We start from the raw sequence: 56,186 nt of genomic DNA, 5'->3' as shown, positions 1-56,186 counted from the left end.
GCAGGTAATCTGTTTCATGTGTGCTCCTGTTTTTGGATGAGGGATTTTATTGTTGGTCGGGGATGTTCGCCAGGTCGTCGAGCCAGACCGTCGCTTCCGAGTCGCTCGGGGCGCGCCAGTCGCCGCGCGGCGAGAGCGAGCCGCCGTTGCCGACCTTCGGGCCGTTCGGCACGCAGCTGCGCTTGAACTGGCTGGTCTTGAAGAAGCGGAACAGGAAGATCGACAGGTTGCGCTTGATCGCGTCGAGTTCGTACTCGTTGCGCGCGCCATGCTCGTCCGGCCAGCGCCCTTCGTTCTTCGAGCGCCAGGCGGAGTACGACAGGAAGGCCACTTTCGACGGCGTGAAGCCGTAGCGCAGGATGTAGTACAAATTAAAATCCTGCAGCTCGTAGGGACCGATCACGCTTTCCGTGATCTGGGCCGGCTTGTCGTCGCCTTCCTTGCCGGGCACCAGCTCCGGACTGATCTCGGTGCCGAGCACGTTCAGCAGCACCTCCGCCCCGCCCTTCACGACGGCCCCGGTTTCGGCGACCCAGCGCACCAGGTGCGTGATCAGGGTCTTCGGCACGCTGGCGTTCACGTTGTAGTGCGACATGTGGTCGCCTACGCCATAGGTGCACCAGCCCAGCGCCAGTTCCGACAGGTCGCCGGTGCCGATCACGATCGCGCCCAGGTGGTTCGCGAGCCGGAACAGGTGATTGGTGCGCTCGCCCGCCTGCACGTTCTCGAAGGTGACGTCGTACTGCTCCTTGCCTTCGGCATAGGGGTGGCCGAGGTCCTTCAGCATCTGCAGGCAGCTCGGGCGGATGTCGATCTCCTTCGCGCTGCAGCCGACCACTTCCATCAGCGCGTGCGCCTGCTGCAGCGTGCGGCCGCTGGTGGCAAAGCCCGGCATCGTGTAGGCCAGGATGTTCGTGCGCGGCAGGCCCAGGCGGTCCATGGCGGCGGCGCAGACCAGCAAGGCATGGGTCGAATCGAGTCCGCCCGACACGCCGATCACCACCTTCTGGATCCCGCTCGAGGACAGGCGCTGGATCAGGGCCTGGACCTGGATGTTGTAGACCTCGGTGCAGCGCTCGTCGCGCAGCGCGCGGTCGGCCGGCACATAGGGGAAGCGCTCGATCTCGCGGTTCAGGGGCAGCGTGGTCTCGAAGGGCAGCGCCAGTTTCACGCGCTGGACGCGGAAACTCGCCACTTCCTGGGCATGGCGGCGCGCCGACTGGGCGAAGGTGGTGGCGCGCATGCGCTCCTGCGACAGGCGTTCCAGGTCGACGTCGGCGAAAATGATGTGCGACTCGTCCAGAAAACGTGCCGATTCGGCCAGCATCTCGCCTTTTTCGTAGATGATGGCCTGGCCGTCCCAGGCCATGTCGGTGGTCGATTCGCCGCGCCCGGCCGAGGTGTACAGATAGGCGGCCATGCAGCGCGCCGACTGCTGGCTGACCAGCTGGTGGCGGTAGGTGCTTTTCCCGACCAGCACGTTCGAAGCCGACAGGTTCACCAGCACCGTCGCGCCGGCCATCGCCGCGAACGAGGACGGCGGCACCGGCACCCAGACGTCTTCGCAGATCTCGACGTGGAAGCGCAGCAGCGGCAGGTTCTCGACCTCGAACACCTGGTTCGGGCCGAAAGGAACCGACTCTCCGAACAGTTCGATTGCGTCGACGGCGGCGCATTCGGCCGCAGAGAATTGGCGCGATTCGTAGAATTCGCCGTAGTTCGGCAGGAAGCTTTTCGGCACCAGGCCCAGCACGCGTCCGCTCGCGACCACGGCCGCACAATTGAACAGCTGGTGATTGACCCGCAGGGGCAGGCCCACTACCATCGCCACAGGCAGCGTGTTCGATGCCTCCACGACGGCCGCCAGCGCTTCCTCGCAGGCGTCGAGCAAGGCCTTCTGGTGGAACAGGTCGTCGCAGCTGTAGGCGGACAGGCCCAGTTCCGGGAACGCGACCAGGGCCGCGCCCTGCTCTGCGGCCTGGCGCGCGAGGGCCAGGGTCTGCTCGACGTTATAGGCCGGGTCGGCGATGCGGCAACGAGGAATGGCCACGGCCACGCGCGCGAATCCGTGGGAATAGAGATTGAAAAATCGGTTGTTCATGTAGTGCCCTGAATAGGTATAAGAGCAATTTTGAATTATCGCACGCATATCGCTTCTTCCCTGTCCGAGATCGGCGAACAAGCCTGGAACGGCCTGCTGGCGCAGCAGGAGGAAGCCAACCCCTTCCTTTCCTACGCCTTCCTGCATGCGCTGCACGAATCCGGCAGCGCCGCCCCCGAGACCGGCTGGCAGCCGCAATACATCGCGCTCTATGAGGACGTGGCAGGGCGCGGCGCCACGCTGGCCGCGGCCCTGCCGCTGTACGTGAAAGGCCACTCCTACGGCGAATACGTGTTCGACTGGGCCTGGGCCGACGCCTACCAGCGCCATGGGCTCGACTATTACCCCAAGCTGCTGGCCGCCGTCCCCTTCACGCCGGTCGCCGGTCCGCGCCTGCTGGCGGTCGACGAGGCGGCGCGTGCGGCGCTGATCGCCGTCCTGAAAGCGACGCAACGCGCGACCGAGGTGTCGTCGACCCACATCCTGTTCCCGCCGGAAGGGCATGCGCGCCAGTTGCAGGAGGCCGGCTTCATGCTCAGGAGCGGCGTGCAGTTCCACTGGCTCAATCCGGGCTATGCGGACTTCGAGGAGTTCCTCGCCACGCTGGAGCAAAAAAAGCGCAAGAACATCCGCGCCGAGCGGAGAAAAGTGCGCGAAGCCGGCGTGACCCTGCGCCGCGTGCGCGGTGCGGACGCGACGGACGCCGACTGGAAGCTGTTCAACCGCTGCTACCGCCACACCTATGCCGCACACTATTCGACGCCCTACCTGAACCTGGATTTCTTCCGCCGCATCGGCAGGACCATGCCGGACAATATCCTGCTCGTGATCGCCGAGCGCGAAGGCCGGCCGATCGCGTCCTCGCTGGTGATCCACAGTGCCGACACCTTGTACGGCCGCTACTGGGGCGAACTGGAACACGTGCCCTGCCTGCACTTCGAGGCCGCCTATTATCAACCGCTCGAGTTCTGCATCGAGCAAGGCATCAAGACCTTCGAGGGCGGCGCCCAGGGCGAACACAAGATGGCGCGCGGCTTCCTGCCGACGCGCACCTTCTCGGCGCACTGGCTGGCGCATCCCTCGTTCGCCGACGCGATCGAACGCTTCCTCGAGCGGGAAGCGGGCGGGATCGATGATTACATCAGTGAGCTCAATGAAAGGAACCCATTCAAGGGCTAGAACCCGGAGCGCTTTGCGTAGGGTGGGCTCCGCCCACGCGGTGATACGCACCGGCTCCGTGTTCGTGCGCGATGATCTTGCGGTTACGTATCACCGCGTGGGCGGAGCCCACCCTACGTTACGCAACTGCCCGTAGTATTGCCAGCGCGGTCTCCAAGCGCTCAGCCGTCAGAACATAGCGCCCATATGGCACGCTCCTGATCGGCGGCAGGTCGCTATCGCGCTCGAATCCAATCGCCGTGTACATCCGCAGCGCCGAGGCCATCACGGAACTCGTATGCAGCCCCACGACGGGCGCGCCGGCCCCGCGTGCGGCTTCGAGGCAGGCGGCAACCAAGGACCGGCCGATACCGCAGCCACGAAAATCGGGCGCCACGACCAGCATCCTGATCACCGACCAGTCCCCGGGAAAGATGGCACTGCGCGGCCGCCCCGGCCCGACATGGACCACCGCACCCGCGATCACGCCATCGCGCTCCGCCACGAACAGGTCGCCATCGGCGGCCAGGTCGGCCATCTGCCCGATGCCTTCGATGAAGGTTGGCCAGTCGGCATAATGGTCCGAGTACTCGGCAAATGCGGCGCGTGCAAGCGCGTTGACGGCATACTGGTCCGCTGCGGCGAAGCGCCTGACCGCGACCCTCATACGAACAGCGAGGGCTGGCTGTCCGCGTAATCGCGCAACAGGTTCCACACCACCTTCACGCGCCGCAGCCGGTATAAATCGGTCGGCGCCGCCAGCCAGAACGAGCGCTCGGCGAAGAAGCCCGGCAGCACCGGCACCAGCTTGCCGTCGTCGGGCACCGCATACGGCGGCGCCATCATCAGGCCCATGCCCAGCGCGGCCGCCTCGATCTGCGCCGTCATGCCCGAGCAGCACAGGCGCCGGCGCGGAGTAAAGCCGAGTTCGTCCAGATAGGACAGCTCGCGGCTGGCCAGGCGGTCCTGCACGTAGTCGACGAAATAATGCTGGGACAGGTCGGACTGGTGGCGGATCGGCGGATGCCGGGCCAGGTAGTCGGGCGAGGCGTACAGGTAGAAGCGGAACGAGGCCAGGCGCGTCACCATGTAGCGCCCGGTGGTCGGGGGATCGAGCATCACGCCCAGGTCGGCCTCGCGGTTGGCCAGGTTGGCGAAGCTCGGCAGCGCCAGCAGATCGATCGTCAGCTCGGGATTGGCGTCGAGCAGGCCGACCAGCAGCGGCGCCACGACCTTTACGCCGAACACCTCCGGCACCCCGAGGCGCACCACGCCGTGTGCCGCCACTTCCGCCCCGCCGAGCTGCTCGGCCGCAGCCAGGGCCGCGCCTTCCATTGCCTCGGCATGGGGCAGCAGCGCAAGGCCCATTTCGGTCAGCTCGTAGCCCTCGCGCGAACGGTCGAACAGGGTCGTGCCCAGTTCTTTTTCGAGGCGGTCGATGCGCCGCGCCACCGTCGTGTGCTCGACATCGAGCCGGCGCGAGGCGCCCGAGAGCGTGCCGGCGCGCGCCAGCTCAAGAAAGAATCGAAGGTCGGTCCACTCTGGCAAGCTATTCATCGGCACATTGTTTGATATCAATATCCCTATTGTGCACCAGTGCACATTCATCCCGCAATCGATTCCCATACGCATGTTTGAGGGCACACAAATTGTGCAGTTGCAGCATTCCACGTGCATTTTCTCTCTTTGCATAACGCACCAAGCCGGTGCGAGCACCTGTGCATCCACGCACAAGGGGTGGGCGCGTTGTTATCTTTTCAGCCAGACCGAACCCGTGCACACTGCTCTGCGTGCGATTCCGAACGCATCGCCACCACCATAATTAGGAGACAAGAAATGCGCCTGACAGATAAAAAAATGAAATTGATCAATCGTTCCGCCATTTCCACCGCCGTTCTGCTGGCGATCTACGGTGGCCCGGTCGGAATCGCTCACGCCCAGCAAGCCCAGGAAGCCCAGGCGAGCGGCGACACCGCCGCGGCCACCGACGGCGCCATCAACAAGGTGATCGTAACCGCCCGCCGCCGCGCCGAACTGATCCAGGATGTCCCGGGCGCCGTCACCGCGCTCTCGGGCGCCGATCTCGAAAAGCAGGCAATTCCCGACCTGACCGCGCTGACCGAAAAGGTCCCGAACACGACGCTCAAGGCCTCGCGCGGCACGAACACCACCCTGACCGCGTTCATCCGCGGCGTCGGCCAGCAAGACCCGGTCGCCGGCTTCGAACAGGGCGTCGGCATCTATCTCGACGACGTCTACCTGGCGCGTCCCCAGGGCGCCCTGACCGACATCTATGACCTCGAGCGCATCGAAGTGCTGCGCGGTCCGCAGGGCACCCTGTACGGCCGCAATACCATCGGCGGCGCGGTCAAATACGTGACCCGCAAGCTGGCCTCGAAGCCGACCTTCGACGTCAAGGCGACCGTCGGCAACTACGGCGAAAAAGACCTGGTCCTCAAGGGCAGCACCCCGGTCTCCGACATGCTGCGCCTGGGCGCCACCGTCGGCACCTTCAACCGCGACGGCTTCGGCAAGAACGTCGTCAACGGCCGCGAGAACTACAACAAGGACGTGCTGGCCGGCCGCTTCAGCGCCGAGCTGACCCCGACCAGCGACCTGTTCGTGCGCTTCACCGCCGACAAGACGGTCGACAAGTCGGAACCCAAGCAGGGCTATCGCCTGACCCCTGGCCCGGCCCCGGCCAGCCTCGCGCCGCTGAACGACTTCTACGACACCCGCGCCAACCTGTATGCGGTCAATGGCCACGAACAGAAGGTGACGACCGAAGGCCAGGCCCTGCTGCTCGAATACACGATCGACCCGACCCTGTCGGTCAAGTCGATCACGGCGCATCGCAAATCGCTGTCGTACGCGCCGATCGACTTCGATTCGCTCAACACGCCGACCTGGGAAGCGCCGTCGATCTACAGCGACAAGCAGACCAGCCAGGAATTCCAGCTGACTTATACCGGCTCGCGCTGGCAGGGCGTGGCCGGCCTGTTCTACATGAAGACGAATGCCTTCAACGAATTCGACGTGCTGTACAACGCACTGGGCGGCCTGTCGCTGCTGACCCGCGACGACATCGACACCAAGACCTGGGCCGTCTTCGCCGACGCCAGCTACAGCCTGACCGACACCTTCAACATCACGCTCGGCGGCCGCTACACCAGCGACGAGCGCAGCGCCGCCATCTTCAAGCGCACCTACCTCGGCCTGGCCGGCTCGCCCAACCTGGGTAATCCCGCCGCTGTCCCCCTCGCCGCCCCGAACACGGACCTCGGCCCGAACGACCTGCACCGCACCGACAAGAAGTTCACGCCGAAGGTCGGCTTCGGCTGGAAGATCGCGCCGGAACATAATATCTACAGCACCTACGCCAAGGGCTTCAAGGGCGGCATGTTCGATCCGCGCATGGACCTGGTGGCAACGGGCGGCCCGAACAGCGCCGCTTCGCTGCAGAAGCGCCAGGGCGTCGATCCGGAAGAAGTCAGCACCGTCGAACTGGGCCTGAAGTCGGCGCTGAACGGCGGCCGCGTGCAGACCAATGCCGCCGTGTTCTATACCGACTACAAGAACGTCCAGGTCCCGGGTTCGATTCCGACCTTCGGTGCGAACGGCGCGGTGAACGGCTTCGCCGGCAGCCTGACCAACGCCGGCAAGGCCAAGATCAAGGGCGTGGAACTGGAAGCGATCGCCTACCTGACCAACCAGTTGAGCATGAACGCGATGTACAGCTACATCGACGCCAACTACAAGGAATGGTTCGTCGCGAACACCACCGGCCTGGTGAACATCGCACCGCATACCGAGTTCCAGAACACGCCGAAGAACGCCGCCAACCTCGGCGTCACCTACGACTGGCCGTTCGCGGTCGCGGGCCGCAGCGGTTCGCTGAGCCTGACCAACAGCGTCTCCTACAAGAGCAAGGTGTACCAGACCGAGATCGTGAGCGCGCCCGGCATCGCCAGCCTGGACCCGACCGTCCCCGGCAACCTGGCGCTGGCCCAGAGCGGCTATTCGCTGTGGGATGCGGGCCTGGTGTGGACCAGCGCCGACCGCAAGATCCAGGTCGGGCTGCACGGCCGCAACCTGGCGGACAAGCGCTACAAGGTGGCCGGCTACAATTTCTCGGGCTTCTTCAACACCGTCACCGCGTTCTATGGCGACCCACGCACCGTGCGCGCGACCGTGAACGTGAAGTTCTGATCCGCCCCGCGTAGTAAAAAGAGGCGCACGCCGAGGTGCACGTAAATGCGCCGGCGTGCGCGTCCACCTCATCGATTACGGGGTCACATGTCCACCTACACTGAAACCAGCTTTACGAGCGACGATGGCCTGCGCCTGTATGCGCGCGATTACCCAGCCAGTGGCGGTCCGGCGCCCGTGCCGGCGCACCTGCCGGTGGTGTGCCTGCATGGCCTGACGCGCAACTCGGCGGACTTCGACGAACTGGCGCCCGAGATCGCCCGCTGGGGCCGGCGCGTGCTCGTACCCGACGTGCGCGGCCGCGGCGACTCGGCGCGCGACCCGCATCCCGACAACTACAACCCGGTCGTGTATGCGAACGACGTCGTCAAGCTCCTGCACGACCTCGGCATCGCGCGCGCCGTGTTCATCGGCACCTCGATGGGCGGCCTGATCACGATGACGCTGGCCGTGCGCCATATCGAGCTGATCGCCGGCGCCGTGATCAACGACGTCGGGCCGGTACTGTCGGTCAAGGGCCTGGCGCGCATCGCCGGCTATGCGGGACGCTGCAGCACCCTCGCCTCCTGGATCGAGGCCGCCGCCTACCTGAAAGACATCAACGCCTGCGCCTTTCCCGACGCACCGGAGGAGGAATGGGGCAAGTGGGCACGCCGCGCCTTCGAGGAAGACGCATCGGGCAAGCTCGCCCTGCGCTACGACCCGGCTATTGCGATAGCATTGCAAACAGGTAAACTAAGACCGACTTCGCTGGCCGGCCGCCTCGCCTTCAAGCGTCTCGCGCACAAGCGCCCGACCCTGCTGGTGCGCGGTGCCCTGTCCGACCTGCTCGAGCCGGACCAGGCGGCGTGGATGCGCCGCGCCGCGCCGGCCATGCAGTACACCGAAGTGCCGAACGTCGGCCACGCCCCGATGCTCACCGAACCGGAAGCCCTGGAGGCGATACGCCAGTTCCTGGCGCAGCTTCCTTAAAAACAGCAATCAGGAGACAGCATGCACCATCTCATCAAACCCCTCAGCGCCGCCCTTCTCGTCGCCTTCGCCGCCACTGCGGCGCCGTATGCGCTGGCGGCCGGCCCCGATCTGAAAATCGCCCTCATCGCCGGCAAGACCGGCGCGCTCGAGGCCTATGCCAAGGAAACCGAGACCGGCTTCATGCTGGGCCTGGAATACCTCACCGGCGGCAAGATGGAGATCAATGGGCGCAAGCTGATGGTCATCGTCAAGGACGACCAGAGCAAGCCGGACCTCGGCCGCACCCTGCTGGCCGAAGCCTATGGCGACGACAAGGTCGAGATCGCGGTCGGCACCAGCTCTTCCGGCTCGGCGCTCGCCATGCTGCCGGTGGCGAAGGAGTACAAGAAGGTGCTGATCGTCGAGCCGGCCGTGGCCGACGCCATCACCGGCGACAAGTGGAACAAATACATCTTCCGCACCGCGCGCAACTCGATGCAGGACGCGCTGGCCGCAGCCACCACCCTGAAAGGCGGCAGCGTCGCCTTCCTGGCCCAGGACTATGCCTTCGGGCGCGACGGCGTCAAGGCCGGCAAGGAAGCCCTGGCGGCGACCGGCAGCAAGGCCACGGTGGTGCACGAGGAATACGCGCCGGCCGCCGCGACCGATTTCACCGCGCCGACCCAGCGCCTGTTCGACGCCCTGAAGGACAAGCCGCAGCCGCGCGTGCTGGGCATCGTCTGGGCCGGCCCGAACCCGATGAACAAGATCGCCGACATGAAGCCGGAACGCTTCGGCATCTCGCTGGCACCGGGCGGGAACATCCTGCCGGTGATGAAGACCTGGAAGAACTACGCCGGCACCGAAGGCACGATCTATTATTACTACGCCTTCCCGAAGAACAAGATGAACGACTGGCTGGTGGCGGAACATACCAAGCGTTTCAAGGCACCGCCCGACATGTTCACCGCCGGCGGCTTCGCCGCCGCCAGCGCGGTGTTCAATGCGCTTTCCAAGGTCCCGAGCGGGAACGGGGACCAATTGGTCGCGGCCATGGAAGGCATGAGCTTCGAGACGCCAAAAGGCCCGATGAGCTTCCGCAAGGAAGACCACCAGGCGCTGCAGTCGATGTACCACTTCCGCATCAAGAAGGACCAGAAGAACGAATGGGACCTGCTGGAACTGGTGCGCGAAATCCCGGCCGCCGAGCTGCCGCTCCCGGTCCGCAACAAGCGCTGAGATGGCAAGCGTTCCAGTACAGCAGCCGTCGCTGTCCACGCGCGAGCTGACGATCCGCTTCGGCGGACACGTCGCGGTGAACGCGGTGACGGCGGACTTCTACCCGGGCACGCTGACGGTGATCGTCGGACCGAACGGGGCCGGCAAGACGACCTATTTCAATCTGGTCTCGGGCCAGCTGCCGGCCACCTCGGGCAGCGTGCTGTTGAAGGGCGTCGACGTCACCCGCGCCGGCGCTGCCCGCCGCACGCGGCTCGGCATCGGGCGCGCGTTCCAGCTGACGAATCTGCTCCCCAACCTGACGGTAATGGAAAACGTGCGCCTGGCCGTCCAAAGCCGGGCCGGGCTCGGCATGAACATGTTCTCGGTCTGGTTCGGGCACAAGGAACTCATTGAACGCGCCGGCCACTACCTGGAACGGGTGGCGATGGCGGGCAAGCGCGAGGCCCTCGTCGGCTCGCTCTCGCACGGCGACCAGCGCAAGCTGGAAGTGGCGATCCTGCTGGCGCTGGAACCGGACATCCTGATGTTCGACGAGCCGACCGCCGGCATGAGCGTCGACGAGGTCCCGGTCGTGCTCGACCTGATCCAGGCCGTGAAGCGCGACGCCAATAAGACCGTGCTGCTGGTCGAGCACAAGATGGACGTCGTGCGCCAGCTGGCCGACCGCATCATCGTGCTGCACAACGGCACCCTGGTCGCGGACGGCATGCCCGGCGAAGTCATGCAATCGAAGATCGTACAGGAAGCCTATCTTGGAACACCCGAAAGCGAACATGCGTGACGCGAACAGGAGCGAGGCCGCAGGACAGGCCCCACTCTTGACCCTCTCCGGCGTCCACACCCACATCGGCCAGTACCACATCCTGCAAGGCGTGGACCTGGCCGTGCCGCGCGGCGGCCTGTCAGTGCTGCTGGGCCGTAACGGCGCCGGCAAGACCACCACCCTGCGCACGATCATGGGGCTGTGGAAGGCGAGCGCCGGCGCCATCACCTTCGACGGCCAGGACATCACGAAACTGGCCACGCCGGACATCGCGCGCGCCGGCATCGCCTATGTCCCGGAAAGCATGGCCGTGTTTTCCGATCTGACCGTGCGCGAGAACCTGCACCTGGCCGCGCGCAGCGGCCCGATGGACCAGGCGCGGGTCGACTGGATCTTCGGCTTCTTCCCTGCGTTAAAAAAATTCTGGAACTACCCGGCCGGGAACCTCTCGGGCGGCCAGAAACAGATGGTGGCGATCGCCCGTGCGATCGTCGAGCCGAGAAAGCTGCTGCTGGTGGACGAGCCGACCAAGGGCCTCGCTCCCGCCATCGTGCAAAGCCTGATCGCGGCCTTCCGCGAGCTGAAGGAAACCGACACCACCATCCTGCTGGTCGAGCAGAATTTCAACTTCGTGCGCTCGCTGGGCGACACCGTCAGCGTGATGGACGACGGCCGCGTGGCCCATGCCGGCGCAATGGCGGCGCTGGCCGGCGACGACGAGCTGCAGCAGCGCCTGCTCGGCCTGTCGCTCGACTCCCACCAATAGGATTCAACGATGAGTGCAAGCCTCCCCCTCGTGCAGCCGGCCGACACGCCGCTGCCCAGCGCCCCGCGCGACATCGCGCCGCTGCTGCTCATTCCCGTGCTGGCTCTTGCGATGCTGCCGCTGGTCGGCAGTTTCCCGACCTGGGTGACGCTCACCGTCGCCGGTCTCGCGATGGGCATGATGATCTTCATCATGGCCAGCGGGCTCACGCTCGTCTTCGGCCTGATGGACGTGCTGAACTTCGGCCACGGCGCCTTCGTGTCGGTCGGCGCCTTCACGGCGACCCTGGTGCTGCTGCCGATGCGCGGCTGGCTGGAAGCCGATTCGCTGCTGTTGAACCTCGGTGTACTGGGCCTGGCGGTGACGCTGGCGATGGTCGTCACCGCCCTCCTCGGCTGGGCCTTCGAGCGCATCATCATCATGCCGGTCTACGGCCAGCACCTGAAGCAGATCCTGATCACGATGGGCGGCATGATCGTCGCCGAGCAGCTGATCAACGTGATCTGGGGCGCGGAAACGATCCCGCTGCCGCTGCCGGCTTCCCTGCGCGGCGCCATCTTCCTGGGCGAGGCCGCGATCGAGAAATACCGGCTGCTGGCGGTCGTCGTCGGGCTGGTCGTGTTCGCGGTCCTGTTCCTGGTTCTCAACCGCACCAAGATCGGCTTGCTGATCCGCGCCGGCGTCGAAAACCGCGACATGGTCGAGAGCCTGGGCTACCGCATCCGCCGCCTGTTCGTCGCCGTGTTCGCGGCCGGTTCGGCGCTGGCCGGCCTGGGCGGCGTGATGTGGGGCCTGTACAAGGAAACCCTGTCGGCCGCGATGGGCGGCGAGACCATCGTCATGATCTTCATCGTCATCATCATCGGCGGCCTGGGTTCGGTGGGCGGCTGCTTCATCGGTTCGCTGCTGATGGCGCTGGTGGCCAACTATGCCGGTTTCCTGGCGCCGAAATTCGCCCTGGTCTCGAACATCGCGCTGATGATCGCGGTGCTGATGTGGCGTCCGGCCGGCCTGTATTCGACATCGCGGAGTTAAGCCAATGACCCGACTTCTTTCCGGCGACCTGCCGCGCAGCCGCATCCTGACCCTGGTCCTGCTGCTGGTCTTCCTCGGCCTGGCATTCGCGCCCTTCCTCACCAGCGGCGCGCGGCCACTGAACACGGCGGCCACGATCTGCGTCTACATCGTGCTGGTCGCCTCCTACGACCTGCTGCTCGGCTATACCGGCGTCGTCTCCTTCGCGCACACGATGTTCTACGGGATCGGGGCCTATGGCATCGGGCTGGGTTTGGCGAGCGCCGACGAGCCGACCTGGTCGGCTGCGCTCACCGGCCTCGGCCTGGCCCTGCTGCTGGCGCTGGCGCTGGCCTTCGTCGTCGGCCTGTTCGCGCTGCGCGTGCGCGCCATCTTCTACGCGATGATCACGCTGGCCGTGGCTTCCTCGTTCGCCGTGCTGGCCTCGCAACTGTCGGATTTTACCGGCGGCGAGGACGGCAAGACCTTCAGCGTGCCCGAGGTGCTCTCGCCCGGCTTCACGCTGATCGAAAACGAGGTGTTCGGGCGCGCGATCGACGGCAAGCTGCTGACGTATTACCTGGTGTTCTTCGGCTGCCTGATCCTGTTCCTGTTCCTGCTGCGCCTCGTGAATTCGCCGTTCGGGCGGGTGCTGCAGGCGATCCGCGAGAACGAGTTCCGCGCCGAGGCGCTGGGTTACCGCACGGTCGTCTACCGCATCTGGGCCAACTGCCTGGCGGCGCTGGTGGCGGCGCTGGCGGGCGCCCTGATGGCCCTGTGGCTGCGCTATGTCGGCCCCAAGACCTCGCTCGGGTTCGAGGTGATGACCGACATCCTGCTGATCGTCGTGATCGGCGGCATGGGCACGATGTATGGGGCGGTCGTCGGCGCCGCCCTCTTCATCCTGACGCAGAACTATTTAAAGGAACTCATGGCCCACGGTTCCGCCGCGATGGAAAGCGTGCCGCTGCTGGCCGCCGCCCTGCACCCGGACCGCTGGATGCTGTGGCTGGGCGTGCTGTTCGTCCTGTCGATCTATTTCTTCCCGATCGGGATCGTCGGCAAGCTGCGCCTGCGCAGCTATCTCGCCCGGCGCTAGTATTCCCTGCCGCGGACGGCGTCCTGCCGTCCGCACCGTTTTTCCTTCCGCTCGTCTTCATGCACCGGCACGGCAGCGAACTGTCCCGCCAGGGCCGCCACGCACATTGAATGCACATCAAGGTTCCTGATTCTTCAGCTCATATGATGAATTGAGCCCGTCCGAACCTGCCTCACTGCGGGCGGTCCTAGTCATAGGGGTGGTGTATTCGCGGCGGCGCCGTGCGTGTTGCTGCGATTGCTGGCCCCTGGCCTCGGCGCCTAAGCCCATGCGCCGCAAGCCGTCGATCTGAAGCCTGAGCGGAGATCTCACCATGTCCTACATGAAATTACTCACAGTCTTGCCGTGTGCCGCCCTGTGCGGCGCCCTGCCGATATCGGTCCATGCCCAGCAGGAATCCGGGATGGTCGTCGTGCGCGATGCCCAGACCGGCGAGTTGCGCGCCCCCACGGCGGCCGAAGCCCGCGCACTGGCGCCGGCGCCCGCCGCCTCCGCGGCGATGCGCGCCGCGCCACCGGCCATGGTCACCCACCCGGACGGCGGCCGCCAGGTCAAACTCGGCGAACGCGGCCTGGTCTATACAGTCGTCACGCGCGGCGCCGACGGCAAACTGCAAGACCAGTGCGTACAAGGCGCGGCGGCGGCCGAGAAGGCCGTCCACTCCCCTGCGCCGGCTTCCTCTTCGGCCGCCCCCCATGGGGAGCATGGCCATGACTAAGTCCCCAGTGCGCCGCATTGCCGCCTTGCTGCTGTCGTGCGCCGTCCTTGCCGGCGCCGAAGCGGCGACGATCACCATCGTCAACCAGAATGCCCCCGGGATCGGGTTCAACGATCCGACGCCCGCCGCACCGGTCGGGGGCAACCCCGGCACCACGCTCGGGCAGCAGCGCCTGATCGCCTTCCAGCATGCGGCCGACATCTGGGGCGCGACCCTCACCAGCAGCGTGCCAATCCGCATCGGCGCGTCCTTCGTGCCGCTGTCCTGCACCGCCGACAGCGCCGTGCTGGGCTCCGCCGGCGCCAACGAGATCTGGTCCGATTTCACGAATGCGCCGCGCCCCAACACCTGGTATCCGAGCGCCCTGGCGAGCAAGCTGGCCGGCGTGGACGTCGCCACGCCGGGCGAACCTCACATCATCGCGCGCTTCAATTCGCGCCTCGGCCTGTTCCCGGACTGCCTGCCGGGTCCGGGCTTCTACCTTGGGCTCGACAACAATGCCGACAAAGCCCTTGACCTGGTCACCGTCCTGCTGCACGAGATGGCGCACGGCCTCGGCTTCCAGACCTTCACCGACGACGAGACCGGCGCCGAAATCAACGACGTCCCCTCGATCTGGGATCACTACCTGGTCGACAACCGCACCGAGCGTACCTGGGTCCAGATGACGCCCGAAGAGCGGGTGGTCTCGGCCATCAGCGACCACGGCCTGTCCTGGAACGGCCCGATCGTGACCGCGGCCGTGCCTTACGTGCTCGATCCACGCTCGCGCCTGCGCGTCTTCGGCAAGGCCGCCTCCGGCAACTACGATGTCGGCGACGCTTCCTTCGGCCCGCCGCTCGGCCGCGTCCCCGTGACCGGGGAGCTGATGCCCGTGATCGACCAGCCCGATGGTTCGGGCCTGGCCTGCGCGCCGCTGAGCCGTTTGAACGTACGCGCCGTCCGCGGCAATATCGCCTTCGTCTCGCGCGGCACCTGTCCCTTCGTCGACAAGGCGCGCAACGTGCAGGCAGCCGGCGCCATCGGCATGATCGTGGCCGACAATGCCCCTGGCCCACTCACCGGCCTGAGCGGCAGTGATCCGGGCATACGGATACCGTCGGTGCGCGTCACCCAGGCGGACGGCATGAAGCTGCGTTCTGCCATCCAGAACCGCTGGCGCAACCACTCCGGCGTGATTGCCAGCCTCGGCATCAACCGGCACCGTCTGGCCGGCGCCGACGAACGCCATCGCATCCTGATGTACACCCCGAATCCCAACCAGCCGGGTTCCTCGGTCTCGCACTACACGACGGAGGCGAAGCCGAACCAGCTGATGGAGCCGGCGATCAACTCGGACCTGACACACACGGTGACGCCGCCGCGCGACCTGACCTTCCCGCTGCTCCAGGATATCGGCTGGTAGGCGCACCCGATAAAAGCCGCAGGGCGGCGTTGCACGGTTAGTGCGCAATAAAAAAGGCCCGGCCACCGATAAGGTGCCGGGCCTTCTCACTCGCATACGAACGATTACTGCTGTTCTTTTGCCTTGTACGCTGCGACGCCGTTGACGATTTCTTCCTTGGCGGCTTCAGGGCCTTCCCAGCCTTCGATCTTGACCCACTTGCCTTTTTCGAGGTCCTTGTAGTGCTCGAAGAAGTGCTGGATCTGCTGCAGGCGCAGGTCTTGCAGGTCTTCCGGCTTTTGCCAGTGGCTGTAGATCGGCAGGATCTTGTCGACAGGCACGGCCAGGATCTTGGCGTCGCCGCCGGCTTCGTCGGTCATCTTCAGCACGCCGATGGCGCGGCAGCGCACCACGACGCCAGGGATCAGCGGGAACGGGGTGATGACCAGCACGTCGCATGGGTCGCCGTCGTCCGACAGGGTTTGCGGCACGTAGCCGTAGTTGCACGGATAGTGCATCGCGGTACCCATGAAGCGGTCGACGAAGATCGCGCCGGTGTCCTTGTCCACTTCGTACTTGATCGGATCGGCGTTCATCGGGATTTCGATGATGACGTTGAAGTCGTTCGGCACATCGCGGCCGGCTGGGACGTTGTTCAGGCTCATGGGTTGGTCCTTGGTTGCTGAAGATTCAATAAAGGGGAGCATTATATCGAATAGGCATGAGCTTGTGCGGTGCAGCAGCTTGCCGTGCGGATCGATCGGTGCTTGTGTGCGGCGAGTCCAGTCGAGGCGCCTCGACCGTTCGAATGGCGTTACATGGCATGCACGTCGACACGCATCGCGTTGACGCCCTCGACGAGATCCCGCTTTTAAAGCATCGTAGCCAGCGCACTCTGCCGATAATGATTCGCCGCCGGCTCCTCCTGCCCCAGCGCCTCGTGCAGCTGCGCCAGCTTCAGGTGAATGTCGCGCACCATGCTCGACTGGGTCGCGTCCGACAGCGCCTGCTCCAGGTAGCGCTGGGCCTTGCCCCAGAGTTTCTGGCGCAGGCAGAGGGAACCGAGCGTGAGCGCCAGTTCCGGGTCGTTCGGGCGCTCGCGCAGCCAGGCTTCGCAATGTTCGATCTGGGCCAGCAGGGCCGGCGAACCGGCCGGTCCGGCGGCGTCGCGGTAGGCGCGCACGACGCGCTCGTCCCAGCCTGCCTTCAGGGCGTCTTCGGCGATCACGCGCGCTTCATCGTGCAGGCCGCTGGCGTTGAAGGCGCCGGCGGCCCGCGCCGCGATGTAGGGCTTGGTGCGGTCGCTGGCGGGTACGCCGGCCCAGACGCGGCGGATCGCTTCCGGATCGCGTCCTTCTTCCGACAGCAGCGCCTCATAGGCCAGCTCGCGCAGGCGCGCGGCGAGTGCCGGATGCAGCGCCTTTCGCTTGTCCAGGATGCGCACCAGGCGCAGCACTTCCGGCCAGTTGCGGGCCTGCTGGTTGGCCTTCATCGACCACTGCAGCGCGTGGATGTGGCGCTGGCCGCTGGCGTTCAGTTCGGCGACCGCCGCCAGGGCCTCTTCAGGCTGGTGGTCGTCGACCAGCAGTTCGATGATCGTCATCAGGCGCGCCGTTTTCAGGGCGTTGTCGTGGGCGACGCCGGCCAGCCAGGCGTCGCGCCGGGCCGGTTCGCGCATGCGGTGCGCGGCGCGGGCGCCGATCAGGGACGCAAGTCCCGCGTTCTCGGGCAGTTCGGCGGCGCGCATCGCGGCCTTTTCGGCATGGCCGAAGCGGCCTTCGAACAGGGCTTTCAAGGCGTCCCGCAGGCCCTTGTTGCCTTCGCGCTCACGCTTGCGCTGGCGGTAGGCGGCCACGCGCTCGGGCATGCGCAGGGTCGCATTCACCGCGCGCGCCACGCCGTACAGGATCAGGAACAGCAGCGCCAGCAGCACCACGAACAGGTTCAGCGACATGTCGATGCGGTGCGGCGGATAGAAGAACACCACATTGCCCGGATTGAAACGCGCCGTCACAGCGATGCCGATGGCCGCGGCCATCAGGGCGACTAACCAGAGAAGTAGACGCATAAATTATTCAGGGCTTCTTGTAGTTGCGCACGGCGTTCAGGCTGTCGGCCAGCGTCGGCATGTCGATCGCGAGGTTGTTCGCCTGCACCTGGCGCAGCGCCGACTGGGCCTGCTGCGTGGTGCGGGCGCGCGTGTCGAAATACTTGTCCAGCGTTTCCTGGGCCGCAGTCAGGTCGCTGGCGAAGGTCGTCTCGTCGCGCGACAGCAGGGCCAGGCGCGCGTTCAGCAGGCGCAGTTTGAGGTTCTCGCGCACGAAATAATTCTGGTCGGGCGAGAGCATCAGCGCTTCCGGCGTGTTGACGCTGCGTACCCGGATCAGCTGGCGCACGTCGTCCCACATCTCCTCGCTCCAGTTTCGCCAGGTGGCGACCATGCGCTCGCCGATGCCGAGGGGAACCGCGGGCGCGGCAGGCGCCCCACGCCGTTGCGTGTCCCGCTTCATCTCCATTTGTGCGCGCTGGCTGCGCACTGGCGCCGCCGGCAACAGCGGTTTTTCGTCCGACAGCAGGGGCAGCGTGTCCACCTGGGCGATCACGCTGTCGAGGCGCACGGCCACGCCGGCCAGGTCAACGGCCGGCGTCGCCTTCAGTTTTTCCATGTCGCCCGCAATGGCGCGGCGCACGGCGATGAATTGCGGCTTGTCGGAGCGTGCCAGCGAGCGGTCGGCGTTCTGCAGCGCGATCAGGGCGCCCTGCACGTTGCCGGCCAGCTGCAGCTGCTGGCTGGCGGTCGACAGCACCTGCTCGACTTCCGACAGCGCCCACTCGTCGCGGCTCTTCGACAGGTCGGCATACAGCTGTTCCAGTGCCAGCTGCTGGCTCTGGTTCTCGAGCTGGCGGCTTTCCAGCACGCCGACTTTCAGCTGCAGCGCCTTCGACTGCTCGGCGATGTCGCGCGCCAGGGATGCGGTCTGCGACGCGGTTTCATTGCCCTTTTGCAGGCTGCGCGCCATTTCCTGGCGCAGCGTGTTGATGCGGCTGTGGCTCGACCAGGTTTGCGCCGCCAGCAGCAGGGCCAGCGCCATCACGGCCAGCGGCAGGGGGCGCGTGAGCTGTTCGCCCATGCCCGGCCCTGCCCGGCGCTCGGGGGCGCGCGGACGATACGATTCGGGGCCCGGGGCGGCAGAGGCCGATGCAGTTGCAGCGAGCTCGGCAGGGTGGGTGGCGGGCGGCTGCGTCGGTGGCAGCTCTGGATTGTTCGGCAGTTCGTTCATTTTTGAGATTGTAACGCGGCAAGCAATCGCTCGTCGCCCGAGCCGGTAAGCGTCACCCGCGCCAGCCCGAGTGCCTGCGCGGTAGCGGCGATCCGGGCGTGCGGCACGATGACGTGCTGCTGTTGCATCTGGTCTACTCGAGCATCGCCAAGCTGGCGCAGCAGGTCGAACAGCCCCCGCAGCGCTTCCGAGCTCGTGATTATCCAGTCGTTCTGTGTGTCCAGCAAGCTACACAAGGTCGCGCCGAGTTTCGGGCTCAAGGCCGGGCTGCTGCGCCGATAGGCCGGCACGACCGTCACCTCGGCGCCGGCGGCGCGAAACCCGTCGGCCATCAATTCGCGCCCGGACTCGCCGCGCACGATCAGGACCCGCTTGCCGGCCAGGGCAGCCAGGTCGAGCGAGGCCAGCAGGTTCTCGGAATCGCTGCGCGTCGGGTCGAGCGGGCCGAGGATGGTGGCGTTTGTGCTGTCGAGTCCATGCCGGGCCAGCGCGGCGCGGCTGCCCTCGCCCAGCACGGCCAGCGCCACCTGGCGCGGCCACTGGCCAATGTGCGCAAACGCCGCGTCGATCGCATTCGGCGACACGAAGGCGGCCAAGGCATACGCTTCCAGGCCGGCCAGCGTCGCGGCCAGCTGTGACTGGTCGGCCAGCGGCGCAATCTCCAGCAGCGGCAGCACGACCGGCGTGCGGCCGAGCGCGGCGACTGCCCGCGCCAGGCCGTCGGCCTGGGCACGGGGACGGGTGATGACGACGGACCCGGGCATCAGCGTGAAAGGCAAAGCTCAGGCATCGAGCGCGGCGTCCTGGCGGCAGACGGCCAGGATCGCCTGCGCGTCCTGCCGCTCCAGCAGCGCGGACACCTGCTCTCCCAGCAGTTCCGGCTGGTCCGCCGGCCCCGTCAGCTCGGCAAAGGCGCTGCGCGTGCCGTCCGGTGTCGCCACCATCGCGCGCAGGTGCATGCTGCCACCGTCGACGGTCGCGTGCGCCGCCAGCGGAATCTGGCAGCTGCCGCCGAAGATTTTCGAAACTTTGCGCTCGGCCAGCACGGCATGGCGCGTATCGATGTGGTTCAGCGGCGCAAGGATGGCTTGCAGGTCGACCTCGTCCGAGCGGGCGCCGCTCGCGATCTCGATCGCCATCGCGCCCTGGCCCGCGGCCGGCAGGCTCAGTTCGGGCGCCAGCACGCTGCGGATGCGCTGCGGCAGCCCGAGGCGGATCAAGCCGGCGGCGGCGAGGATGATGGCCGCGTATTCGCCGCGGTCGAGTTTTCCAAGGCGGGTATCGAGGTTGCCGCGCAGCGGCTTGATGACGAGCTGCGGGTAGCGCGCGGCGACCAGGGCCTGGCGGCGCAGGCTGCTCGTTCCCACGACGGCGCCGGCCGGGAGTTCGTCGAGGCTGGCGTAGTCGTTCGAGACAAAGGCGTCGCGCGGGTCTTCGCGCTCGAGCACGGCGGCCAGCTCGAAACCTTCCGGCAGGTCCATCGGCACGTCCTTCAGCGAATGCACGGCCAGGTCGGCGCGGCCTTCGGCCATCGCGACTTCGAGTTCCTTGACGAACAGGCCCTTGCCGCCGACCTTCGAGAGCGTGCGGTCGAGGATCTGGTCGCCACGCGTCGTCATACCGAGGATGCTGATTTGGCAATCTGGATATAATGCGGCGAGACGATCGCGCACGTGCTCGGCCTGCCACATGGCGAGGCGGCTCTCGCGCGAGGCGATGATCAGCTGTGATGGCAAGCGTACTGCTGGCTGCGTCATGTCTTTGCTTTCAAAACGGATTCTTTCACTGTCGTTGCGCCGACCGGGCCAACCCAGTAACGCTTCTTGCATAAGATCACAAATTTTAGCATGCGGCCTCCCCTACAACATGGCCGATCGCCATGCCGCCTGGTGTACCTGACAATCGAGATTAGTGGCTAATATGGATAAACCCGTCGCACCCGAAACGAATGCCAGCGTCGACAAGGACGCCCCGCTGAAAGAAGACATCCGCCTGCTCGGCCGCCTGCTCGGCGACGTGCTGCGCGACCAGGAGGGCGACGCCGTGTTCGACGTCGTCGAGACCATCCGCCAGACCGCCGTGCGCTTCCGCCGCGACGCCGACCGCGAAGCGGGCGAAGAGCTGACCACGCTGCTGCACCGGCTGACGCGCAACCAGACCATCTCGGTGGTGCGCGCCTTCTCGTATTTCTCGCACCTGGCGAACATCGCCGAGGACCAGCACCACAACCGCCGTCGCCGCGCCCATTTGCTGGCGGGCTCGCGTCCGCGCGAAGGCAGTGTCGGCCACGCGCTGGGCAAGCTGCGCGGCGCCGGCGTCGACCAGAAGACGGTCGAGACTTTCCTGCGCAATGCCCTGATCGCGCCGGTGCTCACCGCCCACCCGACCGAGGTGCAGCGCAAATCCATCCTCGACGCCGAGCACGACATCGCGCGCCTGCTGGCCGAACGCGATTCTCCGCTCACGCCCAAGGAACAGGTGCGCAACCTGCAGCTGCTGCAGGCGCGCATCGCCACCCTGTGGCAGACGCGCATGCTGCGCTACACCAAGCTGACGGTGGCCGACGAGATCGAGAACGCCCTCTCCTACTACCGCATCACTTTTCTCCGCGAACTGCCCTCGCTGTACGACGACATCGAGGACGAGATCGGCGCGCAGTACCACGGCAGCGCGCCGCAGATCGACGACGCGGCCTACCTGCAGATGGGCAGCTGGATCGGCGGCGACCGCGACGGCAATCCGAACGTGAACGCCGACACCATGCGCCACGCGACGATGCGGCACGCCACCACCATCCTCGACTACTACCTCGACGAAGTGCATACGCTGGGCGCCGAGCTGTCGACCTCCACGCTGATGGTCGACGTCACGCCCGCCATGCAGGCCCTGGCCGAACGCTCGACCGACCAGTCCGAGCACCGCGCCGACGAGCCTTATCGCCGCGCCCTGATCGGCATGTATGCGCGCCTGGCCGCCAGCGCGCGCGAGCTCGGCGCCACCAACATCCTGCGCAAGGAAGTCGGCCACGCCGAGCCGTATGCCGACGCCGCCGAATTCGCGGCCGACCTCGGGACCATCGCCGAATCGCTCAAGCTCAACCACGGCGCCATGCTGGTCGCGCCGCGCCTGGCGGGCCTGATGCGCGCCGCCCACATCTTCGGCTTTCACCTGGCCTCGCTCGACATGCGCCAGACCTCGGACGTGCACGAGCGCGTGCTGGCCGAGCTCTTCGAAAAGGCGAAGGTCGAAGCCGACTACGCGGCCCTCTCGGAAGACGACAAGGTCAAGCTGCTGCTGCTGGAACTCGCCCAGCCGCGCCTCCTTTACTCGCCGTACGAAGCCTACACCGACGAGACGCAATCGGAACTGGCGATCGTGCGCGCGGCGCGCGAAATCCGCCAGCGCTACGGCGCGCGCGCGATCCGCAACTACATCATCTCGCACACCGAGGCCGTGTCCGACCTGCTGGAAGTGCTGCTGCTGCTGAAGGAAGCGGGCCTGGTGCGTCCGTCGGCGGGCGTTTCGGACGTGATGGTGATCCCGCTGTTCGAGACCATTCCCGACCTCCAGCGCGCGGGCGAGATCATGGAAGCCTGGATGGGCCTTGGACCGGTGACGCGCATCGTCCACAACCAGGGCCGGCTGCAGGAAGTCATGCTCGGCTATTCGGATTCGAACAAGGACGGCGGCTTCCTCACCTCGAACTGGGAGCTCTACCAGGCCGAACTGAAACTGGTCGAAGTGTTCGAGCGCGCCGGCGTCAAGCTGCGCCTGTTCCACGGCCGCGGCGGCACCGTCGGCCGCGGCGGCGGCCCGAGCTACCAGGCGATCCTGGCGCAGCCGCCGGGCACGGTGAACGGCCAGATCCGCCTGACCGAACAGGGCGAGATCATCGCCTCCAAATTCTCGAATCCGGAAATCGGCCGGCGCAACCTGGAACTGCTGGTCGCGGCGACCCTGGAAGCGAGCCTGATGCCGCACGAGCTCGAAGGCGACAAGGCCGAGCGCCTGGCCGTCTTCGAAGGCGTGATGGCCGAGCTGTCGCAGCGCGCCTACACGGCCTACCGCGACCTGGTCTACGAGACGCCGGGCTTCACGGATTACTTTTTTGCCGCGACCCCGATCGCCGAGATCGCCGAACTGAACCTCGGCTCACGTCCGGCCTCGCGCAAGAAGACGCGCCGCATCGAAGACCTGCGCGCGATTCCCTGGGGCTTTTCCTGGGGCCAGTGCCGCCTGCTGCTGCCGGGCTGGTACGGCTTCGGCTCGGCGGTATCGGGCTGGTTGAGTGAAGATACGGGCGGCGAGCGCCTGAAAACGCTGCAAGCGATGTTCGCCGAATGGCCTTTCTTCGCCACCCTGCTGTCGAACATGGACATGGTGCTGGCCAAGACCGACCTTGCGATCGCCTCGCGCTATGCCGGGCTGGTGCCGGACGTGGCGCTGCGCGAACGGATCTTCAAGCGCATCGCCGCCGAACACGGCGAGACCTTGCGCCAGCTGGAGGCGGTGACCGGCGCCAAGGAGCGCCTGGCGGCCAACCCGCTGCTGGCGCGCTCGATCCAGAACCGCTTCGCCTACCTCGACCCGCTGAACCACCTGCAGGTCGAACTGATTCACCGCCACCGCGCGATGTCGCGCACGGCAAGCGAGGGCGGCGAGATGGATCCGCGCGTGCATCGGGGGATTCATTTGTCGATCAATGGCGTGGCGGCGGGACTGCGCAACACGGGGTGATGCTGGAACGATCACGTCATCCGCCGCAGGGCGGATGACGCGACCCGTCGGGCCTGCGCCTTACTGGCAAGCGCCCGGCGTCTCACCCTTGGCAATGAAGGCCTGCACCGCGCCCGGCGCCACGCAGATGGTGCCGGCACTGCCCTGCCCGGGCTTGTGGCACACCGCCACTTTGCCGTCGCCGCAGCGCGCGTCGATCACGGGGACCGTCACGCTGGCCACGGCCGGACAACCGTTTTCACTGAAAGCCTGCACGGTGAACGTATAGCTGCCTGCCGCAGTCGGCGTAAACGTCGCCGTCGCGCCGTTTACCGCCAGGCCCGCGGCCGGCGTCCACGCAAAGCCGGTGCCGGCGCCCGCATCGCTCGCCGTCAGCACCACACTCTGCGCGCCATACCCCAGCGTGATGGCATTCACGCTCGCAGCGACTGCCGGCTGCGGCACGCGTCCGATCACGGTCACCGTGGCTTCGCCCGAGGCGCTCAATGCAGCCTTGTCGATGGCGCTCAGCACCACCTTGCGCACGCCGATGTCGCCGCAGCTGAAACTGGTTTGCGACGCGCTCAGCGACTCGATCCCCCAGTTGTCGCCCGTGCCGCCGTCGATGTCGGCAGGCTGCAGGCTGGCCGCGCCGTTCGCCAGCGTCACCGACACGTCGCGCGTGCGCACGGTCGGCGCTTCGAAGTCGTTGCTGACCACGTTCGATGGCGCGCTCTCCTGGCTCAGGCGGTTCAGTGCCGTGACCGTGTAATAGTAATACTTGCCCGCCTCGACCTTCGTGTCGGCGAAGGCGTTGCTCGCATCGCGCGTCACGCCGATCAGGTTCTGCGGCGCCTCGATGTCGATCGTGCGTTCGGCCGAACGGTAGACCGCGAACTGGCGCACCTTTTCCAGCTCGTCGCGTGCGTCGCTGCCGGTCCAGCTCAGCACGAGCGCGCTCTCGCCCTGGGTCGCCGCCAGGCCGGAAGGCGCGAGCGGCGCGACGGAGCCCTTCCACGGCATCGCGGGCACCAGGGCCGGGCGCTTGTAGACGTTCTGCTGCAGGTCCGTGCGATAGCCCAGCGGGTTCGCTTGCAGGAAGGCGTGGCGGAAGTGGATCTGGCCGGCGATATGGGTTTGTGCGCGATTCAACGCGATCTGGTTGGCGACCTGTTTCGGGTCCGTCCAGCCGACGGTGCCCATCTTGTAGTCGGCGATCCCGATGTACATGTGGCGGCCGTAGGCGTTCTCGTTCCACCAGGGGACCAGCAGCTTGTAGTCCGAGCCCGCCTGTCCCATGTACCAGTAGACCTGGGGCGCCAGGTAGTCCACCCAGCCTTCGCGCAGCCAGCTGCGGGTGTCGGCGAAATTGGTCACGAAGTGCTGGGACGCGCCGCTTGACGTCGGCGAACCGAGTGCCGGATCCGTGCTGCTGCGGTAGATGCCCGAGGGCGACACGCCGAACTTGACCCAGGGTTTGGCGGCGCGGATGCGCTCGCCGACGCCGGCAATCAGGAGGTTGATGTTGTCGCGGCGCCAGTCGGCACGGCCGGCGGCGGTGGCGGGAAAGCCGCGCGGGTCGGCCGCATAGGCCGCGTCGTCGTTGATGGTGCCGGCCGGGTAGAAATAATCGTCGAAATGGATGCCGTCGACATCGTAGCGCTCGACGATGTCCATGATCACCTTCGTCACGTGCTCGCGCACCGCCGCCAGGCCCGGGTTCAGGATTTTCACCGTGCCGACCGTCAGCATCCACTCGGGATGCGTGCGCGAGACGTGGTTCGCCGCGTACTGCGCAGTATTCGATTCGGTCGCCGTGTTCGCCACCGCGCGGTAGGGATTGATCCAGGCGTGGAATTCGAGGCCGCGCTTTCTCGATTCGGCGATCGCGAACTGCAGCGGGTCCCAGCTCGGAGCCGGCGCACTGCCCTGGTTGTTGGTCAGATAGTAGGACCAGGGTTCGAGTTCGCTCGGATACATGGCGTCGGACTGGCTGCGCACCTGCAGGAAGGCCGCGTTCATGCCTGTCGCCAGGTTGTGGTCGAGGATGGCGGCCAGGGCCGCGCGCTGCTGGTCCGGGGTCTGGGTACGGTTCGGCCAGTCCAGGCTCAGGTGGGTACTGATCCATACGCCGCGCAGTTCGCGTTTCGGCGACAGGTTGGCCGTATCGGCGTGCGCCAGGGACGCGGCCAGCAGAGTGGCTGCCGCGGCAAGCAAAAGTTTTTTCATGTTCTGTTTTTTGCGAGGGTTAAATGGACGCATTTGACAATGCGCCGGTGGCGGTCCCATGACGCCTCTCCACGCGTCACAGTGTTGCCATCCGCTCAACAGATTACGCGTGCGAAATCACGCCAACCAATGAAATTGGGTGCGTGTCGCATAACTTGAAAGCATGAGGCCGGCATGCCCCTGGAGCAAACTCAGAGCCGGAAAGACAATCCTACCGTCCAGCTCGCATACGGCGTGCGGTGGTTCAGGCCGCGCGAGAACATGGTGTCGATCTGGACGTCGTTCGACAGCAGCCAGGCGGCGCCGACGTCGAAACTGGCTTGCGTGCCGCCGTGGCGGCTGCTCGCGATTTGCGGCATGGCGACTTCGACGAGGCCGCGCAGGCGCCGGTTGAAGGATTTTTCGAGGACGACGCCGAGCAAACCGTAGGTGTAGCGCCCCGTGTCTTCCTGGCGCTCGACGGCAATCCCCGGCATGACGCCGAGCTGCATCTCGCCCGGCAAATCCCATTCGCCGACCACGCGCAGCGACGGCCGTACGCCGACGCCGCGCAGGCCGCGCGATCCGGTCGGCAGTTCGGCGTCGACGACCACACCGACCGAGGGCCGCATGCCCTCGCCGTCCTGCGCATGCCACAGGAAGCCGACCGCGGTATCGGCATAGCCGGCCAGCGTGCTGCGCTCGCCGCTTGCCTTGTCCCGGGTGTGCTGCACGGTGCGCCCGTCGCTCTCGATGCGCAGTTCGAGCGCGTCGTTCAGGCCGAAGCGCAGCATGGACGGCATCGAATAGGTCCGCTGGCGCTCTTCGGCACTGCGCTCGCGCTCGACGAGGAAACTGGTCTCGACCTGGAAGCGGCCTTTGCCGACGGTCTCGCTGGACTCGACGAAATCGGGCCGGTCGGCATTGATCGGCTCGTCCTGTTTCGACTGTTCCTGGGCCTGGACCGGAAGCCAGGCCGCCGCCAGCAGGACAAGGGATACGTGGGACAGGCGGGATGCGAAGATTCGGGACATGCGCGGCTCCTTGGGCTCGGTCAGGCGGCGGCTCCAGCCGCCGGATGACCCGATTTTACCGCTGCCGGCTCAGCAGCCCCGCCCGATTGGGCTCATGCCGGCAGTAGGGCGTGGCCCGGTGCCGGCAGCGCAGCAGCTTCGCGCGCCTCTTCGAGCTTGAACACGCCGACCACCTGCGCCAGGGTCGCGGTCTGTTCTTCGAGGGCGCCGGCGGCGGCCGCCGCTTCCTCGACGAGGGCAGCGTTCTGCTGGGTCGCGTCGTCCATGGTCGCGATCGCTTGGTTGACCTGGCCGATGCCCTGGCTCTGCTCGGTACTGGCGGCATCGATCTCGCGCATCAGGCCGGCCACGCGGCCCACCGCCTGCACGATGCCGTCCATGGTCGCGCCGGCCGTATCGACCAGGCGTGCGCCGGCCTCCACCTTGTCGACGGAATCCTGGATCAGGCCCTTGATTTCCTTCGCGGCGGCGGCCGAGCGCTGGGCCAGGTTGCGGACCTCGCTGGCGACGACCGCGAAGCCGCGGCCCTGTTCGCCGGCGCGCGCCGCCTCCACGGCGGCGTTCAGGGCCAGGATATTGGTCTGGAAGGCGATGCCGTCGATCACGCCGATGATGTCGGCAATCTTGCGCGAACTCTGGGTGATCGAGCCCATGGTGGCCACGACTTCGCCCACCACCTGGCCGCCCTTCTGGGCCTGGTCGCTGGCCGACTCCACCAGGGTGTTGGCCTGGCGCGCGTTGTCGGCATTCTGGCGCACCGTGGAGGTCAGTTCTTCCATCGCGGCCGCCGTCTCTTCGAGGCTCGAGGCCTGGGCTTCGGTGCGGCTCGACAGGTTCATGTTGCCGGCCGCGATTTCACTCGATGCGCCGGCAATCGCATGCGTGCTGCGGCGCACTTCGCTCATCGTGTGGTTCAGCGAAGAGACGAAGCGGTTGAAGGCGTCCGCCAGGGCCCCGACCTCGTCGCTGCTCTCGACCGGCATGCGCCGCGTCAGGTCGCCCTTGCCGTCGGCGATCTCGCCCAGCATGGCGGCGGCGCGCGCGACCGGCGCGGCGATCGCGCGGCTGACCAGGAAGATCACGAACAGGCCGATGCCGCCGCCGACCACGCCGGCTACCAGGGCCGCGATCATGGCCGAGCGCGCCAGGTCGCCCAGCACTTCGTCTTCCGGCACTTCGGCGATCACGTACATGTCGAGTTCCGGCACGTAGGAGGACGCCACGATCAGCTTGCCCTGCGGCGAATCGTGGGCCGCGTGGGTGAACTGCGCCTTGTTGAACAGGGTCGCAATCAAGGCCGGCGAAAACCCCGGCAATTCCTTCATGTTGTGATCGCCATCGGCCAGTTTGGCCTCGCGGTGCAGGATGATGGTGCCGTTCGGGCGCACCAGGAACACGTGGCCCGACTTTCCCACCTTGTGGGCGCGCACGGTGTCGGCCATCGCCTTGACCGACAGGCCGAGGCCGGCGACAGCCAGCTTGCCTTCGCCCGCTTCGACACGGGCATTGATGAACAGCTTCATCTCGCCCGTCTTCGGATCAGGGTCGAGGTTCAGGGCATACGGTTTGCCGGTGGCGAGGAATTCATCCATCCACTTGTCGCGCGGATTGCCCTTTTCCATCATGTAGGAGAGCCCGGTCTGGTCCATGAACTTCATCTGGCTCGGCGAAGCCCAGAACACGGTCATGGCCTTGTTCAGGTCCTTCATCCGGGCCGCGTAGGCGCGCCAGGCATCGAGCCCGCTGTCGGCCAGATTGTCGCGTTCCCAGGCCTGCAGGAAGGTGTTGTGGGCCACCGCCAGCGAAGCCGTGGCGGGACCGCCGATCTGGCGCAGGATGTCGTTGCGGATTTCGCCGATCACGGCCGGCAGTTCCTGGGTGACCGCGCGCTCGCTCAGGCTGCGCCCGGTCAAGGTCACGCTAAGGGTGGCGGAAATGACAATGAACAGCAGCAGGCAGGCGGCCATGCTGAGCATGAGTTTCGTCTTGATCGACGAACGGCGGAGGAAGTGGGCGAGCATGGGAGTGTGGGAATTGGTGAGAATCGGCACAAATATTGCCGTAGCGCATGTTCACCCGGGGGTCCCAGCTCGTCAACGGGTTTACGAACAAGTGTTTATACAGTGGTAATGAACTGTTGCGATTGTGTCTGGCTGGATGAGCAACGTGGACGATTACGCAAGGTTCGGGCAAAAAAAAGGCGCTGTTCGCGTTAAGTGTGGAATATGCCGATTGCCGCTCGCAGCAAAGCCTCCGGCGTCTTGACGCGAGCGCCGTCGAGCGCCCAGCGCCAGCCGAGGTAGTTGCCGAGGTAACGGCTGGCAACCCCGCGAAACGGCTGCAGCCAGCCGCGCAGGCGGCTGTGATAGGCGTTCACGTTCTGGACGTGGATCGCGCCGCGCACCCGGATTCCCGCCTGCAAGTTCACCGTTCGGTGGGTGATCCCGGCTTCGCGTGCGAAGTGCCGGTAGGCCGCATGGGCGTCCGTCACCAGCAACACGTCCGGCTCCAGGCGCACTTTCAAATGTTCGTGCAATTGCGCCCGCGTCACCGGCCCCTTGCCGGGGACCCAGTCGAGCGTCTGGCCGGTCCGGTCGCGGGCGACCAGGATGCACATCTGTTCCTTTGAAATGCCGCGTTTTGTCGCTTTGCCGCCGCGCTTGCGTGGAGGTCGATCGAGCGAGCGGGACCCTTTGTGTGATTCGAGCACATACATCTCGTCGGCCTCGGCGATCCCGGCCAGGCGCTGGGGCCGGTCGTGTTGAGTGAGCGCGAGAAAACGGTGGCGCCAGCGAAAGCTGGTGGCGCCGGCAACGCCGAGCTGGGCGGCGCTGCGCCGGATACTGTGCGAGTCGAGCATGCCGCCCAGGTAATCGAGCCAGCGCCCTTTGTGGCGCAGGCGCGCCAGTGGCGTGCCGGTGAGCGCGTTGCAGGTCTGTCCGCAAGCGCGGCAACGAAAGCGTTGCAGGCCGTTGGCGCGGCCGTGCTTGTGAAACTGCTGCGCGCCGCAACCGGGACAGGCAAGTTGCGGTGCTGCCGCCTGCTCGATGACGTCCACCGTCCGATCGCGCTTGACCGTCGGCAGCAGCAGGCCGAGCAAACGTTCGCGCTGGCGCCGGGTCAGCGCGGCCAGGTTCTTCAGGAAGTGCTCGAACTTGCGTGCCTGCATGCGAACCTCCTCACGGGTGAAGTCCGGGTTGGACCTCAGCCGTTCAAGAAGATTCCACACTTAACGCGAACAGCGCCAAAAAAAATGCCGCTCGGTGAGCGGCATTCTTGTCAAGCAGACTACAACTTATTTGTCGTGCAAGAAGGTCTTCAGCTTGTCCGAACGCGAAGGCTGGCGCAGTTTGCTCATCGCCTTGGCTTCGATCTGGCGGATACGCTCGCGCGTCACGTCGAACTGCTTGCCGACCTCTTCCAGCGTGTGGTCGTTCGACATCTCGACGCCGTAGCGCATGCGCAGCACTTTCGCTTCGCGCGGGGTCAGCGAGTCCAGCACTTCCTTGATCACGTTGCGCATCGAGGCATGCAGCGCGGCGTCCAGCGGGGCCAGGGTCGTGTTGTCCTCGATGAAGTCGCCCAGCTGCGAATCGCCGTCCTCGCCCATCGGGGTTTCCATCGAAATCGGCTCTTTCGCGATCTTCATGATCTCGCGAACCTTGTTCTCCGGCATTTCCATCTTCACGGCCAGGGTCGCGAGGTCCGGCTCGCTGCCGGTTTCCTGCATGATCTGGCGCGAGATGCGGTTCATCTTGTTGATCGTCTCGATCATGTGCACCGGCACGCGGATGGTACGGGCCATGTCCGCGATCGAACGCGTGATCGCCTGGCGAATCCACCAGGTCGCATAGGTCGAGAACTTGTAGCCGCGGCGGTATTCGAATTTATCCACCGCCTTCAGCAGGCCGATATTGCCTTCCTGGATCAGATCCAGGAACTGCAGGCCGCGGTTGATGTATTTCTTCGCAATCGAGATCACCAGGCGCAGGTTGGCCACCGTCATTTCGCGCTTCGCGGTGCGGGCGCGCTTTTCGCCGGCCGCCATCTGCTTGTTGATCTTGCGCAGGTCCGCCAGCGGCAGCGCGACGCGGGCCTGCAGGTCGATCATGCGCTGCTGCAGTTCCTTGATCGCCGGCAGGTTACGGCCCAGCACGGCGCTGTACGGATAGGCGCAGTCGACTTCGCGGTCGCCCCAGGCCAGGTCGGTTTCGTTGCCCGGGAAGACCTTGATGAAGTGGGCGCGCGGCATGCCGCAGCGGTTCACGCAGATGTCCAGCACGGCGCGCTCGATGGCACGCACTTCGTCCATCTGGTGGCGCAGGGTGTCGCACAGCTTCTCGACCACTTTCGCGGTGAAGCGGATGCCCAGCAGCTCGTTCGAGATGATTTCCTGCGCCTTTTCGTAGGCGCTCGATCCGTAACCGGTGGTCTTGAAGGCATGGCCCATGCGGTCGAACTGCTGTTCGATCAGCGCGAACTTTTCCAGCGCGCTCTTGCGCAGCTGCGCCAGCTGCTCGGTCGAATAACCGGCCGCGCCGCCCGCGGCGTCGCCGTCTTCTTCCTCGACTTCTTCCTCTTCCTCTTCTTCGTCATCCGAGGCGGCCGCAGCCACGGCAGGCGCGGCCGGAGCCGGCGTGCCGCTGTCGTTGTGGTCGACGAAACCATCGACCACTTCGTCGATCTTCATCTCGTCCGCGGCGATCTTGTGCGACAGGGCGATGATTTCCGAAATCGTGGTCGGGCAGGCCGAGATCGCCTGGACCATGTCCTTCAGGCCCTGCTCGATGCGCTTGGCGATCTCGATCTCGCCTTCGCGCGTCAGCAGCGACACGGCGCCCATTTCGCGCATGTACATGCGGACCGGGTCGGTGGTGCGGCCGAAGTCGGAATCGACGGTCGACAGCGCGGTCGCGGCGGCGGCCTCGACTTCGTCCTCGCTGGTCGGCGTCACGGCGTTGTCCGACAGCAGCATCATTTCCGCTTCCGGAGCGCGCTCGTAGACGGCGATGCCCATGTCGTTGAAGGTCGCGATGATGCCTTCGATCGCTTCCGGATCGATGATGTTTTCCGGCAGGTGGTCGTTGATCTCCGCATGGGTCAGGTAGCCGCGCTCCTTGCCCATGTTGATCAGGTTGCGCAGCTGGGTGCGGCGCTTTTCGAGTTCCGCTTCCGAGAAGCCGGTCTCGGTGCCCAGCGTCGGCATGCCCTTGGCCTTGCGCTCGCGCGCCTTCGACACCGCCTTCAGTTCGGCGCGCTCGACGGCGTTGAGTGCCGCCACTTCGTCGTTCTCGGGCGTGAATTCGCTCGGCTTGCGGCCGCGGCGGCCCGGCACCTTGACTTGCGGCAGCAGGTAGCCGGTGGTGTCGATCGCGGCCAGGGTGGCGGCGTCGGTGGTCTTGCTGACCGAGCTGCCGGCCGTCTGGATCACGGTCGCGACAGGATCGATGCGGCGCGCGACGCGCGGCTTCGCCAGCTTCGGCGCTTCCTCGACGGCGGCTTCAGGCTCGGCCAGGTCGGCGGCGGGCGCGGCGGCCTGGGCGTTTTCGACGGCCTTCAGGGCGGCCAGCTTCGAGCTGCGCTTGCGCACGATGACCGGCGCAGGCGCAGGGGCTGCAGCAACAGCCGGCTCGGCTTCGAATGCCTCGGCGACGTTTTCCTGGACAGGCGCTTCGACGGCGGCGGTCTCGACGACCGGCGCAGCCGCGGGCACGGCAACGACTTCGACCTCGGCTTCGGCCGTGGCTGCATCCGCTTTGGCGCCGGCCGCGAGCAGTTCGTCGGCCTGGGCTTTCAGCGTCGCCAGGCGCGAACGCGTCTTGACCACCGTAACCTTGGCCGCCGCTTCCGTTTCGAGGAAGTAGGAGGTCGCGGTTTTAGGCACCGCCAGCTGCGCTGCGGCGCTCTTGGCCGGCGCTTTCTTTGCTGTCAGTGTCAGTGTCTTGGCGGTGTTCTTCATAAAGCAACTCTCCTGTCGAGGCGGGTGCGCGCCTGCGAGGTCAAAGATTCACCACGGCCTGTCTGGGCCGGGGGAAAGGGATCGGGAAGGGCCCTAGCTAAGGGCGGACAAGCCGTAAATCAAGCACGCCTCACCTGCGGCGGCATGCGGCAGGGCCGGATGCGTCGTTGGCAGGATGAATCAAGGCAGTGGTCAGGATCGCGGTGTGCATGTCGAAACGAAAAAAAGCCCGTCGGCTGGGGCGGGCTTGCATCTGGCTCTGTCGGGTTGAAGAGACGGGACAGGCAGCATTATGCCTTAAGGCAAGAATTGGTGATAATTGATATATCGGATAAGCGATATAAGCAAACCACATACTGTTGTTTTCTAGTCCACGAACGGGTCTTCGATCCGTCTGCGCCGACGCAAGCCGCGCGCAAGGCAAGAGGCGGATCATACACGATTTCGCGATTCGGGGCGCCACCTTGCACGCCAGCATCCCGGCGACGGGCGGTCACCCTCTCGTGCTAAGCAGAAGTCACACGATTGGCAGCGCACTAGTGCGGGCCAGCATGCTATCCTTCGGATTCCTGTTATTACCATGAAGTCAATGAATACCATTAGTTCTGCCGCCGAGTCCGTCGACGCCACCACCCCTTCCCCAGAGACCCCAGCAACGGAGGCGACGAGCATCCCGGAAACCGTGTCGACTACCGCAACGGATAGCGTGCCGGACAGCGCCGCGGCCGACACGCCGGCGGCTCCGGCAGCAGCGGGCGCACCAGCACAAGGCGACGCGGCCGCTCCGGCCCCGCAGTCCGCACGTGCCCTCCTCAAACAGCTGCAACAGCAATTCCCGGCCTTCCGCGATTGCCTGCCGCTGGCGATCGGCATCGACAAGCAGCTGCTGTCGCGCGTCCCGGGCCTGGACCGCAAAACCATGCGCGCCGCGCTCGGCATCCATACCGGTTCGATGCGCTACCTGCGCTCGATGGAAAAAGCCACCGTGCGCTACGACCTCGACGGCGTGGCCGGCGCGGAAGTGACCGACACCCACCGCCTGCACGCCAAGGAACAGCTGCAACTGCGCTTCAAGAAGGAAGCCGAGCGCAAGAAGCTGGAGAAAGCCGCGGCAGCCGAAGCGGAAGCGGCCCGCCTGCGCCAGGAAAAGCTGCAGCAGCTGGCGTCGAAGTTCTCGCGCGGCTGACGCAGTTGAAGCACAGCTGCCGATGAGCGTCAATCCGGAAGAAGAAGACCTGCCGCCGTACGAAGGCATCACGCTCGACGACATCGTGCTGGTGAAGACCGAGGCCGAGGCGGCGCAAGCCCTTGCGGCCTTGTCGAACGCCGACGTCGTCGGTTTCGACACCGAATCGAAACCGACCTTCACCAGGGGCGAGGAATCGACCGGCCCGCACCTGGTGCAGCTGGCCACCGAGAACAAGGCCTACCTGTTCCAGGTCGGCGCCAAACCGCAGCCTGCCCACGTCGACGTGCTGCGCGCGGTGCTGGAATCGCCCGCGATCCTGAAAGTGGGCTTCGGCCTGGGCGACGACCTGCGCCGCCTGCGCGCCAAGCTCGGCATCGAGACGCAGAACGTGGTCGACCTCTCGACCACCCTGCGCCGCCGCGGCGAACGCAACACGCTCGGCGCCAAGACTGCCGTGGCGCGCTTCTTCGGCCAGCGCCTGGCGAAATCAAAACGCATCACGACCACCAACTGGGCCTTGCCGCGGTTGTCGGAGCAGCAGATCCGCTACGCGGCCGACGATGCACATGTGGCGCTCAAAATCTACCGCCACTGGCGGGCCAATCCCCCGGCATGACCCGGCAAGCGGTCCTGGGTTATCATCCTGATATTGATAACCTGGAAGCCGCATGCCGATCCCTGCACCGCTCCGTTTTTCATCCATCCTGCTGTGCGCCCTGCCCCTCATGGCCGGCGCCCAGAAACCCGTTCCCGATACCCTCGAGCAGCGCGTCGCAGCCTGCATCGCCTGCCATGCGCCGAAGGACACGCAAGGCAGCAGCATCGGCGGCGTCTACTTTCCGCGCATCGCAGGCAAGCCGGCAGGCTACCTGTACAACCAGCTGGTGAACTTCCGCGACGGCCGGCGCCAGTTCCCCCTGATGACCTGGATGGTGACCCACCTGCCCGACCCTTACCTGCACGAGATCGCCGATTATTTCTCGAACCAGCATCCGCCGGTCCCGGCGCCGGCCGCACCGGCGGTGGACGCCAGCGTGCTCGCGCGCGGTGAACAGCTGGTGCGCCGGGGCGACCCCGCATTGAAGGTACCGGCCTGCATCGCCTGCCACGGCGAGCGCCTGGCCGGCGTGGCGCCTGCGATTCCGGGCCTGCTGAACCTGCCGCGCGATTACGTCAATTCCCAGTTCGGCGCCTGGCGCAACAAGGTGCGCCGCGCCCATGCGCCCGACTGCATGGCGACCATTGCCGAGCGCCTGGGACCGGGCGACGTCGCCGCCATCTCGGCCTGGCTGGCCGGCCAGCCGACGCCGCCCGATGCGCGTCCGGCCGAACGCCTGACGCACCCCCTGCCGATCGCCTGCGGGAGCGTGCCATGAAGCGCGTCTGGCTTGGATTGCTCGTCCTGCTGATCGTGGCGGCGGCCTTCGTCGCGGCGGCCTGGCCACGCGAAGAGTTCATCGCCTCGGCCTCCAGTGCCGACCAGGCGTCCTCCGAGGCGAATATCGCGCGCGGTGCCTACCTGGCGCGCGCCGGCGACTGCATGGCCTGCCACACGGCGCGCGGCGGCGTGCCTTATGCCGGCGGCCGCGCGCTCGACACGCCCTTCGGCCGCCTGGTCGCCCCCAACATCACGCCGGAACCGACGACCGGCATCGGCAACTGGACGGCCGACGATTTCTGGCGCGCCCTGCATAACGGAAAGTCGAAGGACGGCCGCCTGCTGTATCCGGCCTTCCCCTACACGAATTACACCAGGGTGACGCGGCCCGACGCCGACGCCCTCTTCGCCTACCTGCGCAGCCTGCCACCGGTGCGCCAGCATAACCAGCCGCACGACCTGGCCTTCCCCTACAACCAGCAGCTGACGCTGGCCGGCTGGCGCCTGCTCTATTTCAGGCCCGGCGTGCAGCAGCCGGACAGCAAACGCGACGCCCGCTGGAACCGCGGCGCCTACCTGGTCGAAGGACTCGGCCACTGCAGCGCCTGCCACAGCACGCGCAACAGCCTTGGGGCGACCGAGGGCGGCCTCGGCGGCGGCCTGATCCCGATGCTTGGCTGGTATGCGCCCTCCCTGACCTCGGACGCCGAAGCGGGCCTCGGCAACTGGAGCGAAGCGCACATCGTGCAGCTGCTGGGAACCGGTGTCGCACCCGGCGCCAGCGTGACCGGGCCGATGGCGGAAGTGGTGGTACAGAGCCTGCAACACCTGACCAACGAGGACCTGGGCGCGATGGCGGCTTACCTGAAGTCCCTGCCTGCGGGAGCGCCTGCCGACCGCACAGCCGCGCCGCGTCCGTCCGAACAAACGATGCGCGCGGGAGAAAAGCTGTATGGGCAACACTGCGCCACCTGCCACGGCGAGCGCGGCGAAGGCAAGGGACCGTATCCGGCCCTGTCGAAGAACCGCGCCCTGGCGCTGGCCGAGCCGGTGAATGCGATCCGCGTCGTCCTCAACGGCGGCTTCGCGCCGGGCACCGCAGGCAATCCGCGCCCCTACGGCATGCCGCCTTTTGGTCACGTGCTGAAGGACGAAGAGGTGGCGAACCTCGTCAGCTTCCTGCGCGCCAGCTGGGGCAATACCGCGCCGCCCGTGTCGAGCGCCGAGGTGAATCGCTATCGCAGCGTGCCGCTCGATTGAGCGATGAGTCGAAAAGACGATCGGCTATGCGCGATCGGTGAATTCGTCGTCGCAGAATACGGAGAGGCGGTTTATTTAACGCAGGAACAGGCAAAACGGCCTTCGTTTGCTTGTTCCAGATCGTCATCAACTGTGTAATGAACCCGGTCCGGAACTAACGCCTGAGGCCGGAAAATGATGACGAGACAACACGTTCAGCCAGCGCGGCCTCCGCACCCATCCATCTCAAAAACGTGCGCGCTGCGCTGGCACCCGCAAAACGGCGGATCGTCTGCGCCCGGTAGACTGTCTTCGTCAACCGATAGTTTTTTCGAACGTAGGAAAGTGTGACGGGAGCCAGGTGTTTTGAAGGAGCATCATTAAGCGTGTCAAGGGCGCACGATAACTCATTCATTCGCATGGTTCATCTTTCAGTCGAACTGCAGTTCGGCGTACCGCTGAGCTGGCGCCCTGCCGCTTACCCCGGAAACGAAGTTGTGCACAGCATAAAGGCACGATGCCTGGTTTCTCTACCGACTTACGTTGCAGCCAGTTCGTTTAAACAGGCAACTTATCTTTGGCGACTCATGCTAGTGCAAATTCCATTTTTCCGGCGCTCGATTGCGTGGCGCCAATCGATGGATGCGGGCAGATAAACCCCATCAATCCCAGAAGGAAGGAATGTAAAATTTTTGCTCGCGTTCACGAACTTGCGAGCGAAAAACAATAGTAGAGGACGCCGTATGCGACCGCGGCGCAGGTGAGGATCATCGCTAGACCAACCAGAGGAAAGGTATCCTTGGAAGGTCGCCTTCCTACCGATTGAAGTGAACGACTATTTTCATTTTGATTTTCCACGATCATCTCCTTAGGGGCGCTAATGCTGTCACTGCAGGCGGATGTGCAAGTTTCATACCGGCGCCACGCTGGAGAAAAATAGCGAAAATTTTCAAGGCTTTAGATGCGAGCGAAATCTGCTCTTGTAATGCGTTTGTAAGTAATTCCGACGAGTCTTGCGTTGGCCCGCCGGCAACTGGCTTCGCTGCAGATCCACGGCACCTCGTCAGGCCAGATGCAGTATCCGCACCCGCCCGTCTGCTCCGCATGTGCCGATCTTTATCCGAAACGCCAGCTTACTAACCTCAGGAACTGGTTTTTCTACTGCGCTTGCAGGACGTTTGTGACCGCGCCGAAATCCAGCGCAGGATGTTTGATTCTGGCGATGGCGACATCGCGCACCTGCTCATCAGTGATGTCTGCAACGAGAGCCAACGCCGCCAAGGGTGCGGTCGTGACCTCGCCTTTCGTGCTTGCCCTGCTGGGCTCGGCGATCTTCATGTACACACGGTAGCTGCCGACATAGGAGGTTTGACCGGTACGGATGGAAAATTTGATTGGAGCGGGCAATGTACTCGACACCCTGAACGTATCCGCGTTCATCCAATAATGAACCTCGTCAATCTCATATTCGCCAGGAGGAAGCCTTCGGGCGATGACCGTCCCGGCGCCATCCTTGAAGGGGACGTCCAGCCCCCGGCCCTTTACAGAACTGGATGGATATTTCAATTCGAATAAATCCTGGGTTCCAGTCCGTTTGCCAGAAAGAACAGGCACCTGTGCCGGGATCGACGCATCAGGCACGCCCAGGGACAGCACGAGAGTGCCGGACTCGGCGCCCTTGAAATCGCTCAGCCGGTCGAGCGGCGTCGCGCATCCGGCCATGCCAAGGAGGCACAATGCAGTGATAGCTCCCCTGACCGGTCGCAAATTTTTCCTCATACGCCCCGTTGAAATTCCACCAATCGGGAAAATCCACCGCTGCCGATCATAAGCAAGGCAATGACCGGCACTCGCAACACTGAACAGCCGGCAGCCTTCAGCGCTTTTCCTTGTTGATCTGCTGCAGCAACTTGAAGGCCTCGCGCTCGACCGCCGGTTCCGCCGCCGCCAGTTCCTTGCTCGCCTGGACGTAGGCGGCGCGCTTGCGCTCTTTCTTTTCTTCCGGCGGGACAGAGGTGCTCATGCCCGGCATGCTCAGCTGCACGCCGCTGTTGTACTTCTTGTGGATGACCTGCTTGCCGTACGGGGTGTTGTAGAAACGGGTCATCTCGGTGGCCGTGTCGGCGGAAATGACAGGGGCCAGCGCCGGGGCCAGGCGCTGGGCCACCTCGGCCGGCGGCGTCCTGTCGATCTTCGCGAACACGGCCTTGCGCTGGGCATCGTTCGCATAGCGGCTACGGCCTGCCACCCCGCGCAAGACATTTTCGACCTGCATCGCACCCAGCAGGTCCTGCACGGCCTTGACATGCGCAGGAGCGGCTGCCGTGGCCTGGCTTGCAGGCGCCGTGGTGGCGGCAAAGGCGGGAGCGGCGAAGACCAGCGACAGGCAGAATGCAGCGTGAACGACAAACTTCATGGGGTTTCCTCTCAAAATGTGGGTTGGCGCGTGTTGCGTCATCCACATCCTACCCTAGACCAGGTCGGCAAACCCCACGCGATCCGTGGTCGCCGCGCGCGCATCCTCGACGCCGATCTTGTGGCTCGACAGCAGGCGCTCGAGCGAGCTGTTCATCGTGTGGCAGCCGGGATCGCGCCCGCTGTTCATGTGCTCGCGCAGGGCGCCGAGATCGCCCTCCTCGATCAGGCGCGCCACCGTGGCGCTCGGGGTCAGGCATTCGGTCGCCAGGTGGTAGCGGTTGCCCTCGACGGACGGCAGCAGTGCCTGGCACAGTACGCCGCGCAGGGCGTGCGCCAGCGCCTGGGCCTGGGCGTCCGAATTGCCGAGCAGGCGCAGCATCTTCTGCAGGCCCATCTCGGTCGAGCGCGCGTGCAGGGTTGCCAGCACCAGCGGGCCGGATTCCGCCAGGGCCAGCGCTTCCTGCGCCGTCTGGGCGTCGCGGATCTCGCCGATCATGATCACGTCCGGGCGCTCGCGCAGGGCGTCGAGCGCGCCCAGGTAGTAGCTTTCGACGTCGCCGTCGATGCCGACTTCGCGCTGGGTGATGATCGATTTACGTTGCGGAATCAGGGTTTCGACCGGGTCCTCGATGGTGATGATGTGGCCCGAGCGGCGCTTGTTGATTTCGTCGAGCATCGACGCGATCGTGGTCGACTTGCCCTGGCAGGTGTCGCCGATGATCAACACCAGGCCGCTGGTGGCGCGCGCGAATTCCTGAGCATCGGCGTCGAGACCGAGTTCGCTGAGGGGCATCGGTTCCTTCGGGAAGCGGCGGATCACGCAGCCCAGGCGCTTCTTGCCCTGGAAAGTAAAACAGTTGGCGCGGATGCGCGCCGTGTGCAGGTCGATCGAGCGGTCGAAGGCGCGGTCGGCGATGCGCTCGGCCCAGTTCGGCTCGATGACTTCAAAAAATTCCTCCAGCTCCTCGCGCGTGATCGGCGAATCCGTGACCGCCACCAGGCCTTTCGGCTGGCGCAGCATCAGCGGGCTGTTCTGGTGGATGATGATGTCGGAAAACACCAGGCGCGAGTTCAGCAGGTGCAGGATCTGCTCGACCAGGGTGCCGAAGACCGGGTGGTCTTCGTTTTCGACATACGACAGCGTAGGGATTTGCGAGGACTGGTGGAATTCCATCTGGCGTGGTTTCTCTGATATTGGAAGTGTCGTTCAGACAATGCCGATCATTATAGAACCATGCTCGTCAGAAATTGCAGCTGCAATCGAGAAATTATTTACCGTCCCAACGCAGCAACAATCCGGTCGCCGAACAAGGTCAGCGCGACGCCTGCCACCACCACCAGGGCACCGGCCATGCGGATCGCCGAAACCTTGCGGACCGCCATCTGCACCAGGCCGAAATTATCGATCGCCATCGACATGATCAACTGGCCGGCGATCACCAGCACCACCAGGTTCAGCAGGCCGATGCGCGGCGCCAGGAACACGGTGCCGAAGACGAAGGCGGCGCCCAGCATGCCGCCCGTCAGCTTCCACAGCGGCTGCTGGCCGATCAGCGCGAGCGACTCGCCCACCCCGCCCCGGGCAAAGGCGGCGATGCCGAGCACCACGGTGCCGACGGAAAACGAGATCAGGGCCGCCACCACCGAGTTGGCGTGCAGCGCCCCGGCCAGCTGGCTGTTGACGGCCGCCTGGACCGAAATGAAGATGCCGACGCAAAGGGCCAGGACAAACAGGGCCGCATTCATAATTACTTCCTTACCGGTGAAGCCGGAAACAAAAAGGGCAAGATTGTAGTGGAAGTGGGCCGGACGCGCACTGTACTGGTGCATCGTGCCGGCCCCGCCGCGCTGCAGTCTGGTCGCGTTCCTGCGCAGTCTGTCGCAATCCCGGCCCGTCCGGCCCGGGATTTGGTTACCTTCTCACCATCGACAACCGTGAGGACAACATCATGAACAAGGCTTTCTCCACCTTCGCCCGCCGCACCCTGCTTGCCGCCTGCATCGCCGCCGGCGTCGCCGCCAGCGCGCAAGTCGTCGCGGCGCCCGGGTTCTGGGGCGGCGAGCAGGTGCAGGGCAGCGGGCGCATCGTCAAGCAGGTGCGCCAGGTCGGCAATTTCAGCGGCCTCTCGCTCGGCCTGCCCGGCCATCTGGAACTGCGCATCGGGAACACCGAGGGGGTCACGATCGAGGCCGACGACAACCTGCTGCCGCTGGTCGAGACCGTGGTCGAAAACGGCACCCTGAAAATCCGCTCCACCCGCCGCAACCTGAACCTGGAATCGAAGTCGATCCGCATCGTCGTCCAGGCGCGTTCGATCGAGCGGCTGTCGCTGGGCGGCTCGGGCAGCATCGACGCCGACGCGCTGCGCGGACGCAAGCTCGACATCGACCTGGGCGGCTCGGGCTCGATCAACCTGAAAGGGGTCGACAGCGAGACGCTGGCGGTGTCGCTCGGCGGCAGCGGCGACCTGAAGGCGGGGGCGGGAACGGCCGGCAAGCTGACGGTATCGATCGGCGGCTCGGGCGACGTCGACCTGGGACGGGTCCAGGCCCGGAGCGCCAGCGTGACGATCGCCGGCTCGGGCGAAGCGACGGTCTGGCCGCGCAACGAGTTGAGCGCGACGATCGCCGGTTCGGGCGATGTGAATTACTACGGCGACCCGCAGATCAGCAAGACGAGCGTGGGTTCGGGCGGCGTGCGCCGCCTCGGCGCCGCGCCGCAATAAATCGCGTTCGCAGGGCGGGCGTCAATGGTGGTGCATTGCCCCCGCCTGCGGCGCCACATAGCTCAGCGGCTTGACCTGCGCCTCGACCGTCACGCTGCTCTTCCTGTTCGCCGCATCCTGTACCACCAGCGTCACCGGCACGGTCTCGCCTTCCTTCAGCTGGCGCTTCAGGTCGAAGAACATCACGTGATAGCCGCCCGAGGCCAGGTTCACCGGCTTCCCGGCCGGCAGCTCGAGGGCGTCGACCTGGCGCATCCGCATCGTGTTGTTTTCCATCGCCATCTCATGGATCTCGGCGCGCCCGGCGACCGGAGTGCTGACGCCGACCAGGCGCGCGGCACTTGCCGACTGCACGCGCATGAAGGCGCCGGACGCCTTCTGGTTCGGCACGGTCGCGCGCACCCACGGGTCGAGGACGGTGACTTGCGCCAGCGCGCCGGTGGAAAACAGGCCGGCGGCCAGCAGGGAAAGAAGTCGGGTCATGGCGGATTCCATCGATAAAAGGAGTTCAGGCAGCGGCCTTGAAGGTCTCGCGCTCGACCAGCACGGTGTCGACGCTGTCGGTCAGCCACAGCTGCCCGTCCTGGATCGTGCACTGCAGCTGCATGGCGCGCTTGGCCAGCTTTTCCAGCGCGGCGCTGGTCTCGCTCGGGATGTTGATGACGGTGAGGTTGCGTGCGCGCTCGAGCTTGTTGGCGATGCCCTTCCACCAGATATGGCTGGTCGCGCTGTAGCAGTACACATACACGTGCTCCGCGCGGCCGCAGGCTTTCAGCAGGCGCTTCTCGTCGGGCTGGCCGACTTCGATCCAGGTGTCGATCGCGCCCGTTAAATCCTTCTGCCACAGGTCCGGCTCGTCGGTATCGAACAGGCCTTTCGTGAACGAGAGGGCCTCGTTGGCGTGCAGGGCAAAGGCGAGCACGCGGATCATGACGCGCTCGTCGGTTTCGGACGGGTGGCGGGCGATGGTGAGTCCATGCTCCGCGTAGTAGTTGCGGTCCATGTCCGCAATCTGGAGGTCGGCCTTGTAGATGGTCGCTTTGAGTGCCATGAATACTTCTTGAGCCTATGGTTATTTGAAGACCACTGTCCGGTGGCCGTTTTGCAAAATGCGGTGTTCCACGAACCACTTCACCGCGCGCGCCAGCACCACGCATTCGACGTCGCGACCGATCGCGGTCAGCTCGTCGATCGTCATCGCATGGTCGACCCGCTCGACGTCCTGCTCGATGATCGGGCCTTCGTCGAGCTCGCCCGTGACGAAGTGGGCGGTCGCGCCGATCAGCTTCACGCCGCGCGTGTGGGCCTGCGCATACGGCCGCGCGCCCTTGAAACTCGGCAGGAAAGAGTGGTGAATATTGATCGCCCTGCCCTTCAAGGCTTCGCACAGTCCCGGCGACAGGATCTGCATGTAGCGCGCCAGTACCACCAGGTCGATCCTGTGCATGTCGAGCAGCTCGATGATGCGCGCTTCCTGCGCCAGCTTCGCTTCCTCGCTCGCACCGGCCGCCAGGGGCAAGTGGTGAAACGGGATATTGTAACTTGCCGCGAGCTGGTAGAACTCCATATGGTTCGAGACGATCGCCGGAATCTCGACCGGCAGCAGGCCGCTCTTGTAGCGGAACAGCAGGTCGTTCAGGCAGTGGCCGATCTTCGAGACCATGATCAGCACGCGCGGCTTGGCGTGGGCGTCGTGCAGCTGGCCGCGCATCGCGTTCGCTTCGCACAGGGCGGCGAAGGCGGTGCGCAGGTCGGCATCGGGCACGCTCGGGTCTTCCAGCGCGAAGTGCACGCGCATGAAGAACAGTTGCGATTCCGGATCGCCGAACTGGGCCGAATCGATGATGTTGCAGCCGTGTTCGGCCAGGAAACCGGCCACGCGCAGCACGATACCGCGCTGGTCATGGCAGGACAGGGTCAGGATGTATTCCGGGTGCGTCATGGTGGGAAGGAGGTCATGGTAGAGGTCTCCGCCATTGTCGCATGCCTTGCAAAAACAGCCAGGCGGCGCCATCGATTTTAAAAACGCACGACCGTTTGTTTTTCGGTATAGTTGGCAGCTCCAACAACACGAGGGAGACACCCATGACACAAGCGACGAACGACCAATTCCTGCTGGCGGCCCGCCCCGTCGGCCTGCCGAAGGACAGCGACTGGCAGCGCGCGACGCCGCCCCTGGGCGAACTTGCCGACGGCGAAGTGCGCGTCAAGATCCTCTACATCTCGCTCGACCCGGCCATGCGCGGCTGGATGAACGATGCGCGCTCCTACGTGCGCCCGGTCGCCATCGGTGAGGTCATGCGTGCCGGCGGCGTCGGCGTGGTGGAGGAATCGAAGTCACCGAAGTTCAAGGCGGGCGACCATGTGATGGGCGTGATGGGCGTGCAGCGCTACTGGACCGGCCCGGCCGAGGACAAGGGCGCGATGCTGGCCAGGGTCGATCCGAACCTGGCGCCGCTGCCGACCTGGCTCAACGTGCTCGGCATGCCCGGCATGACCGCCTACTTCGGCCTGCTGGAAGTCGGCCAGCCGAAGGCGGGCGAAACCGTGGTGGTGTCGGGCGCGGCCGGCGCGGTCGGGATGACGGTGGGGCAAGTCGCGAAACACCTGGGCTGCCGCGTGGTCGGCATCGCGGGCGGCGAAGACAAGTGCCGCTTCGTGGTCGAGGAACTCGGTTTCGACGCCTGCATCGACTACAAGGCCGGTCCCGTGCAGGCCGGCCTGAAGCAGCATTGCCCGCAGGGCGTGGACGTGTATTTCGACAACGTGGGCGGCGACATCCTCGACGCCGTGCTCACCCGCATCAACATGAAAGCGCGCATCGTCATCTGCGGCGCGATCTCGCAGTACAACGCCACCGAAGCGGTGAAAGGCCCGGCCAACTACCTCGCGCTGCTGGTCAACCGCGCGCGCATGGAAGGCATGCTTGTAACGGACTACGCCGCCCGCTATCCTGAAGGCGTGGCGGCGCTGGCGCGCTGGATGAAGGAAGGCAGCTTCAAGAGCCGCGAGCACATTGTCGAGGGTTTCGAGACCTTCCCTTCCACGCTGCTGATGTTGTTCCGCGGCGAGAACCTCGGCAAGCTGGTGCTGAAGGTCGCCGACGCCTGAGGATTTGTCAGGTTCGCTTGCGCCAGTCGCTGGCGCAAGCGCTTTTCCTGAACTTGCACGAGTCTGGAGCGTCTACTGATACTTTACATACGCCGAGGATCTCATGCCCGCTTTTTCCCCTTCCCTACCCGACCTGCGCTCGCAACTCGGCGCCCAGGTCGATTTCCTGAGCCAGGTATCGCATCATGCGATCGACACCGCCCGCCAGCTCAGCGAACTGAACGTGCGCGCGGCGCGCCAGCTGGTCGACGACGGCGTCAGGCTCGGCCGTGCGCTGGCAAGCTGCGACGATCCCTTCCAGATCGGCACCGTGGCAATGCGCGAAGCCTCTTCCACGGCCGAGGATTGGCAGAGCTGGCAGAATTCGCTGATGGGCGTGCTCAGCGCCGGCACCGCCACCTTCGCCCACGACGCCAACGACGGCAGCTGGCAGGCCGCCCGCAGTGTAACTGCCGGCGCCGCGGCCGATGCGCGCCCCGCTGCCGAGGACGTCGGCGCGGCCCACAACCCCACCTGACCCATACACCATCGAGGAGGAGCCATGGCAGCCACCGGCAAGGACCAGGATGGGGCGGCGGACGCGCTTGCGCTGCTGCGCGCCGAGCATGAGCAGGTGCGCAGGATGTTCGCCCAGTGCGCGAACCTGCGCGGCCTGGAAGACGCGGAAGAAACGATCGCCGAACTGGTCGACGACCTCTGCGACGCGCTCATCATCCACACGATACTCGAGGAAGAACTGTTCTATCCGGCGCTGCGCGCGGCGCTCGGAGACGACGAGCTGATCGATGACGCCGAGCTCGAGCACGCGGGGGCGCGCGAACTGATCAGCCAGCTCGAAGCCATGTACCCGGGGGACGAGCATTTCGATGCGACGCTCGCCGTGCTGGCCGAGGAGTTCGCGCACCACGTCGCGCAGGAAGAGACGGAGATGTTCGAGGGGGCGCGCGCGGCCGGCCTCGACCTGGTCGAACTCGGGCACCGGCTGGCGCTGCGGCGCGCCCAGCTCGACGACGACATGGCGGCGCCCCCGACGAGCTTCGACGGCGCCGAACCACACGACGGCAGGCGTACGCCGCCGCGGGCACCGGACTGAACGGACGCTGCGCCGCCCTTTGAAAGCGCGGCGCAAGCGAAGTCCTCAAGAGGGAAGGAACTAACCCGGAAGCGGTCTCTCTAACCGGACGAGTGTGGCAATGCTGCGCTTACCCTTCACACTGCAGGGCAACCAGGAGAACGACATGGCGACAAGCAAGGAGAGCGGCAAGGGCGCGGGCAGCTCCGGCGGCAGCGCGCAAAAGAGCGGTGGCGGCAGCGGCAGCGGCCCTGCCAAACGCGGTTTCGCGGCGATGGACCAGAACCAGCAGCGCGAGATCGCCAGCAAGGGCGGCCAGGCCGCCCACCAGAAAGGCACGGCGCACGAATTCGATTCCGAAGAAGCGCGCCGCGCGGGGCAGAAAGGCGGGGAGGCGGTCAGCCGCAACCGTGCGCACATGGCCGATATCGGCCGCAAGGGAGGCGAGAGCCGGCAGTCGGCCAGCCGGGCGGCCGCCAGCGGTGGCGGCACCGGCACCGCCGGCAAGAGCGGCAATCGCCAGGGCGGCAAGGACGAATAGCCTTCCTGGCCGGCAGGGCGTGACGGGGCGGACTTTCCGTCCCGTTTTTTTTGACGGCAGGCGTCCGCCCGCAAGGCCTCCTGCGGCTGCGCCGCCGCTGTGGTACATTCCCGCCCCATGTCCGAACTTCGCTACCTCACCGCCTATCCCGACCAGTTGCGCCAGCAGGCCGCCTCGCTCCTGAAAGAGGGACGCCTCGGCGCCCTGCTGCGCTCGCGCTACCCGAGCCCGCACGGCCTGCGCACCGACCGCGCCCTGTACGACTACGTGCAGGACCTGAAGGACGACTACCTGCGCAATGCCGAGCCGGTGGCGAAGGTCGCCTACGACAGCAAGATCCACGTCGTCCAGCACGCGCTCGGCCTGCACACCGCGATCTCGCGCGTGCAGGGCAGCAAGCTCAAGGCCAAGCACGAGATCCGCATCGCCAGCGTGTTCCGCGACGCCCCGCTGGAGTTCCTGCGCATGATCGCCGTGCACGAACTGGCCCACCTGAAGGAAAAGCAGCACGACAAGGCCTTCTACAAACTGTGCTGCTGGATGGAGCCCCAGTACCACCAGTTCGAACTCGACCTGCGGCTGTATCTCACGCATATGGAACAGACGGGCGAGCGCTTGTGGAGCGAAGGCTGAGCGTCCTGACTCCACGCGCTACACCATCACCTCACTCGCAATGCTTCAGGCACCATGATTCGATGATCGTTGAATTATCGTAGCATCCGATATATCATCGTCCCATCCTTCTTCACGGGCACCCGGCATGAACACGCAATCGGCATTGGCAGCCCTCTCCGCGCTGGCGCAGGAAAGCAGGCTCGCCGTCTTCAGGCTGCTGATCCAGGCCGGACCTGACGGCCTGGCGGCCAGCAAAATCGCCGAACAGCTGGACATCGCCCCCTCCTCGCTCTCCTTTCACCTGAAGGAGCTGTCGCATGCCGGACTGCTCGCCTCCAAGCAGGACGGGCGCTTCGTGATCTATTCGGCCAAGGTGGAAGCGATGAATGGACTGATCGGATTCCTGACCGAGAACTGCTGCGGCGGCCTACCTTGCGCTGCCACCGGCAAGAAATCATGCTGAGACCAACGACATGAACATCCTTTTCCTCTGCACCGGCAACTCCTGCCGCTCCGTACTCAGCGAAGGCGCCTTCAACCACCTGGCGCCGGCCGGCATGCGCGCGCTCAGCGCCGGCAGCCACCCCACCGGCTGGCTCCATCCGCGCGCCGTAGCGCTCCTGCAGCGCAAGGGCATCTCGACCGAGGGTTACTTCAGCAAGTCCTGGGACGCACTGCCGGTCACGCCCGACATCGTCGTCACCGTCTGCGCCAGCGCCGCCGGCGAAACCTGCCCGGCCTATCTGGGACCGGTGCTGCGCACCCATTGGGGCCTGGACGACCCGAGCCACGTCGCCGGCACCGACGAGGAAATCGAGGCCGCCTTCGAGCGCACCTGGGCCATCATCCTGGCGCGCATCCAGGCCTTCCTGGCGCTGCCGCTGGACGAATTGAACACCGACCGCGCGCGCCTGCAGGCGGAACTCGACCGCATCGGCACGCTGCAGGCATGATGCGCGCGACGACCGGAAGCGCATCCTGCGGGGTGCGGCCATGACCCTGGCCCGGCGCCTGGTGGCCGAGGGGCTCGGCAGCGCGCTCCTGCTGGCGGTGGTGGTTGGCTCCGGCATCATGGCCGAACGCCTGGCCGGCGGTAACGTGGCGATCGCGCTGCTGGCCAATACGATTGCCACGGGCGCCGGGCTGGTGGCCCTGATCCTGATGTTCGGGACGCTCTCGGGCGCGCACTTCAACCCGGTGGTGACCCTGTCGGAAGCCTGGCAAGGCAATGTGCCGGCGCGCGAAGTCCTCCCCTATATCGCCGTGCAGGTGGCAGGCGCCTTCGCCGGCGTGGCCGCCGCGCACGGCATGTTCGGCGAGGCGCTGTTCTGCGCATCGACCCATGTGCGCACCGGACCGGCGCAGTGGTGGAGCGAATGCGTGGCCACCTTCGGCCTGCTCGGCGTGATCATCGGCTGCTCGCGCAGCCGGCCCGCCATCACGCCGTTCGCGGTGGCGGCGTATATCACGGCGGCCTACTGGTTCACCGCCTCGACCTCGTTCGCCAATCCGGCCGTTACCCTGGCGCGCAGTGCCAGCAATACCTTCGCCGGCATCCGCCCGGCCGATGCGCCGGGATTCATCCTGGCCCAGCTGGCGGGCGCCGCGGCGGCCACCCTGCTGTTCTGCTGGCTGTATCCGGCGGCGCCGGCCGCGGCCACCGTGGGCGGCACCGTCGCCCCGGGCGACTTTGCCGACACGGCCGGCCTCACCCATCTCCCCGAAGCGAGCGAATGATGCCCCTCCACGATCTGCCGAATATTCAGGAACACCTGCTCGACGTGCCCGACATGGACAAGCTCGCGCCAGTGGGCGACCTGAACCACCCGCCGCGCATCCTGCTGCTCTACGGCTCCCTGCGCGAGCGCTCCTTCAGCCGCTTCCTGACCTTCGAGGCCGCGCGCATCCTCGAACACTTCGGCGCCGAAGTAAGAATCTTCGACCCGATGGACTTGCCGATGGCGGGCAGCGTGCCCGAGACCCACGCGAAAGTGGTCGAGCTGCGCGAGCTGTGCCTGTGGTCCGAGGGCCAGGTGTGGTGCAGTCCCGAACGCCACGGCGCGGTGACGGCCGTGATGAAGAACCAGATCGACTGGATTCCGCTCGAAATGGGAGCGATCCGCCCGAGCCAGGGCCGCACCCTGGCCGTCATGCAGGTCTGCGGCGGCTCGCAATCGTTCAATGTGGTGAACACGCTGCGCCTGCTTGGACGCTGGATGCGCATGTTCACGATCCCGAACCAGTCCTCGGTACCGATGGCCTACAAGGAATTCGACGACGCAGGCCGCATGCGCCCGTCCGCGTATTACGACCGGGTGGTCGATGTCATGGAAGAGCTGTTCAAGATGACGCTGCTGCTGCGCGGCCGCACCGACTACCTCACCGACCGTTACAGCGAACGTAATGAGCGCGCGCGCAAGGCCATCGACAAGCAGCTGCAACAGATCTGAGCGGCAGCCCCGGAGTTAATTTCGATGCAAGCTTCGTTGCCGTCTCACAACGGTCAAGACCGCTAAATTCGTTTCCAATCGTAAATATATCGACTCCACAGGGATCGCTCGCTTACAGTCCCGTCATGCGTGCGCCATGCATGCAGCCGGCCCGGTTCCGGCACGCCAGACCCGATTGAAAGCGATCCATGTTTTTCCCCTCCACCGCCGTATCCCTTCCCGCTGCTTGCGCCGGCGCCGTCCTGCTTGCCTTCATTGGCACCGCCGGCGCGGCCAGCGCTGAAGCGACCAGTTCCACCTGGACCTTTTCCGGCTTCGGCACGGTCGGCGCGGTGCACTCCGATGAGCGCCAGGCAGACTACACCGCCTCCATCCTGAAGGCCGACGGTGCCGGCCGCACTTCGCACTGGAGCGGCGACGTCGACAGCAAGCTGGGCGGCCAGCTCGACCTGCATATCGATACGCGCTGGTCGGCCGTGCTGCAGGTCGTGACCGAGCAGCGCCTCGACTACAGCTACCAGCCGCGCGTGGAATGGGCGAACCTCAAATACCAGGTGACGCCGGAGCTGGCCTTGCGCCTCGGCCGCATCGCCCTGCCGATGTTCATCGCCGCCGACTACCGCAAGGTCGGCTATGCCTATCCCTGGGTGCGCACGCCGCTCGAGGTTTACGGTGTCCTGCCGCTCACTAACAGCGACGGCGCCGACCTCAGCTGGCAATGGAACGGCGAAGCGCTGCGCAGTACCACGCAACTGTTCTATGGCCGCACCAACATCCCCTTGTACGACGGCGCGCGCCTGCGCGGCCGCGGCATCGCCGGCGTGTCGCACACGGTCGAGCAAGGCGCGTTCAGCGCGCGCGCGTCGATCATCACCGCGCGCCTGTCGGTCGGCCTGTTTCCCGCGCTGTTCGAGGCGCTCGACGACTTCGGGCCGCAAGGCCGCGACATCGCCCGCCGCCTGCGCGTGGACGACAAACGCGCCTCGGCACTGAGCGTCGGCCTGAACTACGATCCGAGCCAGTGGTTCGTGATGAGCGAAGCCGGGCGCAGCAAGGTCGACGGCTATCTCGGCAGCACGCGTTCCGCCTATCTGAGCGGCGGCTGGCGGCACCGCAACCTGACGCCGTATGCCACCTGGGCCCGGGTCTGGGGCCGCCTGCCCGATGGACCGACCGCGCTGACGCTGGACGGCCTGGCTCCCGCCTATGCCGCCGGCGGCGCCGCCTTGAATACGTCGCTGGCGGCGATGATGCGCGCCGTGCCCTCGCAGTCGACGCTGGGCGCCGGCCTGCGCTGGGATCTCGCGCCGAACTTCGCGCTCAAGCTGCAGCACCAGCGCGTCACCACGCGCAACGGTTCGCGCGGCATGTTCATCAATTCGGTGCCCGACTACCAGTCCGGACGCACGGCGCAGGTGACCAGCGCCGCCCTCGACTTCGTGTTCTGAGGGGCAGCCATGCGATTTCGATCCGCGAGGCTGCTCGCCTCCATCCTGCTTGCATGCTGCGCCGCCCTGGCACAGGCCAACGACCTGGTGGTGGTCGTGTCGGCACGCAGCCCGGTCGAGGCGATGCACGCCGACCAGGTGGCGGCCATCTTCCTCGGCCAGGCCCCGCGCTTCCCGAACGGCGCCGTCGCCACCGCGCTCGACCAGCCGCTCGGCTCCGCGCAGCGCGACGAGTTCTACCTGCGCGTGGCCGGCAAGACCCCGGCCCTGTTGAAGGCCTACTGGTCGAAGATGGTGTTCACCGGCCGCGGCCAGCCGCCGCGCGAGCTGGCCGGCAGCGCCGCCGTGCGCAAGGCGGTGGCCGAGGATCCGGCCCTGATCGGCTATATCGAGCGCGAGGCGCTCGACCCGTCGGTGCGCCAGGTCCTGCTCGTGCATTGAAAGGAAACGCATGCTATCGCTTCCCTCCCCTCCGCGGCGCAAGGCGCCAGGCTCCCGGCTGGCGCGCTGGCTCGGGCGCGGCCTCGACACGCATATCTCGCTGCCGCTGTTCGCCGTGCTGCTGGTCATCGGCTTGTGGATCCTGACGCTGCGCGTGATCGACGCCGACCGGGCCGCCGCGACAGCCGCGGTGCATGCGGCCACGCTCGAGCGCATCGAGACCTACGAAGCGCAAATGTCGCGCAGCCTGAACGGCATCGACCAGACCCTGAAGGTGCTCAAGTACGCGGTCGAACTGAACGGCACGGCCGGCGCCCTGCCGGCCCTGCGCGAACAGGGCCTGCTGCCGCCGGGTTTGGTGTTCGTGGTGGCGATCGCCGACCGCGACGGCCGCGTCGTCGCCAGCAATCCCGAGGCCAGGGCGCACGACGTCTCGGGCACCGCCTATTTCCTCTATCATCGCGACAATAACCTCGGCCTGCCTTTTGTCGGCGCGACCGTCGGCGACAGCATCAAGTCCGAGCCGCACCTGCATTTCACGCGCCGCATCAACGATCGCGCGGGCCGGTTCGCAGGTATCGCCATCGTCGAAGCCGATCCGTCCTATTTCACCAGCGCCTACGAGCGCTCGCGCGACGGCGAGCAGGGCATGCTGGGCCTGGCCGGCCTGGATGGCCTGATGCGCGCGCTGCGCGTCGGCGACAGCGTCAGCTGGGGCCAGCGCATCGAACTGGGACATACGGACGGCGGTGTCGCCCTGCACAAGGGTCCGGACGGCGTGCTGCGCTATACCAGCGTGCAGCGCCTGCACGGCTTCCCGCTGGCGATCGTCGTCGGCCTCTCGCGCGACGAGCAGTTCGCGCCCTTCAACGAAAAGCGCCAGACCTTCCTCGCCGCAGCCAGCGGCGCCAGCGCCCTGCTGCTGCTGGTGGTGGCCGTGGTCTCGGGCTGGGCCTGGCAGCTTGCGCGGGTGCGCCGGCGCGCACGCCGCGCCCAGGAAACCTATGCCGCCGCTTCCGAAGGCAGCCTGGACGCCTTCTTCGTGCTGCGCGTGGTGCCGGGTCCGGGCGGCACGGTGGCCGACTTCGTGGTCGAGGCGACCAACTCGCGCGCCGAAGGCATCATCGGCCTGCCGCGCGCCGAGATGCAGGGCATGCTCCTGTGCGACATGCTGCCGCATTACCGCAAGAACGGCATCTTCGACGACATCGCCCTCGTGGCCCTGGACGGCAAGCCGCGCGAAGGCGAGTGGCAGGCTTCCTCGCGCGAGGCGCGCGGGCGCTGGCTGCACCGCCAGGTGGTGGCGGTCGAAGACGGCGTGGTCGTCATCGTGCGCGACATCACCGAGCGCAAGCAGGTCGAGGAACGCATCTTCCACATGGCCCACCACGACGAGCTGACCGGCCTGCCGAACCGGAACCTGATGCACAACCGGATCGAGGGGGCGATCCGCAATGCCGCGCGCCAGGGCAGCGCGGTGGCGCTCGCCTTCGTCGACCTGGACGGCTTCAAGCTGGTCAACGATGGCCTCGGCCACAAGGCCGGCGACGAGCTCTTGAGGGTGGTCAGCAAGCGCATGGGCGCCTGCCTGCGCCGCAACGACACGCTCGCGCGCTTCGGCGGCGACGAGTTCGTGATCCTGCTGCCGGACCAGAGCCACGATCCGCAGGCGCTCGCGCCGCTGCTGGAAAAGATCCGGATCGCCGTGACCGAGGAGATCGAAGTCGCGGGCCAGGCGGTGCAGGTCAGCTGCAGCATGGGCGTGGTGATGTACCCGCGCGACGGCATGGATGCCAGCGCCTTGCTCATGAACGCCGACGCCGCGATGTACCGCGCCAAGGACCTGGGCAGCAACAACTTCCAGTTCTACGCGCGCGAGATGAATGCCAGCGTCGAGGAAAAGCTGGTGCTGCTCGATGGCCTGCGCAATGCCGTGCAGGCGACCTTCGAGGGCGCCGACAACAACGGCTTCCGCCTGCTGTACCAGCCGAAGGTCGACCTGCGCACCGGGCGCCTGTTCGGGGTCGAGGCCCTGATCCGCTGGCAGCATCCGGAACACGGCATGGTGCCGCCGCAGCGTTTCATCGGCCTGGCCGAAGAAAGTGGATTGATCGTGGAAATCGGCGACTGGGTGGTGCGCGAAGCGTGCCGCCAGGCGCGCGCCTGGATGGATGCCGGCCTGCCGCCGGTGACGATGTCGGTGAACGTCTCGGCGCGCCAGTTCGAGGAATCGCGACTGGTCGATCGCGTCGCTTGCGCCCTGCGCGACAGCCGCCTGGCGCCGGAACTGCTGGAACTCGAAGTGACCGAAAGCCTGATCATGCGCGACCTGCAGAAGTCGGTCGCGAAGATGCGCGAGCTCAAAGCGATGGGCGTGTCGCTGTCGATCGACGACTTCGGCACCGGCTACTCGAGCCTGTCCTCGCTGAAGACCTTCCCGATCAGCCGCCTGAAGATCGACAAATCATTCGTGAGCGAACTGGCCGACAACCCGGACGACCAGGCGATCGCGATGGCGGTGATCTCGCTCGGCCACAAGCTGAACCTGCGCGTGATTGCGGAAGGCGTCGAGACCGAGCAGCAGCGCGCTTTCCTGCGCGAGAACGAGTGCGACGAGATGCAGGGGTATTTGTTCAGCAAGCCGGTGACGGCCAGTGCGATCGAAGACATGCTGGAGGCGTACGCGCTCGAACTGGAGATGTAGGGGTCATTGAGGCCAATGGCCTCAATGCCCCCTACGGTGCGCAACCGTCTCGTAATTTTTTCACCAGCGCATCCGCATCTGCATCCACGTGCATCAGGCCAGCATGCCCTTCACGCACGAAGCCCTCGTCCACCTGGTGCTGGGCGAATTTCACCAGTCCATCGTAGAACCCGTCGACATTCAGCAGCCCGATCGGCTTGGCGTGAATCCCGAGCTGCGCCCAGGTCACCATCTCGAACAGCTCTTCCAGCGTACCGAAGCCGCCCGGCATGGCGATGAACCCTTCGGACAGCTCGGCCATCATGGCCTTGCGCTCGTGCATGTCCTTCACCACGAACAGCCGCGTCAGGCCGGCATGCCCCACTTCGCGCTCGACCAGGGCGCGCGGGATGACGCCCGTGGCTTCGCCGCCCAGCCGCAATACTTCGTCGGCGATCACGCCCATCAGGCCGACCTTGCCGCCGCCGTAGACGAGGGCGATGTTGTGCTCGACCAGCACGCGCGCGAGCTCGCGGGCGGCGTCGGCATACAGGGGTTTGGCGCCGTTCGAGGCGCCGCAGTAGACAGCAATCGATTTCATGGGTATCCGGTCATCAGACAGGCTCGCGGCCTTCGTCCGGCAGTTTTTTAAGGTATTCCTCGCTCAGCTTCTCGAACAGCAGGCTGGTATCGCCGCGCAGATAAGGCCCGAGCATCGACAGTACCTGGTAGCAGCCGCGCGCGAGGGCGTCGGCGATGGCCTGCTGCTCGCTGTACTTGCGTGGATTGCGCACGTATTCATAGGACAGCCAATAGGTCGCCACCACCACCATGTTGGTCGCCATCGCGCCGATCTGCTGGTCGCTCGCTTCGAGCGATTGTTCGCTGCGCAGGTCTTCGCACAGCTGGCGCGCGACCTTGATCTTGTGGGCGAGGATGGCCTTGAAGTGCAGTTCGAGCTTGCGGTTGCGCGACAGCAGGTCGTTCAGGTCACGGTAGAAGAAGCGGTAGCGCCAGATCAGCTCGAACATCAGGTGCAGGTAGAGCCAGACGTCTTCCATGTTCGAGCGCCGTCCCGCCGGCACCGTCAGGATGCGCTCGATCTCGGCCTCGAACTGCACGAAGATCGAGTTGACGATGTCGTCCTTGTTGCGGAAATGGTAGTACAGGTTGCCCGGCGAGATATTCATCTCCTCGGCAATGACGGTCGTCGTGATGTTCGGCTCGCCGAACTCGTTGAACAGCCTGAGCGAGAGCTCGAGGATGCGTTCACGGGTACGGCGTGGAGCTTTTTGTAGCATGGATGGCGGTCTGAATAGGGTCACCCGCAAGCATATCATCGAACCGCACCCCAACGGCAGTGCGGCCGGGCATGGCTAGCCGGCGGTGCCGCGCTTCGCGGCGGCGGATTTGGTGGTGGGGCGCTTCGCTGCGCTCGTCTTGGCCGGGATCCTGGCGGAAGGCTCGGCGGGCGCTTTCCTGGCGGCCGGCGCCTTCTTCGCCGCGGCCTGGCGCATCTGCTCGCCCGCCAGCTCGGCCAGCATCCGTTCCAGCTCGTCGATGCGGTGGTTCAGCGCTTCCATTTCGCTGCGCGCCGGCACGCCGATGGTGGCCAGGGCGCGCGCCACGCGCTCCTCGAACACCTGCTCCAGCTTGCCCCAGGTACCCGATGCGCGCCGGCTCGAACGCTCGGCCTTGCGCGCCACGGTCTCGGTCGCATCCTCGACACTGCGCGCGCGCTTCTGCAGCTCGCTGCCGTCGCGCACCAGACGCGTAAATTCACGTCCACCCGCCTGCTGGGCCTTGGCAAAGGCGCCCAGGCCCGCCTGCCAGATCTGCTGGGCCGAGCTGCGCACCGCGCGCGACAGCTCTTCCTCTTCCTGCTCGAGTTCCTTGATATTCTTCGTCATCGCTTCGTCATCGCTTCGTCGTCAATTCGGGGCATGCATCCGCATTTTAAACGCTGGGGCGCGCTTCAAGGGCTTCACGCAGCAGCGCCAGCAAACGATCCGCGCGCCAGGGCTTGCCGAGGAAGGCGTGCGCAGAGCCGTCCGTCAGCGCCGCGGCGATCTCCGGATCGTCGCCCGCGCCGGAAAGCAGGATGCGGAAAGCGCCGGGCGCCAGGCGGCGCGCCTGCGCCAGCAGCGCGGCCCCGCTCATACCCGGCATCAGGTGGTCGCTGACGATGGCCGCGACACGCTCATGCGCCAGCAGGTCCAGTGCCGCCGCGCCGGAGGCAGCCGTCAGCACGCGCCAGCCCTGCCCCTGC

At 65.9% G+C, this 56,186-nt stretch carries 53 protein-coding genes (2 of these 53 cut by a window edge); 28 read left to right on the top strand and 25 right to left on the bottom strand.

Features of this window, described 5'->3' with window-relative positions; translation table 11 throughout:
• Positions 1-18, bottom strand: the 5' portion of a protein-coding gene (locus ACI48I_RS13795) for a P-II family nitrogen regulator (RefSeq protein WP_498574490.1). The gene continues 321 nt to the left of window position 1, outside the view; only the first 18 of its 339 coding nucleotides appear in the window; it begins with the start codon at positions 16-18; its stop codon lies beyond the left edge, outside the window.
• 28 nt (positions 19-46) lie between these two features.
• Positions 47-2,101, bottom strand: coding sequence for an NAD(+) synthase (locus ACI48I_RS13790; protein ID WP_498574489.1), 2,055 nt, complete (start codon positions 2,099-2,101; stop codon positions 47-49).
• A gap of 30 nt (positions 2,102-2,131) precedes the next feature.
• On the opposite strand from ACI48I_RS13790, the gene ACI48I_RS13785 reads away from it, so the two are divergent.
• The gene (locus ACI48I_RS13785; protein WP_498574488.1) at positions 2,132-3,280 is read left to right on the top strand and encodes a GNAT family N-acetyltransferase; all 1,149 of its coding nucleotides are present in this window, start codon (positions 2,132-2,134) and stop codon (positions 3,278-3,280) included.
• A 118-nt stretch (positions 3,281-3,398) separates the two neighbouring features.
• Here ACI48I_RS13785 and ACI48I_RS13780 read toward each other — a convergent pair whose 3' ends face one another.
• The gene (locus ACI48I_RS13780) at positions 3,399-3,926 is read right to left on the bottom strand and encodes a GNAT family N-acetyltransferase (protein ID WP_498574487.1); all 528 of its coding nucleotides are present in this window, start codon (positions 3,924-3,926) and stop codon (positions 3,399-3,401) included.
• Positions 3,923-4,816: a LysR family transcriptional regulator gene (locus ACI48I_RS13775; RefSeq protein ID WP_193686379.1), complete on the bottom strand. Its 894-nt coding sequence runs from the start codon at positions 4,814-4,816 to the stop codon at positions 3,923-3,925. Before ACI48I_RS13775 ends, ACI48I_RS13780 begins: the two co-directional genes overlap by 4 nt.
• A gap of 300 nt (positions 4,817-5,116) precedes the next feature.
• On the opposite strand from ACI48I_RS13775, the gene ACI48I_RS13770 reads away from it, so the two are divergent.
• From ACI48I_RS13770 to ACI48I_RS13730, 9 genes are all read left to right on the top strand, one after another.
• A complete protein-coding gene (locus ACI48I_RS13770) occupies positions 5,117-7,468 on the top strand; it encodes a TonB-dependent receptor (RefSeq protein ID WP_227496517.1) in 2,352 nt (783 codons plus the stop codon).
• Between the two features lie 87 nt (positions 7,469-7,555).
• Positions 7,556-8,440 carry an alpha/beta fold hydrolase gene (locus ACI48I_RS13765; protein WP_498574486.1) on the top strand — a complete coding sequence of 295 codons (885 nt, stop codon included), beginning with the start codon at positions 7,556-7,558 and terminating at the stop codon, positions 8,438-8,440.
• Between the two features lie 21 nt (positions 8,441-8,461).
• Positions 8,462-9,661: a substrate-binding domain-containing protein gene (locus tag ACI48I_RS13760; protein ID WP_498574485.1), complete on the top strand. Its 1,200-nt coding sequence runs from the start codon at positions 8,462-8,464 to the stop codon at positions 9,659-9,661.
• Between the two features lies 1 nt (position 9,662).
• A complete protein-coding gene (locus tag ACI48I_RS13755; protein ID WP_498574484.1) occupies positions 9,663-10,445 on the top strand; it encodes an ABC transporter ATP-binding protein in 783 nt (260 codons plus the stop codon).
• Entirely contained in the window at positions 10,438-11,193 is a 756-nt protein-coding gene (locus ACI48I_RS13750) for an ABC transporter ATP-binding protein (protein WP_193686384.1), read from the top strand. Before ACI48I_RS13755 ends, ACI48I_RS13750 begins: the two co-directional genes overlap by 8 nt.
• A gap of 9 nt (positions 11,194-11,202) precedes the next feature.
• Positions 11,203-12,228 (top strand): branched-chain amino acid ABC transporter permease, encoded by a 1,026-nt coding sequence (locus tag ACI48I_RS13745; RefSeq protein WP_498574483.1) that lies wholly within the window; start codon positions 11,203-11,205, stop codon positions 12,226-12,228.
• Between the two features lie 4 nt (positions 12,229-12,232).
• Positions 12,233-13,306: a branched-chain amino acid ABC transporter permease gene (locus ACI48I_RS13740; protein WP_498574482.1), complete on the top strand. Its 1,074-nt coding sequence runs from the start codon at positions 12,233-12,235 to the stop codon at positions 13,304-13,306.
• 322 nt (positions 13,307-13,628) lie between these two features.
• Positions 13,629-14,024, top strand: coding sequence for a post-PEP-CTERM-1 domain-containing protein (locus ACI48I_RS13735; protein ID WP_498574481.1), 396 nt, complete (start codon positions 13,629-13,631; stop codon positions 14,022-14,024).
• On the top strand, positions 14,017-15,429 hold the full coding sequence (locus ACI48I_RS13730) for a PA domain-containing protein (RefSeq protein ID WP_498574480.1): 1,413 nt from the start codon (positions 14,017-14,019) through the stop codon (positions 15,427-15,429). Before ACI48I_RS13735 ends, ACI48I_RS13730 begins: the two co-directional genes overlap by 8 nt.
• 104 nt (positions 15,430-15,533) lie before the next feature.
• On the opposite strand, the gene ppa is transcribed toward ACI48I_RS13730, so the two are convergent.
• The 5 genes from ppa to hemC all read right to left on the bottom strand — a co-directional run bounded on the left by ppa (position 15,534) and on the right by hemC (position 20,446).
• The gene (gene ppa, locus ACI48I_RS13725) at positions 15,534-16,073 is read right to left on the bottom strand and encodes an inorganic diphosphatase (protein ID WP_193686389.1); all 540 of its coding nucleotides are present in this window, start codon (positions 16,071-16,073) and stop codon (positions 15,534-15,536) included.
• Positions 16,074-16,279: 206 nt separating this feature from the next.
• Positions 16,280-17,476 carry a heme biosynthesis protein HemY gene (locus tag ACI48I_RS13720; RefSeq protein WP_498574479.1) on the bottom strand — a complete coding sequence of 399 codons (1,197 nt, stop codon included), beginning with the start codon at positions 17,474-17,476 and terminating at the stop codon, positions 16,280-16,282.
• Positions 17,477-17,483: 7 nt separating this feature from the next.
• Entirely contained in the window at positions 17,484-18,689 is a 1,206-nt protein-coding gene (locus ACI48I_RS13715) for a uroporphyrinogen-III C-methyltransferase (protein WP_498574478.1), read from the bottom strand.
• On the bottom strand, positions 18,686-19,453 hold the full coding sequence (locus ACI48I_RS13710) for a uroporphyrinogen-III synthase (RefSeq protein WP_193686392.1): 768 nt from the start codon (positions 19,451-19,453) through the stop codon (positions 18,686-18,688). The genes ACI48I_RS13715 and ACI48I_RS13710 overlap by 4 nt, the downstream gene beginning before the upstream one ends.
• Positions 19,454-19,471: 18 nt before the next feature.
• Positions 19,472-20,446: a hydroxymethylbilane synthase gene (gene hemC / locus ACI48I_RS13705; RefSeq protein WP_193686393.1), complete on the bottom strand. Its 975-nt coding sequence runs from the start codon at positions 20,444-20,446 to the stop codon at positions 19,472-19,474.
• A gap of 163 nt (positions 20,447-20,609) precedes the next feature.
• On the opposite strand from hemC, the gene ppc reads away from it, so the two are divergent.
• Entirely contained in the window at positions 20,610-23,426 is a 2,817-nt protein-coding gene (gene ppc, locus ACI48I_RS13700; protein WP_498574477.1) for a phosphoenolpyruvate carboxylase, read from the top strand.
• A gap of 60 nt (positions 23,427-23,486) precedes the next feature.
• Here the strand turns inward: ppc and ACI48I_RS13695 are convergent, their stop codons facing one another.
• The 5 genes from ACI48I_RS13695 to rpoD all read right to left on the bottom strand — a co-directional run bounded on the left by ACI48I_RS13695 (position 23,487) and on the right by rpoD (position 32,606).
• Positions 23,487-25,634, bottom strand: coding sequence for a family 10 glycosylhydrolase (locus ACI48I_RS13695; protein ID WP_498574476.1), 2,148 nt, complete (start codon positions 25,632-25,634; stop codon positions 23,487-23,489).
• A 191-nt stretch (positions 25,635-25,825) separates the two neighbouring features.
• Positions 25,826-26,647, bottom strand: a complete 822-nt coding sequence (locus ACI48I_RS13690) for a transporter (RefSeq protein WP_193686396.1) — start codon at positions 26,645-26,647, stop codon at positions 25,826-25,828.
• A 92-nt stretch (positions 26,648-26,739) separates the two neighbouring features.
• On the bottom strand, positions 26,740-28,623 hold the full coding sequence (locus ACI48I_RS13685; RefSeq protein ID WP_498574475.1) for a methyl-accepting chemotaxis protein: 1,884 nt from the start codon (positions 28,621-28,623) through the stop codon (positions 26,740-26,742).
• Between the two features lie 236 nt (positions 28,624-28,859).
• Positions 28,860-29,816 (bottom strand): IS1595 family transposase, encoded by a 957-nt coding sequence (locus ACI48I_RS13680; protein ID WP_498574474.1) that lies wholly within the window; start codon positions 29,814-29,816, stop codon positions 28,860-28,862.
• A gap of 126 nt (positions 29,817-29,942) precedes the next feature.
• On the bottom strand, positions 29,943-32,606 hold the full coding sequence (gene rpoD, locus ACI48I_RS13675) for an RNA polymerase sigma factor RpoD (protein WP_498574473.1): 2,664 nt from the start codon (positions 32,604-32,606) through the stop codon (positions 29,943-29,945).
• Between the two features lie 670 nt (positions 32,607-33,276).
• Between rpoD and ACI48I_RS13670 the strand changes: the two genes are divergently transcribed.
• From ACI48I_RS13670 to ACI48I_RS13655, 4 genes are read left to right on the top strand one after another with little or no spacing between them, the layout of a single operon-like run.
• Entirely contained in the window at positions 33,277-33,792 is a 516-nt protein-coding gene (locus ACI48I_RS13670; protein ID WP_498574533.1) for a ProQ/FINO family protein, read from the top strand.
• 22 nt (positions 33,793-33,814) lie between these two features.
• Positions 33,815-34,411 carry a 3'-5' exonuclease gene (locus tag ACI48I_RS13665; protein WP_498574472.1) on the top strand — a complete coding sequence of 199 codons (597 nt, stop codon included), beginning with the start codon at positions 33,815-33,817 and terminating at the stop codon, positions 34,409-34,411.
• A 52-nt stretch (positions 34,412-34,463) separates the two neighbouring features.
• Complete coding sequence (locus ACI48I_RS13660) at positions 34,464-35,171, top strand: c-type cytochrome (RefSeq protein WP_498574471.1); 708 nt, start codon at positions 34,464-34,466, stop codon at positions 35,169-35,171.
• Entirely contained in the window at positions 35,168-36,433 is a 1,266-nt protein-coding gene (locus ACI48I_RS13655) for a c-type cytochrome (RefSeq protein WP_498574470.1), read from the top strand. The genes ACI48I_RS13660 and ACI48I_RS13655 overlap by 4 nt, the downstream gene beginning before the upstream one ends.
• 1,137 nt (positions 36,434-37,570) lie before the next feature.
• Here ACI48I_RS13655 and ACI48I_RS13650 read toward each other — a convergent pair.
• From ACI48I_RS13650 to ACI48I_RS13635, 4 genes are all read right to left on the bottom strand, one after another.
• The gene (locus tag ACI48I_RS13650; protein WP_498574469.1) at positions 37,571-38,191 is read right to left on the bottom strand and encodes a hypothetical protein; all 621 of its coding nucleotides are present in this window, start codon (positions 38,189-38,191) and stop codon (positions 37,571-37,573) included.
• Positions 38,192-38,288: 97 nt separating this feature from the next.
• Positions 38,289-38,828: a hypothetical protein gene (locus ACI48I_RS13645; protein ID WP_498574468.1), complete on the bottom strand. Its 540-nt coding sequence runs from the start codon at positions 38,826-38,828 to the stop codon at positions 38,289-38,291.
• A gap of 54 nt (positions 38,829-38,882) precedes the next feature.
• A complete protein-coding gene (locus ACI48I_RS13640; RefSeq protein ID WP_193686405.1) occupies positions 38,883-40,004 on the bottom strand; it encodes a type IV pilus twitching motility protein PilT in 1,122 nt (373 codons plus the stop codon).
• A gap of 98 nt (positions 40,005-40,102) precedes the next feature.
• The gene (locus ACI48I_RS13635; protein WP_498574467.1) at positions 40,103-40,576 is read right to left on the bottom strand and encodes a DMT family transporter; all 474 of its coding nucleotides are present in this window, start codon (positions 40,574-40,576) and stop codon (positions 40,103-40,105) included.
• A 203-nt stretch (positions 40,577-40,779) separates the two neighbouring features.
• On the opposite strand from ACI48I_RS13635, the gene ACI48I_RS13630 reads away from it, so the two are divergent.
• Positions 40,780-41,556, top strand: a complete 777-nt coding sequence (locus tag ACI48I_RS13630) for a head GIN domain-containing protein (protein ID WP_498574466.1) — start codon at positions 40,780-40,782, stop codon at positions 41,554-41,556.
• Between the two features lie 21 nt (positions 41,557-41,577).
• Here ACI48I_RS13630 and ACI48I_RS13625 read toward each other — a convergent pair whose 3' ends face one another.
• Genes ACI48I_RS13625 through purU form a run of 3 tightly spaced genes read right to left on the bottom strand, consistent with a single transcriptional unit; the run spans position 41,578 to position 43,498 of the window.
• The gene (locus tag ACI48I_RS13625; RefSeq protein WP_193686408.1) at positions 41,578-42,039 is read right to left on the bottom strand and encodes a copper chaperone PCu(A)C; all 462 of its coding nucleotides are present in this window, start codon (positions 42,037-42,039) and stop codon (positions 41,578-41,580) included.
• Positions 42,040-42,064: 25 nt separating this feature from the next.
• The gene (locus tag ACI48I_RS13620; RefSeq protein ID WP_193686409.1) at positions 42,065-42,607 is read right to left on the bottom strand and encodes a YaeQ family protein; all 543 of its coding nucleotides are present in this window, start codon (positions 42,605-42,607) and stop codon (positions 42,065-42,067) included.
• Between the two features lie 21 nt (positions 42,608-42,628).
• Positions 42,629-43,498 carry a formyltetrahydrofolate deformylase gene (purU, locus tag ACI48I_RS13615; RefSeq protein WP_193686410.1) on the bottom strand — a complete coding sequence of 290 codons (870 nt, stop codon included), beginning with the start codon at positions 43,496-43,498 and terminating at the stop codon, positions 42,629-42,631.
• Positions 43,499-43,641: 143 nt separating this feature from the next.
• Here purU and ACI48I_RS13610 point away from each other — a divergent pair, with 143 nt between their 5' ends.
• The 12 genes from ACI48I_RS13610 to ACI48I_RS13555 all read left to right on the top strand — a co-directional run bounded on the left by ACI48I_RS13610 (position 43,642) and on the right by ACI48I_RS13555 (position 53,938).
• Positions 43,642-44,667: an NADP-dependent oxidoreductase gene (locus tag ACI48I_RS13610; RefSeq protein WP_193686411.1), complete on the top strand. Its 1,026-nt coding sequence runs from the start codon at positions 43,642-43,644 to the stop codon at positions 44,665-44,667.
• 103 nt (positions 44,668-44,770) lie between these two features.
• Positions 44,771-45,184 (top strand): phasin family protein, encoded by a 414-nt coding sequence (locus ACI48I_RS13605; RefSeq protein ID WP_498574465.1) that lies wholly within the window; start codon positions 44,771-44,773, stop codon positions 45,182-45,184.
• A 24-nt stretch (positions 45,185-45,208) separates the two neighbouring features.
• The gene (locus ACI48I_RS13600) at positions 45,209-45,760 is read left to right on the top strand and encodes a hemerythrin domain-containing protein (RefSeq protein ID WP_498574464.1); all 552 of its coding nucleotides are present in this window, start codon (positions 45,209-45,211) and stop codon (positions 45,758-45,760) included.
• A 145-nt stretch (positions 45,761-45,905) separates the two neighbouring features.
• Positions 45,906-46,280, top strand: a complete 375-nt coding sequence (locus ACI48I_RS13595) for a KGG domain-containing protein (RefSeq protein ID WP_193689127.1) — start codon at positions 45,906-45,908, stop codon at positions 46,278-46,280.
• A gap of 117 nt (positions 46,281-46,397) precedes the next feature.
• Positions 46,398-46,913, top strand: coding sequence for a YgjP-like metallopeptidase domain-containing protein (locus tag ACI48I_RS13590; protein WP_193686414.1), 516 nt, complete (start codon positions 46,398-46,400; stop codon positions 46,911-46,913).
• 127 nt (positions 46,914-47,040) lie between these two features.
• Entirely contained in the window at positions 47,041-47,358 is a 318-nt protein-coding gene (locus ACI48I_RS13585) for an ArsR/SmtB family transcription factor (RefSeq protein WP_498574463.1), read from the top strand.
• Positions 47,359-47,368: 10 nt separating this feature from the next.
• Positions 47,369-47,848, top strand: coding sequence for an arsenate reductase ArsC (locus ACI48I_RS13580; RefSeq protein WP_193686416.1), 480 nt, complete (start codon positions 47,369-47,371; stop codon positions 47,846-47,848).
• Positions 47,849-47,888: 40 nt separating this feature from the next.
• Positions 47,889-48,632, top strand: coding sequence for an aquaporin (locus ACI48I_RS13575; RefSeq protein ID WP_498574462.1), 744 nt, complete (start codon positions 47,889-47,891; stop codon positions 48,630-48,632).
• Complete coding sequence (gene arsH / locus ACI48I_RS13570) at positions 48,629-49,345, top strand: arsenical resistance protein ArsH (protein WP_498574461.1); 717 nt, start codon at positions 48,629-48,631, stop codon at positions 49,343-49,345. Before ACI48I_RS13575 ends, arsH begins: the two co-directional genes overlap by 4 nt.
• Positions 49,346-49,533: 188 nt before the next feature.
• On the top strand, positions 49,534-50,793 hold the full coding sequence (locus ACI48I_RS13565) for a hypothetical protein (protein ID WP_498574460.1): 1,260 nt from the start codon (positions 49,534-49,536) through the stop codon (positions 50,791-50,793).
• A gap of 9 nt (positions 50,794-50,802) precedes the next feature.
• Complete coding sequence (locus ACI48I_RS13560) at positions 50,803-51,234, top strand: phosphate ABC transporter substrate-binding protein (RefSeq protein WP_498574459.1); 432 nt, start codon at positions 50,803-50,805, stop codon at positions 51,232-51,234.
• Positions 51,235-51,244: 10 nt separating this feature from the next.
• The gene (locus ACI48I_RS13555) at positions 51,245-53,938 is read left to right on the top strand and encodes a bifunctional diguanylate cyclase/phosphodiesterase (protein ID WP_498574458.1); all 2,694 of its coding nucleotides are present in this window, start codon (positions 51,245-51,247) and stop codon (positions 53,936-53,938) included.
• Positions 53,939-53,969: 31 nt separating this feature from the next.
• On the opposite strand, the gene ACI48I_RS13550 is transcribed toward ACI48I_RS13555, so the two are convergent.
• The 4 genes from ACI48I_RS13550 to ACI48I_RS13535 all read right to left on the bottom strand — a co-directional run.
• Positions 53,970-54,518 (bottom strand): LOG family protein, encoded by a 549-nt coding sequence (locus ACI48I_RS13550; RefSeq protein ID WP_498574457.1) that lies wholly within the window; start codon positions 54,516-54,518, stop codon positions 53,970-53,972.
• Between the two features lie 13 nt (positions 54,519-54,531).
• Positions 54,532-55,218, bottom strand: coding sequence for a TetR/AcrR family transcriptional regulator (locus ACI48I_RS13545; protein WP_193686421.1), 687 nt, complete (start codon positions 55,216-55,218; stop codon positions 54,532-54,534).
• 75 nt (positions 55,219-55,293) lie between these two features.
• Entirely contained in the window at positions 55,294-55,827 is a 534-nt protein-coding gene (locus ACI48I_RS13540) for a phasin family protein (protein WP_193686422.1), read from the bottom strand.
• Between the two features lie 46 nt (positions 55,828-55,873).
• On the bottom strand, positions 55,874-56,186 hold the 3' portion of the coding sequence (locus tag ACI48I_RS13535) for an alpha/beta fold hydrolase (RefSeq protein WP_498574456.1). It continues 1,007 nt past the right edge of the window; 313 of the gene's 1,320 nt are visible here — the last part of the coding sequence; its start codon lies beyond the right edge, outside the window; its stop codon occupies positions 55,874-55,876.

The organism is Massilia sp. LXY-5 (assembly GCF_059801075.1).
The sequence above is the reverse complement of the archived record's forward strand: the minus strand, read 5'-3'. Positions and strand labels throughout refer to the sequence as shown.

Bases quoted from the DNA above. Each gene is read 5' to 3' on its own strand.
- ACI48I_RS13790 (WP_498574489.1), bottom strand. From the start codon at position 2,101: ATGAACAACCGATTTTTCAATCTCTATTCCCACGGATTCGCGCGCGTG.
- ACI48I_RS13780 (WP_498574487.1), bottom strand. From the start codon at position 3,926: ATGAGGGTCGCGGTCAGGCGCTTCGCCGCAGCGGACCAGTATGCCGTC.
- ACI48I_RS13775 (WP_193686379.1), bottom strand. From the start codon at position 4,816: ATGAATAGCTTGCCAGAGTGGACCGACCTTCGATTCTTTCTTGAGCTG.
- ACI48I_RS13770 (WP_227496517.1), top strand. From the start codon at position 5,117: ATGAAATTGATCAATCGTTCCGCCATTTCCACCGCCGTTCTGCTGGCG.
- ACI48I_RS13765 (WP_498574486.1), top strand. From the start codon at position 7,556: ATGTCCACCTACACTGAAACCAGCTTTACGAGCGACGATGGCCTGCGC.
- ACI48I_RS13760 (WP_498574485.1), top strand. From the start codon at position 8,462: ATGCACCATCTCATCAAACCCCTCAGCGCCGCCCTTCTCGTCGCCTTC.
- ACI48I_RS13755 (WP_498574484.1), top strand. From the start codon at position 9,663: ATGGCAAGCGTTCCAGTACAGCAGCCGTCGCTGTCCACGCGCGAGCTG.
- ACI48I_RS13750 (WP_193686384.1), top strand. From the start codon at position 10,438: ATGCGTGACGCGAACAGGAGCGAGGCCGCAGGACAGGCCCCACTCTTG.
- ACI48I_RS13745 (WP_498574483.1), top strand. From the start codon at position 11,203: ATGAGTGCAAGCCTCCCCCTCGTGCAGCCGGCCGACACGCCGCTGCCC.
- ACI48I_RS13740 (WP_498574482.1), top strand. From the start codon at position 12,233: ATGACCCGACTTCTTTCCGGCGACCTGCCGCGCAGCCGCATCCTGACC.
- ACI48I_RS13735 (WP_498574481.1), top strand. From the start codon at position 13,629: ATGAAATTACTCACAGTCTTGCCGTGTGCCGCCCTGTGCGGCGCCCTG.
- ACI48I_RS13730 (WP_498574480.1), top strand. From the start codon at position 14,017: ATGACTAAGTCCCCAGTGCGCCGCATTGCCGCCTTGCTGCTGTCGTGC.
- ppa (WP_193686389.1), bottom strand. From the start codon at position 16,073: ATGAGCCTGAACAACGTCCCAGCCGGCCGCGATGTGCCGAACGACTTC.
- ACI48I_RS13720 (WP_498574479.1), bottom strand. From the start codon at position 17,476: ATGCGTCTACTTCTCTGGTTAGTCGCCCTGATGGCCGCGGCCATCGGC.
- ACI48I_RS13715 (WP_498574478.1), bottom strand. From the start codon at position 18,689: ATGAACGAACTGCCGAACAATCCAGAGCTGCCACCGACGCAGCCGCCC.
- ACI48I_RS13710 (WP_193686392.1), bottom strand. From the start codon at position 19,453: ATGCCCGGGTCCGTCGTCATCACCCGTCCCCGTGCCCAGGCCGACGGC.
- hemC (WP_193686393.1), bottom strand. From the start codon at position 20,446: ATGACGCAGCCAGCAGTACGCTTGCCATCACAGCTGATCATCGCCTCG.
- ppc (WP_498574477.1), top strand. From the start codon at position 20,610: ATGGATAAACCCGTCGCACCCGAAACGAATGCCAGCGTCGACAAGGAC.
- ACI48I_RS13695 (WP_498574476.1), bottom strand. From the start codon at position 25,634: ATGAAAAAACTTTTGCTTGCCGCGGCAGCCACTCTGCTGGCCGCGTCC.
- ACI48I_RS13690 (WP_193686396.1), bottom strand. From the start codon at position 26,647: ATGTCCCGAATCTTCGCATCCCGCCTGTCCCACGTATCCCTTGTCCTG.
- ACI48I_RS13685 (WP_498574475.1), bottom strand. From the start codon at position 28,623: ATGCTCAGCATGGCCGCCTGCCTGCTGCTGTTCATTGTCATTTCCGCC.
- ACI48I_RS13680 (WP_498574474.1), bottom strand. From the start codon at position 29,816: ATGCAGGCACGCAAGTTCGAGCACTTCCTGAAGAACCTGGCCGCGCTG.
- rpoD (WP_498574473.1), bottom strand. From the start codon at position 32,606: ATGAAGAACACCGCCAAGACACTGACACTGACAGCAAAGAAAGCGCCG.
- ACI48I_RS13665 (WP_498574472.1), top strand. From the start codon at position 33,815: ATGAGCGTCAATCCGGAAGAAGAAGACCTGCCGCCGTACGAAGGCATC.
- ACI48I_RS13660 (WP_498574471.1), top strand. From the start codon at position 34,464: ATGCCGATCCCTGCACCGCTCCGTTTTTCATCCATCCTGCTGTGCGCC.
- ACI48I_RS13655 (WP_498574470.1), top strand. From the start codon at position 35,168: ATGAAGCGCGTCTGGCTTGGATTGCTCGTCCTGCTGATCGTGGCGGCG.
- ACI48I_RS13650 (WP_498574469.1), bottom strand. From the start codon at position 38,191: ATGAGGAAAAATTTGCGACCGGTCAGGGGAGCTATCACTGCATTGTGC.
- ACI48I_RS13645 (WP_498574468.1), bottom strand. From the start codon at position 38,828: ATGAAGTTTGTCGTTCACGCTGCATTCTGCCTGTCGCTGGTCTTCGCC.
- ACI48I_RS13640 (WP_193686405.1), bottom strand. From the start codon at position 40,004: ATGGAATTCCACCAGTCCTCGCAAATCCCTACGCTGTCGTATGTCGAA.
- ACI48I_RS13635 (WP_498574467.1), bottom strand. From the start codon at position 40,576: ATGAATGCGGCCCTGTTTGTCCTGGCCCTTTGCGTCGGCATCTTCATT.
- ACI48I_RS13630 (WP_498574466.1), top strand. From the start codon at position 40,780: ATGAACAAGGCTTTCTCCACCTTCGCCCGCCGCACCCTGCTTGCCGCC.
- ACI48I_RS13625 (WP_193686408.1), bottom strand. From the start codon at position 42,039: ATGACCCGACTTCTTTCCCTGCTGGCCGCCGGCCTGTTTTCCACCGGC.
- ACI48I_RS13620 (WP_193686409.1), bottom strand. From the start codon at position 42,607: ATGGCACTCAAAGCGACCATCTACAAGGCCGACCTCCAGATTGCGGAC.
- purU (WP_193686410.1), bottom strand. From the start codon at position 43,498: ATGACGCACCCGGAATACATCCTGACCCTGTCCTGCCATGACCAGCGC.
- ACI48I_RS13610 (WP_193686411.1), top strand. From the start codon at position 43,642: ATGACACAAGCGACGAACGACCAATTCCTGCTGGCGGCCCGCCCCGTC.
- ACI48I_RS13605 (WP_498574465.1), top strand. From the start codon at position 44,771: ATGCCCGCTTTTTCCCCTTCCCTACCCGACCTGCGCTCGCAACTCGGC.
- ACI48I_RS13600 (WP_498574464.1), top strand. From the start codon at position 45,209: ATGGCAGCCACCGGCAAGGACCAGGATGGGGCGGCGGACGCGCTTGCG.
- ACI48I_RS13595 (WP_193689127.1), top strand. From the start codon at position 45,906: ATGGCGACAAGCAAGGAGAGCGGCAAGGGCGCGGGCAGCTCCGGCGGC.
- ACI48I_RS13590 (WP_193686414.1), top strand. From the start codon at position 46,398: ATGTCCGAACTTCGCTACCTCACCGCCTATCCCGACCAGTTGCGCCAG.
- ACI48I_RS13585 (WP_498574463.1), top strand. From the start codon at position 47,041: ATGAACACGCAATCGGCATTGGCAGCCCTCTCCGCGCTGGCGCAGGAA.
- ACI48I_RS13580 (WP_193686416.1), top strand. From the start codon at position 47,369: ATGAACATCCTTTTCCTCTGCACCGGCAACTCCTGCCGCTCCGTACTC.
- ACI48I_RS13575 (WP_498574462.1), top strand. From the start codon at position 47,889: ATGACCCTGGCCCGGCGCCTGGTGGCCGAGGGGCTCGGCAGCGCGCTC.
- arsH (WP_498574461.1), top strand. From the start codon at position 48,629: ATGATGCCCCTCCACGATCTGCCGAATATTCAGGAACACCTGCTCGAC.
- ACI48I_RS13565 (WP_498574460.1), top strand. From the start codon at position 49,534: ATGTTTTTCCCCTCCACCGCCGTATCCCTTCCCGCTGCTTGCGCCGGC.
- ACI48I_RS13560 (WP_498574459.1), top strand. From the start codon at position 50,803: ATGCGATTTCGATCCGCGAGGCTGCTCGCCTCCATCCTGCTTGCATGC.
- ACI48I_RS13555 (WP_498574458.1), top strand. From the start codon at position 51,245: ATGCTATCGCTTCCCTCCCCTCCGCGGCGCAAGGCGCCAGGCTCCCGG.
- ACI48I_RS13550 (WP_498574457.1), bottom strand. From the start codon at position 54,518: ATGAAATCGATTGCTGTCTACTGCGGCGCCTCGAACGGCGCCAAACCC.
- ACI48I_RS13545 (WP_193686421.1), bottom strand. From the start codon at position 55,218: ATGCTACAAAAAGCTCCACGCCGTACCCGTGAACGCATCCTCGAGCTC.
- ACI48I_RS13540 (WP_193686422.1), bottom strand. From the start codon at position 55,827: ATGACGAAGAATATCAAGGAACTCGAGCAGGAAGAGGAAGAGCTGTCG.